The organism is Jatrophihabitans fulvus (genome assembly GCF_054781375.1).
This window is the reverse complement of record NZ_BAAGUN010000005.1, coordinates 81688-135450: the sequence shown is the minus strand read 5'-3', so window position 1 is coordinate 135450 and position 53763 is coordinate 81688. Positions and strand designations below refer to the sequence as shown.

At 72.2% G+C, this 53763-nt stretch carries 64 protein-coding genes and 4 tRNA genes (2 of these 68 cut by a window edge); 44 read left to right on the top strand and 24 right to left on the bottom strand.

All coding sequences use genetic code 11. The features are described 5' to 3' along the window. Positions 1-195: the 3' portion of a phosphoribosylformylglycinamidine cyclo-ligase gene (gene purM, locus ACYVP9_RS16845; RefSeq protein ID WP_460606077.1), read on the top strand. 912 nt of this gene lie to the left of the window's left edge; only the last 195 of its 1107 coding nucleotides appear in the window; the start codon falls outside the window, past its left edge; it ends in the stop codon at positions 193-195. Positions 196-327: 132 nt separating this feature from the next. On the opposite strand, the gene ACYVP9_RS16840 is transcribed toward purM, so the two are convergent. After that, positions 328-516, bottom strand: a complete 189-nt coding sequence (locus ACYVP9_RS16840) for a DUF3073 domain-containing protein (RefSeq protein ID WP_460606076.1) — start codon at positions 514-516, stop codon at positions 328-330. 328 nt (positions 517-844) lie between these two features. Between ACYVP9_RS16840 and ACYVP9_RS16835 the strand changes: the two genes are divergently transcribed. From ACYVP9_RS16835 to ACYVP9_RS16810, 6 genes are all read left to right on the top strand, one after another. Further along, on the top strand, positions 845-1054 hold the full coding sequence (locus tag ACYVP9_RS16835) for a BldC family transcriptional regulator (RefSeq protein ID WP_460606075.1): 210 nt from the start codon (positions 845-847) through the stop codon (positions 1052-1054). A gap of 142 nt (positions 1055-1196) precedes the next feature. Then, positions 1197-2834 (top strand): AMP-binding protein, encoded by a 1638-nt coding sequence (locus ACYVP9_RS16830; protein ID WP_460606074.1) that lies wholly within the window; start codon positions 1197-1199, stop codon positions 2832-2834. A gap of 97 nt (positions 2835-2931) precedes the next feature. Continuing rightward, positions 2932-3456, top strand: a complete 525-nt coding sequence (locus tag ACYVP9_RS16825; protein WP_460606073.1) for a MarR family winged helix-turn-helix transcriptional regulator — start codon at positions 2932-2934, stop codon at positions 3454-3456. Further along, positions 3456-5267 carry an MDR family MFS transporter gene (locus ACYVP9_RS16820; RefSeq protein WP_460606072.1) on the top strand — a complete coding sequence of 604 codons (1812 nt, stop codon included), beginning with the start codon at positions 3456-3458 and terminating at the stop codon, positions 5265-5267. The genes ACYVP9_RS16825 and ACYVP9_RS16820 overlap by 1 nt, the downstream gene beginning before the upstream one ends. 87 nt (positions 5268-5354) lie before the next feature. Further along, complete coding sequence (locus ACYVP9_RS16815; protein ID WP_460606071.1) at positions 5355-5759, top strand: cyclic nucleotide-binding domain-containing protein; 405 nt, start codon at positions 5355-5357, stop codon at positions 5757-5759. A 205-nt stretch (positions 5760-5964) separates the two neighbouring features. Next, the gene (locus ACYVP9_RS16810; RefSeq protein WP_460606070.1) at positions 5965-7059 is read left to right on the top strand and encodes an ABC transporter ATP-binding protein; all 1095 of its coding nucleotides are present in this window, start codon (positions 5965-5967) and stop codon (positions 7057-7059) included. Positions 7060-7086: 27 nt separating this feature from the next. On the opposite strand, the gene ACYVP9_RS16805 is transcribed toward ACYVP9_RS16810, so the two are convergent. From ACYVP9_RS16805 to ACYVP9_RS16795, 3 genes are read right to left on the bottom strand one after another with little or no spacing between them, the layout of a single operon-like run. Then, positions 7087-7965 carry a carbohydrate ABC transporter permease gene (locus ACYVP9_RS16805; RefSeq protein ID WP_460606069.1) on the bottom strand — a complete coding sequence of 293 codons (879 nt, stop codon included), beginning with the start codon at positions 7963-7965 and terminating at the stop codon, positions 7087-7089. Then, positions 7962-8948, bottom strand: coding sequence for a carbohydrate ABC transporter permease (locus ACYVP9_RS16800; RefSeq protein WP_460606068.1), 987 nt, complete (start codon positions 8946-8948; stop codon positions 7962-7964). Before ACYVP9_RS16800 ends, ACYVP9_RS16805 begins: the two co-directional genes overlap by 4 nt. Before the next feature lie 10 nt (positions 8949-8958). Beyond that, a complete protein-coding gene (locus ACYVP9_RS16795) occupies positions 8959-10236 on the bottom strand; it encodes a type 2 periplasmic-binding domain-containing protein (protein WP_460606067.1) in 1278 nt (425 codons plus the stop codon). Positions 10237-10407: 171 nt separating this feature from the next. On the opposite strand from ACYVP9_RS16795, the gene ACYVP9_RS16790 reads away from it, so the two are divergent. Genes ACYVP9_RS16790 through ACYVP9_RS16770 form a run of 5 tightly spaced genes read left to right on the top strand, consistent with a single transcriptional unit; the run spans position 10408 to position 15136 of the window. After that, on the top strand, positions 10408-11316 hold the full coding sequence (locus tag ACYVP9_RS16790; RefSeq protein WP_460606066.1) for an SIS domain-containing protein: 909 nt from the start codon (positions 10408-10410) through the stop codon (positions 11314-11316). A gap of 16 nt (positions 11317-11332) precedes the next feature. Further along, positions 11333-12274 (top strand): ROK family protein, encoded by a 942-nt coding sequence (locus ACYVP9_RS16785; protein WP_460606065.1) that lies wholly within the window; start codon positions 11333-11335, stop codon positions 12272-12274. Further along, a complete protein-coding gene (gene nagA / locus ACYVP9_RS16780; RefSeq protein WP_460606064.1) occupies positions 12271-13395 on the top strand; it encodes an N-acetylglucosamine-6-phosphate deacetylase in 1125 nt (374 codons plus the stop codon). Before ACYVP9_RS16785 ends, nagA begins: the two co-directional genes overlap by 4 nt. Next, positions 13392-14324, top strand: a complete 933-nt coding sequence (locus ACYVP9_RS16775) for a 1-phosphofructokinase family hexose kinase (RefSeq protein WP_460606063.1) — start codon at positions 13392-13394, stop codon at positions 14322-14324. Before nagA ends, ACYVP9_RS16775 begins: the two co-directional genes overlap by 4 nt. Further along, a complete protein-coding gene (locus tag ACYVP9_RS16770; protein ID WP_460606062.1) occupies positions 14312-15136 on the top strand; it encodes a class II fructose-bisphosphate aldolase in 825 nt (274 codons plus the stop codon). The genes ACYVP9_RS16775 and ACYVP9_RS16770 overlap by 13 nt, the downstream gene beginning before the upstream one ends. On the opposite strand, the gene ACYVP9_RS16765 is transcribed toward ACYVP9_RS16770, so the two are convergent. Continuing rightward, on the bottom strand, positions 15133-15927 hold the full coding sequence (locus tag ACYVP9_RS16765) for a DeoR/GlpR family DNA-binding transcription regulator (protein ID WP_460606061.1): 795 nt from the start codon (positions 15925-15927) through the stop codon (positions 15133-15135). The genes ACYVP9_RS16770 and ACYVP9_RS16765 overlap by 4 nt on opposite strands. A gap of 128 nt (positions 15928-16055) precedes the next feature. On the opposite strand from ACYVP9_RS16765, the gene ACYVP9_RS16760 reads away from it, so the two are divergent. Next, on the top strand, positions 16056-17144 hold the full coding sequence (locus ACYVP9_RS16760; protein ID WP_460606060.1) for a DNA glycosylase AlkZ-like family protein: 1089 nt from the start codon (positions 16056-16058) through the stop codon (positions 17142-17144). Positions 17145-17151: 7 nt separating this feature from the next. Here the strand turns inward: ACYVP9_RS16760 and ACYVP9_RS16755 are convergent. The 7 genes from ACYVP9_RS16755 to ACYVP9_RS16725 all read right to left on the bottom strand — a co-directional run bounded on the left by ACYVP9_RS16755 (position 17152) and on the right by ACYVP9_RS16725 (position 20171). Continuing rightward, positions 17152-17225 (bottom strand) — tRNA-Phe (locus tag ACYVP9_RS16755). 16 nt (positions 17226-17241) lie between these two features. After that, a complete protein-coding gene (locus tag ACYVP9_RS16750) occupies positions 17242-17913 on the bottom strand; it encodes a sirohydrochlorin chelatase (protein WP_460606059.1) in 672 nt (223 codons plus the stop codon). Next, a tRNA-Asp gene (locus tag ACYVP9_RS16745) sits at positions 17913-17989 on the bottom strand. Before ACYVP9_RS16745 ends, ACYVP9_RS16750 begins: the two co-directional genes overlap by 1 nt. Before the next feature lie 25 nt (positions 17990-18014). After that, positions 18015-18087, bottom strand: a tRNA-Glu gene (locus ACYVP9_RS16740). 77 nt (positions 18088-18164) lie between these two features. Further along, complete coding sequence (locus ACYVP9_RS16735) at positions 18165-18446, bottom strand: GlsB/YeaQ/YmgE family stress response membrane protein (RefSeq protein WP_460606058.1); 282 nt, start codon at positions 18444-18446, stop codon at positions 18165-18167. A 16-nt stretch (positions 18447-18462) separates the two neighbouring features. Further along, complete coding sequence (locus tag ACYVP9_RS16730) at positions 18463-19149, bottom strand: class I SAM-dependent methyltransferase (RefSeq protein ID WP_460606057.1); 687 nt, start codon at positions 19147-19149, stop codon at positions 18463-18465. Positions 19150-19172: 23 nt separating this feature from the next. Next, on the bottom strand, positions 19173-20171 hold the full coding sequence (locus tag ACYVP9_RS16725) for a prephenate dehydrogenase (RefSeq protein WP_460606056.1): 999 nt from the start codon (positions 20169-20171) through the stop codon (positions 19173-19175). A 103-nt stretch (positions 20172-20274) separates the two neighbouring features. Between ACYVP9_RS16725 and ACYVP9_RS16720 the strand changes: the two genes are divergently transcribed. The 3 genes from ACYVP9_RS16720 to tadA are packed head-to-tail and all read left to right on the top strand — an operon-like array spanning position 20275 to position 21705. Further along, positions 20275-20754: a tRNA adenosine deaminase-associated protein gene (locus ACYVP9_RS16720; protein ID WP_460606055.1), complete on the top strand. Its 480-nt coding sequence runs from the start codon at positions 20275-20277 to the stop codon at positions 20752-20754. Between the two features lie 10 nt (positions 20755-20764). Continuing rightward, complete coding sequence (locus ACYVP9_RS16715; RefSeq protein ID WP_460606054.1) at positions 20765-21250, top strand: tRNA adenosine deaminase-associated protein; 486 nt, start codon at positions 20765-20767, stop codon at positions 21248-21250. After that, a complete protein-coding gene (tadA, locus tag ACYVP9_RS16710) occupies positions 21247-21705 on the top strand; it encodes a nucleoside deaminase (protein ID WP_460606053.1) in 459 nt (152 codons plus the stop codon). The genes ACYVP9_RS16715 and tadA overlap by 4 nt, the downstream gene beginning before the upstream one ends. 2 nt (positions 21706-21707) lie before the next feature. On the opposite strand, the gene ACYVP9_RS16705 is transcribed toward tadA, so the two are convergent. Together ACYVP9_RS16705 and ACYVP9_RS16700 are read right to left on the bottom strand one after the other, a co-directional pair. Next, complete coding sequence (locus ACYVP9_RS16705) at positions 21708-22349, bottom strand: dihydrofolate reductase family protein (protein WP_460606052.1); 642 nt, start codon at positions 22347-22349, stop codon at positions 21708-21710. A 20-nt stretch (positions 22350-22369) separates the two neighbouring features. Next, positions 22370-22702 (bottom strand): VOC family protein, encoded by a 333-nt coding sequence (locus ACYVP9_RS16700; protein WP_460606051.1) that lies wholly within the window; start codon positions 22700-22702, stop codon positions 22370-22372. A gap of 92 nt (positions 22703-22794) precedes the next feature. Between ACYVP9_RS16700 and ACYVP9_RS16695 the strand changes: the two genes are divergently transcribed. Then, positions 22795-23295 carry a winged helix-turn-helix transcriptional regulator gene (locus ACYVP9_RS16695; RefSeq protein WP_460606050.1) on the top strand — a complete coding sequence of 167 codons (501 nt, stop codon included), beginning with the start codon at positions 22795-22797 and terminating at the stop codon, positions 23293-23295. Here ACYVP9_RS16695 and ACYVP9_RS16690 read toward each other — a convergent pair. After that, a complete protein-coding gene (locus ACYVP9_RS16690; protein WP_460606049.1) occupies positions 23286-23813 on the bottom strand; it encodes a hypothetical protein in 528 nt (175 codons plus the stop codon). The genes ACYVP9_RS16695 and ACYVP9_RS16690 overlap by 10 nt on opposite strands. Positions 23814-23971: 158 nt before the next feature. On the opposite strand from ACYVP9_RS16690, the gene ACYVP9_RS16685 reads away from it, so the two are divergent. Next, positions 23972-24059: transfer RNA gene (locus ACYVP9_RS16685), tRNA-Ser, on the top strand. Positions 24060-24160: 101 nt separating this feature from the next. Here the strand turns inward: ACYVP9_RS16685 and ACYVP9_RS16680 are convergent. Continuing rightward, positions 24161-24430, bottom strand: a complete 270-nt coding sequence (locus ACYVP9_RS16680; RefSeq protein ID WP_460606048.1) for a DUF1905 domain-containing protein — start codon at positions 24428-24430, stop codon at positions 24161-24163. Next, positions 24427-25629, bottom strand: coding sequence for a Rossmann-fold NAD(P)-binding domain-containing protein (locus ACYVP9_RS16675; RefSeq protein ID WP_460606047.1), 1203 nt, complete (start codon positions 25627-25629; stop codon positions 24427-24429). The genes ACYVP9_RS16680 and ACYVP9_RS16675 overlap by 4 nt, the downstream gene beginning before the upstream one ends. A gap of 68 nt (positions 25630-25697) precedes the next feature. Between ACYVP9_RS16675 and ACYVP9_RS16670 the strand changes: the two genes are divergently transcribed. The 5 genes from ACYVP9_RS16670 (at position 25698) to ACYVP9_RS16650 (ending at position 29360) form a co-directional block, all read left to right on the top strand. Next, a complete protein-coding gene (locus ACYVP9_RS16670; RefSeq protein ID WP_460606046.1) occupies positions 25698-26180 on the top strand; it encodes a MarR family winged helix-turn-helix transcriptional regulator in 483 nt (160 codons plus the stop codon). Further along, positions 26177-26869, top strand: a complete 693-nt coding sequence (locus ACYVP9_RS16665) for a helix-turn-helix domain-containing protein (RefSeq protein WP_460606045.1) — start codon at positions 26177-26179, stop codon at positions 26867-26869. The genes ACYVP9_RS16670 and ACYVP9_RS16665 overlap by 4 nt, the downstream gene beginning before the upstream one ends. Before the next feature lie 10 nt (positions 26870-26879). Then, entirely contained in the window at positions 26880-27722 is an 843-nt protein-coding gene (locus ACYVP9_RS16660; RefSeq protein WP_460606044.1) for a prenyltransferase/squalene oxidase repeat-containing protein, read from the top strand. A 114-nt stretch (positions 27723-27836) separates the two neighbouring features. Next, positions 27837-28547, top strand: a complete 711-nt coding sequence (locus tag ACYVP9_RS16655; protein ID WP_460606043.1) for a GAF and ANTAR domain-containing protein — start codon at positions 27837-27839, stop codon at positions 28545-28547. A 48-nt stretch (positions 28548-28595) separates the two neighbouring features. Further along, positions 28596-29360, top strand: a complete 765-nt coding sequence (locus ACYVP9_RS16650; protein ID WP_460606042.1) for a GAF and ANTAR domain-containing protein — start codon at positions 28596-28598, stop codon at positions 29358-29360. A gap of 38 nt (positions 29361-29398) precedes the next feature. On the opposite strand, the gene ACYVP9_RS16645 is transcribed toward ACYVP9_RS16650, so the two are convergent. Next, positions 29399-30211, bottom strand: coding sequence for a GAF and ANTAR domain-containing protein (locus tag ACYVP9_RS16645; RefSeq protein ID WP_460606041.1), 813 nt, complete (start codon positions 30209-30211; stop codon positions 29399-29401). A 188-nt stretch (positions 30212-30399) separates the two neighbouring features. Between ACYVP9_RS16645 and ACYVP9_RS16640 the strand changes: the two genes are divergently transcribed. The 3 genes from ACYVP9_RS16640 (at position 30400) to tal (ending at position 32545) form a co-directional block, all read left to right on the top strand. Beyond that, complete coding sequence (locus ACYVP9_RS16640; RefSeq protein WP_460606040.1) at positions 30400-31158, top strand: ANTAR domain-containing protein; 759 nt, start codon at positions 30400-30402, stop codon at positions 31156-31158. Then, positions 31155-31355, top strand: a complete 201-nt coding sequence (locus tag ACYVP9_RS16635) for a hypothetical protein (protein WP_460606039.1) — start codon at positions 31155-31157, stop codon at positions 31353-31355. Before ACYVP9_RS16640 ends, ACYVP9_RS16635 begins: the two co-directional genes overlap by 4 nt. A 68-nt stretch (positions 31356-31423) precedes the next feature. Further along, positions 31424-32545 carry a transaldolase gene (tal, locus tag ACYVP9_RS16630; protein WP_460606038.1) on the top strand — a complete coding sequence of 374 codons (1122 nt, stop codon included), beginning with the start codon at positions 31424-31426 and terminating at the stop codon, positions 32543-32545. 3 nt (positions 32546-32548) lie between these two features. On the opposite strand, the gene ACYVP9_RS16625 is transcribed toward tal, so the two are convergent. Both ACYVP9_RS16625 and ACYVP9_RS16620 read right to left on the bottom strand, forming a co-directional pair. Continuing rightward, positions 32549-33301 (bottom strand): LLM class flavin-dependent oxidoreductase, encoded by a 753-nt coding sequence (locus ACYVP9_RS16625; RefSeq protein WP_460606037.1) that lies wholly within the window; start codon positions 33299-33301, stop codon positions 32549-32551. A 1-nt stretch (position 33302) separates the two neighbouring features. Continuing rightward, positions 33303-35285, bottom strand: a complete 1983-nt coding sequence (locus ACYVP9_RS16620) for an acetoacetate--CoA ligase (protein ID WP_460606036.1) — start codon at positions 35283-35285, stop codon at positions 33303-33305. A gap of 146 nt (positions 35286-35431) precedes the next feature. Between ACYVP9_RS16620 and ACYVP9_RS16615 the strand changes: the two genes are divergently transcribed. From ACYVP9_RS16615 to ACYVP9_RS16605, 3 genes are all read left to right on the top strand, one after another. Next, positions 35432-36427: an LLM class flavin-dependent oxidoreductase gene (locus ACYVP9_RS16615; protein ID WP_460606035.1), complete on the top strand. Its 996-nt coding sequence runs from the start codon at positions 35432-35434 to the stop codon at positions 36425-36427. 92 nt (positions 36428-36519) lie between these two features. Further along, a complete protein-coding gene (locus ACYVP9_RS16610; protein ID WP_460606034.1) occupies positions 36520-36948 on the top strand; it encodes a PNPOx family protein in 429 nt (142 codons plus the stop codon). A 39-nt stretch (positions 36949-36987) separates the two neighbouring features. Further along, complete coding sequence (locus ACYVP9_RS16605; protein WP_460606033.1) at positions 36988-37872, top strand: carboxymuconolactone decarboxylase family protein; 885 nt, start codon at positions 36988-36990, stop codon at positions 37870-37872. Here ACYVP9_RS16605 and ACYVP9_RS16600 read toward each other — a convergent pair. Further along, complete coding sequence (locus tag ACYVP9_RS16600) at positions 37859-38296, bottom strand: Rrf2 family transcriptional regulator (RefSeq protein WP_460606032.1); 438 nt, start codon at positions 38294-38296, stop codon at positions 37859-37861. The two genes, ACYVP9_RS16605 and ACYVP9_RS16600, sit on opposite strands and share 14 nt — an antisense overlap. 92 nt (positions 38297-38388) lie before the next feature. Between ACYVP9_RS16600 and ACYVP9_RS16595 the strand changes: the two genes are divergently transcribed. Beyond that, positions 38389-39243 carry a Rossmann-fold NAD(P)-binding domain-containing protein gene (locus ACYVP9_RS16595; RefSeq protein ID WP_460606031.1) on the top strand — a complete coding sequence of 285 codons (855 nt, stop codon included), beginning with the start codon at positions 38389-38391 and terminating at the stop codon, positions 39241-39243. A 47-nt stretch (positions 39244-39290) separates the two neighbouring features. Continuing rightward, a complete protein-coding gene (locus tag ACYVP9_RS16590) occupies positions 39291-39767 on the top strand; it encodes a MaoC family dehydratase (protein WP_460606030.1) in 477 nt (158 codons plus the stop codon). Here the strand turns inward: ACYVP9_RS16590 and ACYVP9_RS16585 are convergent. Next, entirely contained in the window at positions 39743-40723 is a 981-nt protein-coding gene (locus ACYVP9_RS16585; protein ID WP_460606029.1) for an NAD(P)/FAD-dependent oxidoreductase, read from the bottom strand. The two genes, ACYVP9_RS16590 and ACYVP9_RS16585, sit on opposite strands and share 25 nt — an antisense overlap. Before the next feature lie 65 nt (positions 40724-40788). Here ACYVP9_RS16585 and ACYVP9_RS16580 point away from each other — a divergent pair, with 65 nt between their 5' ends. From ACYVP9_RS16580 to ACYVP9_RS16570, 3 genes are all read left to right on the top strand, one after another. After that, on the top strand, positions 40789-41361 hold the full coding sequence (locus ACYVP9_RS16580) for a helix-turn-helix domain-containing protein (protein ID WP_460606028.1): 573 nt from the start codon (positions 40789-40791) through the stop codon (positions 41359-41361). 93 nt (positions 41362-41454) lie between these two features. Then, entirely contained in the window at positions 41455-42177 is a 723-nt protein-coding gene (locus tag ACYVP9_RS16575) for a DUF4232 domain-containing protein (protein WP_460606027.1), read from the top strand. Between the two features lie 16 nt (positions 42178-42193). Further along, positions 42194-43249, top strand: coding sequence for a winged helix DNA-binding domain-containing protein (locus ACYVP9_RS16570; RefSeq protein ID WP_460606026.1), 1056 nt, complete (start codon positions 42194-42196; stop codon positions 43247-43249). Positions 43250-43378: 129 nt separating this feature from the next. Here ACYVP9_RS16570 and ACYVP9_RS16565 read toward each other — a convergent pair whose 3' ends face one another. Beyond that, entirely contained in the window at positions 43379-44065 is a 687-nt protein-coding gene (locus ACYVP9_RS16565; RefSeq protein ID WP_460606025.1) for a TetR/AcrR family transcriptional regulator, read from the bottom strand. A gap of 80 nt (positions 44066-44145) precedes the next feature. Between ACYVP9_RS16565 and ACYVP9_RS16560 the strand changes: the two genes are divergently transcribed. Both ACYVP9_RS16560 and ACYVP9_RS16555 read left to right on the top strand, forming a co-directional pair. Next, on the top strand, positions 44146-45771 hold the full coding sequence (locus tag ACYVP9_RS16560) for a succinate-semialdehyde dehydrogenase (NADP(+)) (protein WP_460606024.1): 1626 nt from the start codon (positions 44146-44148) through the stop codon (positions 45769-45771). An 11-nt stretch (positions 45772-45782) separates the two neighbouring features. Further along, a complete protein-coding gene (locus tag ACYVP9_RS16555) occupies positions 45783-46607 on the top strand; it encodes an SDR family oxidoreductase (RefSeq protein WP_460606023.1) in 825 nt (274 codons plus the stop codon). Between the two features lie 19 nt (positions 46608-46626). On the opposite strand, the gene ACYVP9_RS16550 is transcribed toward ACYVP9_RS16555, so the two are convergent. Continuing rightward, positions 46627-47187, bottom strand: a complete 561-nt coding sequence (locus ACYVP9_RS16550) for a YceI family protein (RefSeq protein WP_460606022.1) — start codon at positions 47185-47187, stop codon at positions 46627-46629. Between the two features lie 90 nt (positions 47188-47277). On the opposite strand from ACYVP9_RS16550, the gene ACYVP9_RS16545 reads away from it, so the two are divergent. The 8 genes from ACYVP9_RS16545 to ACYVP9_RS16510 all read left to right on the top strand — a co-directional run. Further along, complete coding sequence (locus ACYVP9_RS16545; RefSeq protein ID WP_460606021.1) at positions 47278-47808, top strand: MarR family winged helix-turn-helix transcriptional regulator; 531 nt, start codon at positions 47278-47280, stop codon at positions 47806-47808. A gap of 87 nt (positions 47809-47895) precedes the next feature. After that, positions 47896-49071, top strand: coding sequence for a PP2C family protein-serine/threonine phosphatase (locus tag ACYVP9_RS16540; protein ID WP_460606020.1), 1176 nt, complete (start codon positions 47896-47898; stop codon positions 49069-49071). A gap of 13 nt (positions 49072-49084) precedes the next feature. Further along, positions 49085-50779 (top strand): sensor histidine kinase, encoded by a 1695-nt coding sequence (locus ACYVP9_RS16535; RefSeq protein WP_460606019.1) that lies wholly within the window; start codon positions 49085-49087, stop codon positions 50777-50779. Continuing rightward, entirely contained in the window at positions 50748-51209 is a 462-nt protein-coding gene (locus tag ACYVP9_RS16530; RefSeq protein WP_460606018.1) for a response regulator, read from the top strand. Before ACYVP9_RS16535 ends, ACYVP9_RS16530 begins: the two co-directional genes overlap by 32 nt. Before the next feature lie 76 nt (positions 51210-51285). Then, positions 51286-51558 carry a hypothetical protein gene (locus ACYVP9_RS16525; RefSeq protein ID WP_460606017.1) on the top strand — a complete coding sequence of 91 codons (273 nt, stop codon included), beginning with the start codon at positions 51286-51288 and terminating at the stop codon, positions 51556-51558. 41 nt (positions 51559-51599) lie between these two features. Further along, positions 51600-52490, top strand: coding sequence for an alpha/beta fold hydrolase (locus ACYVP9_RS16520; RefSeq protein ID WP_460606016.1), 891 nt, complete (start codon positions 51600-51602; stop codon positions 52488-52490). Positions 52491-52517: 27 nt separating this feature from the next. Further along, positions 52518-53723, top strand: coding sequence for an MFS transporter (locus ACYVP9_RS16515; protein WP_460606015.1), 1206 nt, complete (start codon positions 52518-52520; stop codon positions 53721-53723). A 31-nt stretch (positions 53724-53754) separates the two neighbouring features. After that, on the top strand, positions 53755-53763 hold the beginning of the coding sequence (locus ACYVP9_RS16510) for a 2'-deoxycytidine 5'-triphosphate deaminase (RefSeq protein ID WP_460606014.1). It continues 1140 nt past the right edge of the window; 9 of the gene's 1149 nt are visible here — the first part of the coding sequence; the start codon lies at positions 53755-53757; the stop codon falls past the right edge of the window.

The window sequence follows — 53763 nt, the reverse complement described above, 5'->3', positions numbered from 1 at the left end:
GAACTGACGTTCAACCTCGGCGTCGGCATGGTGGCGGTGGTGCCGGCCGACCGAGCCGACGACGCGCTGCAGCTTCTGGACGCCCGCGGCGTGACGGCATGGCGACTCGGACAGGTACGGAAGTCCCAAAATCCGGGGGATTCGTCCGTCTCGTTGACCGGCGACTACGCGGGCCCGGCGGCCGATTGGCGCTGATCCGTACATCGCGCGCCAGCGCCACCTGAAGATCGGATGGCACGCGATGACCGGATAGAGCCGGCCGCTCGAGGTGGGTGGTGGTCCGGACCTGTCGTCACTGGCAGCGACGACGAGGGCGCGAACCGTCACTCAACGCTCGGTGCCGGTCCATTCGTCGTACTCGTCCTCGTCCTCGGCGTCGGGCCGCGAGGTTCGCGCGTCGCCAGAGGAGGAAGTCCCGAGCTCGCGCTGAAGGGCATCGAGATCGGTGAAATGAGTGTTGTACTTCAGTTCTCGGGCCACTTTTTGCTGCTTGGCCTTCGCACGGCCGCGCCCCATGGCTCGACCCCCTCGCTCGCGCGCTCATCCGGGAAGCGGCCCTCGCACCAGCGGCAGGCGGCGTCACCGGGGTATCTGTCATGTCGTGGTGTCAGCGTACCTCGCGCAGAAGTGGCCTCGCACGTAGGCGTGGCCCTCGGGTGCGGTGTCCGGAAGTGACCATGTTCGTCCCTTTTGGCCCCCGGAGAATTCGGACAGGCAGTTGCTGCATGGCACAGAGTGGACAGTTGCGCGCGCAGCTATGGCGGCCAGCTTCACACTCGGCATACTTGGCAGGACGCATGAGGAACAGGACTCCTCGTGACGAACTCCCTGAAGGGCGGCAACCATGACGACGATCCGCGTTCGTCCCGAGACCGAAGCTCTGCTCACCCCCTCCGAGGTCGCGACGCTGTTCCGCGTCGACCCGAAGACCGTGACGCGCTGGGCCAAGGCCGGCAAGCTCACCTCGATCCGCACGCTCGGCGGCCACCGCCGCTACCGCGAGTCCGAGGTCCGCTCGCTGCTGGACGGCAACACCGCGGGCGCCGAGGGCTGACAGCCCTCTCCCGCAGCACCGACCACGACCACCGCACCCGAGCCGGGTGCGGTGTCGTCGTTTAAGCCGGCGCCCCCGGTCTCGGTGTCGCTGCCCGGTCGGACGGTTCCGCCTGTGACCGCCGACACCTAGCCTCGGACGCATGACCTCGTACGCCAGCGGAACCTCCGAGCGGCCGCTGCTCGGCCAGACGATCGACGCGAACCTGCGCGCCACGGTGACCGCCCACGGCGACCGCGAGGCAGTGGTCGATGTCGCGAGCGGACGCCGGCTGACCTACGGCGAGCTGCACGAGGCCGTCGACGACGTCGCCCGCGGCCTGGCCGGCCTGGGTGTCGAGCGCGGCGACCGCGTCGGCATCTGGGCGCCGAACTGCCTCGAGTGGTTCCTGGTCCAGTTCGCCACCGCCCGCATCGGGGCGATCCTCGTCAACATCAACCCGGCGTACCGCACGCACGAGCTCGAGTACGTGCTGCGGCAGTCCGGCGTCCGCACGCTCGTCTCGGCGACGTCGTTCAAGAGCAGCGACTACCGCGCGATGGTCGAGCAGGTGCGTCCGCAGCTCGACGGGCTGCGCGACGTCGTCTTCATCGGTGACCCGGGCTGGGACGAGCTGCTCGCGGCCGGCGCGGGCGTGTCGTCCGACTCGATCGCCGAGCGGTCCGCGGCGCTGTCGTTCGACGATCCCATCAACATCCAGTACACGTCCGGCACGACCGGCTTCCCCAAGGGCGCGACCCTCAGCCACCACAACATCCTCAACAACGGCTACTTCGTCGGCGAGGGCATGAGCTACACGCACGAGGACCGCATCTGCGTGCCGGTGCCCTTCTACCACTGCTTCGGCATGACGATGGGCAATCTGGCCTCGACCTCGCACGGCGCCTGCATCGTCATCCCCGCGCCCGGCTTCGACCCTGCGGCCACCCTGCAGGCGGTGCAGGACGAACGCTGCACCTCGCTCTACGGCGTCCCGACGATGTTCATCGCCGAGCTGGCCCTGCCCGACTTCGCGGCGTACGACCTGTCGAGCCTGCGGACGGGCTGCATGGCCGGGTCGCCCTGCCCGGTCGAGGTCATGAAGCGGGTCATCGCCGAGATGCACATGGAGGAGGTGACGATCGCCTACGGGATGACCGAGACGTCCCCCGTCTCGACGCAGACCCGCAAGGACGACTCCCTCGACCGGCGGACCGCGACCGTCGGCCGCGTGCACCCGCACGTCGAGGTGATGGTCGTCGATCCCGAGACCGACCTGCCCGTCCCCTACGGCACGCCCGGTGAGCTGTGCACCCGCGCCTACTCGGTGATGATCGGCTACTGGGACGAGCCGGAGAAGACGGCCGAGGTGCTGCGCCACGGCTGGATGCACACCGGCGACCTGGCGACGATGGACGAGGAGGGCTACGTCCAGATCGTCGGCCGCATCAAGGACATGGTCATCCGCGGGGGCGAGAACGTGTACCCCCGCGAGATCGAGGAGTTCCTCTACACGCACCCGGACGTCGTCGACGCACAGGTCATCGGGGTGCCCGACCCGAAGTACGGCGAGGAGCTGATGGCGTGGGTGCGACTGCGCGAGGGTTCCGACGGCCTGACCGCCGAGACGCTGCGCGAGTTCTGTGCCGGGAAGCTCGCCCACTACAAGATCCCGCGGTACGTGCACGTGGTCGACGAGTTCCCCATGACCGTGACCGGCAAGGTCCGTAAGGTCGAGATGCGCGACGCCGCCCTGAGCATCCTGGGAATCGACCAGGAAGGCGCTCGGCGCTCACCCTGAGAAAAGCCGACCGTTCGGTTGCGTATCGCCACGATCCGGGTAGATGCTTGACGCATACAAGTAGTTGTATGAGTCACGCAATCGCGGGGGTTCTCGAATGACCGACCTTGCGACCAAGCCGGACGGGCGGGTGCACGGCCTCGACCGTGCCGACGTCGCGGCGCTGGCCGACAGTTTCGGCGACATCGTGCGCACCTTCACCCGGCTCCGTACCCGGTGGCTGGCCGCCGCCGAGCACGATGTCGAGTGGAGCGGTCACGTCGTGCTGAAGCTGGTGCACACCGAGGGCCCGCTGCGGGCCGGGGCCATCGCCGAGGCGCTGCAGTCCGACCCGTCCACCGTCAGCCGGCAGGTCGCCGGACTGGTGCGCGACGGCCTGCTCGAGCGTCGTTCCGATCCCGACGACGGGCGTGCGAGCCTGCTCGTCCTCACCGACCGGGCCCGCAGCGTGATCGCCGATCACGACGAGATGCGCCTCATGCACTTCGCCGAGATGCTCTCGGGCTGGACCGATGACGACGTCACGCAGCTGGCGACCCTGATGGGCCGCTTCGCACGCGCCTACGACGCCGTCGCCCCCGAGCAACTCGACGCCAGGATCCGTGCAAGGAGAAACGACTGATGGCAAGCACGACCACGTCGGCGGGCGCGACCTCGCTCGAGAAGGACGCCGACACCTCCGGCGGTCTGACCCACAAGCAGATCATGAGCATCCTGTCCGGGCTCATGATCGGCATGTTCCTCGCCGCCCTCGACCAGACGATCGTCGCCACGGCGATCCGCACGATCGGCGACGACCTGCAGGGCCTGTCGGTGCAGGCGTGGGTCACGACCGCCTTCCTCATCGCGTCGACGATCTCGACGCCGCTGTTCGGCAAGCTGTCGGACATCTACGGCCGCAAGCCGCTGTTCATGCTCGCGATCACGATCTTCGTGCTCGGGTCCGCGCTGTGCGGGCTGGCGCAGTCGATGTACATGCTCGCCGGTTTCCGCGCGCTGCAGGGCATCGGCGCCGGCGGCATCATGCCGCTCGCGCTCGCGATCATCGGCGACATCATCCCGCCGCGGGAGCGCGCGAAGTACCAGGGCTACTTCATGGCCGTCTTCGCGACCTCGTCGGTGCTCGGGCCGGTCATCGGTGGCTTCTTCGCCGGCCAGGCCAGCATCTTCGGCTTCTCCGGCTGGCGCTGGATCTTCTACATCAACGTCCCGCTGGGCGCGCTGGCGCTCGTCGTCGTCACCCGCGTCCTGAAGCTCGACCACACCCGGCGCGAGCACCGCATCGACTGGGCCGGTGCCGCCGCGCTCGCGGCGGGCCTCATCCCGCTGCTGATCATCGCCGAGCAGGGCCGCACCTGGGGTTTCCTGTCCGCGGGCGCCTTCGTCTGCTACGTGATCGGCGTGCTCGGCCTGATCGCGTTCATCCGCATCGAGGCCGCCGCCGGCGACGAGGCGCTGCTGCCCCTGCGGCTGTTCCGCGGCCGCAACTTCGCGGTCGGCTCGGCGCAGTCGCTGATCATCGGCCTCGGCATGTTCGGCGGTATCGCGGCCATCCCGCTCTACCTGCAGATCGTCAAGGGCGCCTCGCCGACCAAGTCCGGCCTGCTGATCCTCCCGCTGGTGGCGGGCATCATGACGGCGTCGCTGATCGCCGGCCAGATCACGTCCCGCACGGGCAAGTACAAGATCTTCCCGATCGTGGGGTCGGTCTTCATGGTCGGCGGACTGCTGCTGCTGACCCGCACCGGTGCCGACACCCCGCTGTGGCAGACCGACATCTTCATGGCCGTCTTCGGCCTGGGTCTGGGCATGAACATGCAGAGTGTCGTGCTGGCGATGCAGAACGCCGTCGAACCCCGCGACATGGGCGTCGCCACCTCGAGCGTGACGTTCTTCCGGCAGGTGGGCGGCTCGCTCGGCACCGCGATCTTCCTGTCGATCCTGTTCTCGCAGGCTGCGCAGAACATCCCGCGCGAGCTGGCGGGCAGCGGCACGCAGCTGCCGGCGGGCGCGAAGTTCGACCTCAACGACACCAGTGGGCTGTCGAAGCTCTCGCCGGAGCAGGCACACCCGATCCTCGTCGGCTTCTCCGACGCGATGGACACCGTCTTCCTGGTCGGCGCGCTCACGCTGATCCTGGCGTTCGTGCTGTCGCTGCTGCTCAAGGAGATCCCGCTGCGCACCGTCTCCGGCCAGCAGGCCATGCGGGCCGCGGCGCAGAACGCGGGTTCGGGCCCGGGCGCGGCCCCCGCCATGGACCCCGGCGCGGCCGCCGCGGTGCCGGCGCACATGGAGGCGCACGAGGCGCACGAGGCGCAGGAGGCGCAGGAGACGCCGTCCGGGGGTGGTCGTCACGAGTCCGGCGGCGTCGCCGAGGCCGACGGCCCCGACGCCGGCCGCCACGAGGCGAAGGTCGGGCGCCACGAGGCCTGAGCCCGTCCGTCCGCATCGCGCACGCAACCACGGCGCCGCCGTCCGCTCGCCGAGCGGACGGCGGCGCTCGCCGCTACTGTCCGGTAGATGGCCAGCGAGAAGCGCGAACTCATCTCGACCCTCGGCTCCTACGACACCTTCGCCGAGTGCAGCAAGGACGACCTCACCGCGCTGGTCGAGGCCGGCGGCCGGTTCACGCTGCCGGCCGGCTGGCCGCTCGTGCAGGAGGGCATCCCGTCCGACGCCTGCTACGTGCTGACCGAGGGCACCGCCCTCGTCTTCCACCAGCGCAACCAGGTCGCCGAGCTGGGTCCCGGCGACCTCGTCGGCGAGATGACGCTGCTCGAGGGAGGGCAGCGGCGCGCCACCGTCACCTCGTCGTCGCGGGTGGTCGGGCTGCGCATCGAGAACGAGCCGCTGCGTGCGGTGCTCGCCGAGCACCCCGCGGTCGAGCAGGCGTTCCGGGCGGTCTACGCCGCCCACAGCTCGTGACGTACGGGTGAACCGTCCGCAAGCGTTTCTTGACGACACGCGGGGCGGCGGGGTGTGATGGCGCTCTCAGGTTGCTATGCCGGACGGATCCGTACCGCCTGACAGGTGGGGCGGACAACTGCGGGCCGTCCGGAAATCCGTGAGGTGACCCCCCTGGTCACCCGTACCCGGCGCAACCGAGCACACCTACGAGGGGAGTGCCGTCATGGCCACCGTCCAGTACGAGCAAGCCACCCGCCTCTACCCGGGCAACCCCGTTCCCGCGGTCAACAAGCTCGATCTCGAGATCGAGGACGGCGAGTTCATGGTCCTGGTCGGACCGTCCGGCTCCGGCAAGTCGACGGCGCTGCGCATGCTCGCGGGGCTCGAGGAGGTCAACTCCGGCGAGATCCGCATCGACGGCAAGGACGTCTCGCAGAAGGCGCCGAAGGACCGCGACATCGCGATGGTGTTCCAGAACTACGCGCTGTACCCGCACATGTCCGTCGGCGAGAACATGGGCTTCGCGCTGAAGATGAAGGGCATGGGCAAGGAGGAGCGCGCCAAGCGCGTGCTCGAGGCGGCCAAGCTGCTCGACCTCGAGCAGTACCTCGACCGCAAGCCCAAGGCCCTGTCCGGTGGCCAGCGCCAGCGCGTCGCGATGGGCCGCGCGATCGTCCGCGAGCCGAGCGTGTTCCTCATGGACGAGCCGCTGTCGAACCTCGACGCCAAGCTGCGCGTCGAGACCCGTGCGAACATCGCCGCGCTGCAGACCCGGCTGAAGACCACGACGGTGTACGTCACCCACGACCAGGTCGAGGCGATGACGATGGGTCACCGCGTCGCGGTGCTCAAGGACGGCATCCTGCAGCAGGTCGACACCCCGCGGAACCTCTACGACACGCCCGCCAACGCCTTCGTCGCCGGCTTCATCGGCTCGCCCGCCATGAACCTGCGCGAGGTCGAGGTCGTCGACGACGGCGTCAAGCTCGGCGACAGCATCATCAAGGTCGACCGCGAGACGCTGGCGCGGGCCAACGGCGAGAGCCGGGTCCGCCTGGGCATCCGTCCGGAGTCCTTCGAGCCGGCCGGAAGCACCTCCAAGGAGGGCGTGACGCTCACCGTCGCGCTCGTCGAGGAACTCGGGTCCGACTCGTTCGTCTACGGCACGCTGCCGGGCGACGACGCGCTGCGCGACAAGCCGATGGTCGTCCGTTTCGAAGGCCGGCGCGGCCCGGCGATCGGCGAGCAGATCCACGTGGTCCCTCGCGTGGGTGAGACGCACCTGTTCCACGTCGAGTCCGGCGACCGCCTCAGCTGAGCCCTCCGGACGAGCCGCGGGGCCGGTCTACTTGACCGACCCCGCGGTGAGTCCGCTGACCAGGTGCTTCTCGATGCACGCGAACAGGATCACGACCGGCACGATCGCGATGATCGACGCCGCGAACAGCAGGTTCCAGTTCTGCTGGTAACCCGTCACGTACGAGTTGATACCGACGGTCAGCGGCTTGCGGTCGTCGTCCTGCATGAGCGTCAGCGCGACCACGTACTCGTTCCAGGCCGCGATGAACGTGAACACGGTGGCGGTCACGAGCCCTGGCTTGGTCAGCGGCAGCATCACCCGCACCAGCGTGCCGAACTTCGAACAGCCGTCCAGCTGGGCCGCCTCCTCGATCTCCTGCGGGATCGAGGAGAAGAAGCCGTGCAGGATCCAGATCGCGAACGCCAGGTTGAAGGCCGAGTTCGTCAGGATGATCGCCTGGTAGGTGTTCACCAGGTTGAGCTCGAAGAACTCGCGGTAGATGCCCACCACCAGCGAGGTCGGCGAGAACATCTGGGTGACGAGCACGAGGAAGAGGAACAGCGTCCGTCCGGGGAAGCGGTAACGGGCGGTGAAGAACGCGGCCGGAACGGCGGCGACGAGCACCACGACGGTCGAGACGGCCGCGACGAGCAGGGACGTCTTCAACCAGTTGCGGAAGCGGTCGTCGCCGAGCACGTCGCCGAAACTCGAGAAGCGCCACTCGCGGGGCAGGTACGTGGCCGGCGAGGCCACGACGTCGTCGCTCGGGCGCAGGGCGTCGACGAGCATGACGAGGTAGGGCGACAGCAACACCAGCGCGAGCACGAGCCCGGCCAGTGGCAGGACCCAGCGCCGGGCGCGCGGCCAGCCGCGCGGGCGGCGGGCGGGTGCCTCGGTCGCCGTCGGACGATCGGTGAGGGTCACTGTCCGGGCTCCTCCTGCCATTTCACGGTGCGCAGGTAGATGACGACCACGACGAGGATCATCAGCACGTTGAAGACGCCGGTCGCCGCCGACATCCCCACGCTCTGCTCGGACGACTTGAACGCGAGCTTGTACATGAAGGTGATCGTCGTGTCGTGATCGAAGCCCGGGTTGCGCTCGTTGAGGGTGTAGAGCACCGGGAACGAGTTGAAGACGTAGATGATGTTGAGGACGGTCGCGACGAGCAGCGCCGGGCGCAGCAGCGGCAGGGTCACCTGCCGATAGGTCTGCCAGGCCGAGGCGCCGTCGATGCGGGCGGCCTCGTAGACGTCGCCGGGGATGCCGTTGAGGCCGGCGATGAAGACGTACGCCGTGAACGGCAACGACACGAACACGCCGACCGCGATCATCGACGGCATCACCCAGGTGTCGTCGCCGAGGAAGTCGATCGGCCGGTCGAGGATGCCGACGTCGATCAGCAACCGGTTGACGATGCCGTGGTTGTAGTCGAGCAGCAGCGTGAACAGTCGCGAGGTGATGACCAGCGACGCCGCCCACGGGACGATGAGGGCCCAGCGGACGAAGCGCCGTCCGAAGAACTCCTTCGACAGGAACTGCGCGAGCGCGAGGCCGAGCACGATGGTGATGGCGACCGTGAAGACGACCCAGACGGCGGTGTTCACCAGCACCGTGCCCAGCGCGGGGTGGTCGAGCACCTTGCGGTAGTTCTCGGTGCCGACACCGCCGCGGTCGATGCCGGTGATGGAGTAGTCGCGGGTCGAGGCCTGGACCATCGCGATCGCGGGGTAGACGACCACGGCCGCGATGAGCACCAGCGCGGGTGACAGCCAGACGAGTGCCTGCCAGACCGGGGCGCTGCCGCGCGGCCTGACCCGGCGGCGGCGTCGCGCCGGACGATCGCCGGAGCCGGCGGTCGTGACCTTCTCGGTCACGACCACCGGCCGGTCGGACGTCTCCGTCATGGGGCGGGTGTCAGCTGTTCTCGGCGGTCTTCTGCAGGTCGTCGAGGACGGACTGCGGGTTGCCGTCCGGATCGACGCCCTTGCCGAGGTTCTGCTGCACGTCGATCAGCACCTTGTCCCACGCGGGGTCGTCGGTGGGGGTGAGCCGGATGTTCGGCAGCGTCTGCAGGTAGACCGACAGCGCGGAGTCCTTCGAGAACACCTTCAGCCCCGACTTCGTCACCGGCAGGAACCCCTCCTGCTTGATGAAGATGTTGACCTGGTCGGGCTGGTAGTACAGCTCGTAGAAGTCCTTGACCGCCTGCTGGTTGCCCGGCTTCTTGAAGGCGTTGAGGTAGTCGGTGACGCCGTAGGTCGAGGGCGCCTGCCCGTCACTGGTCGGCATCGGAGCGACGCCGTAGTCGACCTTCTTGTCCTTGTCGAGCTGGGTCGACAGCGGGCTGAAGCCGACGATCATGCCGGCCTTGCCGGACGTGAACAGCGGGAACGCGCCGTCGGTGCGGTTGGTGCGGCCCGGGTTGTTCTGCGTGACCTTGTCGTCGAGCGCGAGCTTGCGCAGGAACTTCAGCGTGTCGACGTTCTGCTTCGAGTTGATCGTCCACTTGCCGTCGGACTTCCACCCGCCGTTGTTGTTGAAGGTCCAGATCGAGAACTCGGCCTGCGCCTCCTCCTTGCCGAGCGGCATGGCGTAGCCGACGGTGTCGTTGCCCAGCGCCTTGATCTTCTTGGCGTCGGCCTCGAACTCGGCCCAGGTCTTCGGCGGCGTGGTGATGCCGGCCTTCTTGAACAGCGTCTTGTTGTAGAACAGCGCGCGCGCCGAGCTGAGGTCCGGGAAGCCGTAGACCTGACCGTTGTAGGTGCCGCTGGTCTTGAACGCGGGGATGAGGTCGTTCTGCACCGACGACGGCAGCACCTGCTGCGCGTCGTAGAGCAGACCGTCCTTCGCGTACGACGCGTAGTAGTTGATGTTCAGGATGTCGGGGGCGTTGTTGTTCTGGATCATCGTGCGGCTCTGCTGCGCGATGTCGTTCCAGTTGACGACCTGGACCTTCAGCGTGATGCCGTACTTCTTCTTGTACGTCGCGGCGAACTTGGTCCAGAACGCCTGGGTGTCCTTCGAGTACTCGGCCGCGACGAGCTTGATGGACGAGACCTTGCCGCCGGACCCGCCGGAGCCGCTGCCCCCGCCGTCGGCGTTCTTCTCACCGGTGCCGCCACCGCACGCGGTGAGCGTGAGTGCCGCGGCGGCGAGCACGGCCGCGCCCGCTCTGAACCGTGTCGTCTGCATGGGACCTCCTGGGCGAACCGCTCACATGGATGCCGCAGGACGTTAGTACAGTTGCGCGATTCAGGCTAGATTGACGCACAAACGAGCAGTCATCCCGAGCCAATCGGGCTTTCGGGACCCGTTTCGCGCACCGCGCTCGTCCGCGGGATGCGCCCGCGTCGAGGAGTGCGCATGACCGCTGGACCTTCCGCCCCGTCGTTCGTCGTCCAGGAGATCGCCGGGCAGCCGGACGCCTGGCGCCGCGCGGCGGAGCTGGCCGCCGAGCCGTCCGTCGTGCGGGTGCTGCCACGGTCGGGCGAGCGGGTGGCGGTCGTCGGCTGCGGCACCTCGCTCTACATGGCGCAGTGCTTCGCGCGGTTGCGCGAGGACTCCGGGGCGGGTGAGACCGATGCGATCGCGGCGTCGGAGTTCCCGGCGACGCGGCGCTACGACCGTGTCGTCGCGCTCACCCGCTCGGGCACCACCACCGAGGTGCGCCGGGTGCTCACGGCCCTGCGCGGCAGCGTGCCGACGGTCGTCCTCACCGCCGTTCCCGGGGCACCCGTCGTCGACGAGGCGGACGACGCCGTGCTGCTCGACTTCGCCGACGAGCAGTCGGTGGTGCAGACCCGCTTCGCCACCACGGCCCTCGCGCTCTGGCGCGCCTGGCTGGGCGAGGACCTCACGGGCGTGATCGAGCAGGCGTCGAAGGTCGTGGCGGAGGGCCCGCCGTCGGCGACCGTGGCGAGCGAGCAGTTCACCTTCCTCGGCACCGGCTGGTCGGTTGGAATAGCCAACGAAGCGGCGTTGAAGCTGCGGGAGGCCGCGCAGGCGTGGACGGAGGCCTACCCGGCCATGGAGTTCCGGCACGGTCCCATCAGCGTGATCGACGACCGCTCGACGGTCTGGGTCTTCGGGTCCGCGCCCGAGGGGTTGCTGTCCGACCTGGAGGTCACCAGGTGCACGGTCGTGCACGCCGACCTCGACCCGATGGCACACCTCGTCGCGGCGCAGCAGCTGGCCGTCGCCGTCGCCGACCGCCGCGGCCTCGACCCCGACCGGCCACGCAATCTGACCCGCTCGATCGTCCTGCCCGCCTGAGCCGGACACCGGCGGCGTGAACGCGGTCGTCGCCCTCGACGTCGGGGGCACGGGCATGAAGGGCTGGGTGTGCGACGCCGGCGGGCGCGAGCTCGCCCGGCTCGCGCGCCCGACGCCGGCGGCCGAGGGTCCCGGCGCGGTGGTCGCGGCCGTCCGCGCCGCCGTCGTCGACCTCGCCCGGCAGGCGACCGCCGACGCCGTCGGCGTGGCGGCCGTGGGCGTGGTCGTGCCCGGGGTGGTCGACGTCCCGCGGGGGGTCGCGGTCTGGTCGGCGAACCTTGCCTGGCGCGACGTGCCGCTGCGTGAGCTGATCGAGGCGGACACCGGCGTTCCCGTCGCCCTGGACCACGACGTCCGCGCCGGCGGGGCGGCCGAGGCCCGGCTCGGGGCCGGCCGCGGGGTCGCGTCGTCGCTGTTCGTCCCCGTCGGCACCGGCATCGCCGGTGCCCTGGTGCTCGACGGCGCCGCCTGGCCCGGCGCCATCGGCGCGTCGGGCGAGGTCGGACACCTGGTGGTGCACCCGGGTGGCGAACCCTGTGCCTGCGGTCAGCACGGCTGCGTCGAGACCTACGCGTCGGCGGCGGCCATCGCGCGCCGCTACACGCAGCGGACCGGCCGCACGACGACGTCGGCCGAGCTCGTCGGACGGCTGTCCGGGGACCCCGACGCGCGAGCGGTCTGGGACGAGGCCGTCGAGGCGCTCGCTCGCGGGCTCGCCGCCGCCACCACCCTGCTCGACCCGGCTCGCATCGTCGTCGGCGGTGGGCTGGCGTCGGCGGGGGAGGCGCTGCTCGCCCCGCTGCGGGAGCGGCTCGCCGCGCAGCTCGCGTGGCGCGCCGCACCGGATCTCGTCGCGGCCCAGCTCGGCGATGCCGCCGGGCGGCACGGTGCCGCGCTGCTCGCCTGGGCGGCAGCGGGTGTCCCCGACGTGGCCGCGGGTTGGAGGATCGGCGCATGACGCTGCTGACCGATGCCCGCGTGGTCACCCCGTCCGGCGTGCTGGACCCCGGCTGGGTCCAGATCGACGGTCACCGCATCGCCGCCCTCGGCGAGGGTCCACCGCCGGCGGACGTGACGATCGTGCCGATCGACGGCGCCTGGGTGCTGCCCGGTTTCGTCGACCTGCACGTGCACGGCGGCGGCGGACACGACGTCGCGAGCTCACCGGACGACCTCGCCGCGGCGGTCGCGTTCCACCGTGCCCACGGCACCACCCGCACGCTGATCTCGCTGATGACGACGCCGCTGGCCGACCTGCGCGAGCGACTCGGTTGGATCTCCGAACTCACCGAGCGTGGCCCGTCGGTCGGCGGCCACGTCGTGGGTGCGCACCTCGAGGGCCCGTTCCTCGCGTCGTCGCACTGCGGCGCGCAGAACCCCGCGCACCTTCGGGCTCCCGACCGGGGCGAGCTCGCGAGCCTGTTCGCGGCCGGGCCCGTCCGCAGCATCACGCTCGCGCCGGAACTTCCGGGCGGTCTCGACCTGGTGCGCGACACCGTCGCGGCGGGCGTCGTCGCGTCGGTCGGCCACACCGGTACCGGCTTCGAGGACGCTGCTGCCGCGTACGACGCCGGGGCCCGCCTGACGACGCACCTGGGCAACGGGATGCCGCCGCTGCGCCAGCGCGAACCCGGCCCCATCGGGGCCGCGCTCGACCGCGGGGCGTTCTGCGAGGTCATCGCCGACGGCCATCACCTGCATCCCGGCTTCGTGCGGCTCGTGCCGCACGACCGGCTCGTCCTGATCACGGACGCGATGGCCGCGACCGGGGCGGGGGACGGCGACCACGACTTCGCCGGTCAGCGGGTCGAGGTGCGCGACGGAGTGGCCCGGCTGGCCAGCACCGGGTCGCTGGCCGGCAGCACGCTCACGATGGACGCCGCCGTGCGGTGGACGGTGCAGCGGGCCGGGCTGCCGATCACCGTCGCGGCCGCCGCGGCGGCGACCAACCCGGCCGCCGTGCTCGGCGTGCGCGACGCCTGCGGGGCGCTCGAGGTCGGCCTCGACGCCGACCTGGTCGTGCTCGACGCCGACCTGCAGCTGCGGCGCGTGATGGCCCGGGGCGAGTGGTGCGGGTGATCGTCGCCGTCTGCCTGAACCCCGCGATCGACGTCACCTACGAGGTCGCGCACTTCACGCCGGGGCGGTCGCACCGGGCGACGTCGGTGCACGAGCGCGCCGGCGGCAAGGGCGTGAACGTGGCGCGGGTGCTCGCGCGGCTCGGCGCCGCCGTCCGCCTCGTCGGTTTCGCCGGCGGCACGGCGGGCGAGCTGCTACGCCACGACCTCGCCGCCGCCGGTGTCGCGACGGATCTCGTGGCCGTCGACGGGGCGACGCGGCGTTGCGTGACCGTCGTCGACGGCTCGGCGGCGACCGTCGTCAACGAACCCGGACCGGACCTCGTGGCGGCGGACTGGCAGGCGTTGCTGGCGTCGACCGCCGACTGGCACGACGCGCGCGTGGTGGTGCTCTCGGGCAGCGTGCCGCCGGGCGCTCCCGTCGACGCCTACGCGCAGCTGATCGCGGCCGCCCACCACCACGGTGCCCGCACCGTGCTCGACGCCGACGGCGAGTGGCTGCGCGCGGGAGTCGCGGCCGGTCCCGACGTGGTCAAGCCGAACGCGGTCGAGGCCGCCGCGCTGCTCGGGCGCGACGTCGCGTCCACGACGGCGGCCGTCGAGGCCGCCCACGCGCTCGTGGCTGCCGGCGCCGGTGCCGCGCTCGTGTCCCGGGGTGCGGACGGGCTGGTGTGGGCGGACGGCGCCCGCGCGCTCGAGGTCACGACACCGCCCGTGACGGGCAACCCGACGGGGGCCGGTGACGCCCTCGCTGCGGCCCTGGCGCTGGGCCTCGCGACCGGCGCCGACCTGCACACCATGCTCCACGAGGCCGCCGCCACCGCGGCCGCGGCGGTCGCCCACCCGGTGGCGGGCGATTTCGACGCCGACGTCCGACGCGCGGTGGCCGCGGCCGTGACGGTGAACGAGGTGACGGCGTGCCGCTCGTGACCACCGCGTCGCTGGTGCGTCCCGGCACCGCCGTCGGCGCCTTCAACGTCGTGACCCTCGAGCACGCCGAGGCCATCGTGGCCGGGGCGGAGGCCGCGGGCCGTCCGGCCATCCTGCAGGTGAGCCACAACGCGGTGCGCTTCCACGGCGGACGGGTGCTCCCGGTGGCCGCCGCCTGCCGCGCGGTGGCCGAGGCGGCGCGGGTCGACGTCGCGCTGCACCTCGACCACGTCGAGGACACCGCGTTGCTGCACCGAGCCGCCGACGCCGGGTTCTCGTCCGCCATGTTCGACGCGGGCCGGTTGCCCTACGCCGACAACGTCCGCGCGACGGCCGCCGCGACGACCTGGGCGCACGGCCACGGCCTCTGGCTCGAGGCCGAGCTGGGGCACGTAGGCGGCAAGGAACCGCGCTCGGCGCACGAGCCCGGGGTGCGCACCGACCCCGGCGAGGCGGCGCGCTTCGTCGCCGACACCGGGGTCGACGCGCTCGCGGTGGCGGTGGGCAGCAGCCACGCGATGACCAGCCGCACCGCGTCGCTCGACCACGACCTCGTCGCGGCCCTGCGGCGGGCGGTGCCGGTGCCGCTCGTGCTGCACGGGTCGTCCGGTGTGCCCGACGACGAGCTGCGCCGTGCGGTGGCGGCCGGCATCGTGAAGGTCAACGTCGGCACCGCGCTGAACGTCGCGTGGACCGCGGCGGTGCGCGACCATCTCACCGGCGGCGTGACCGATCCCCGCACCTACGTGGCGCCCGCCCGTGACGCGGCCGCGGGCGTCGTGCAGACGCTGCTGGGCGTGCTGGCGTCCTAGACGACCCGCACCTCGACGCCGGCGGCACGCAGTGCGTCCAGCTCCTCCGGGGGAGCGGTGGCGTCGGTGACCAGGCACGTGACCCGGTTGATATCGCAGATCCGCGCAAATGCGCGTTGGCCGATCTTCGAGCCGTCCGCCACGACGACGACGCGCTGGGCGCGCTCGACCATCAACCGGTTGATCTCGGCCTCGCCCTCGTTGTGCGCCGCGGCGCCGCCGGCGGCCGACAGCGCGTTCACGCCCAGCAGCAGCACCTCGACCGCGATGTCCTCGAGCAGGCGCCCGGCGAGCGGGCCGATGAGCTCGTACGACTGCGGACGGGCGACGCCGCCGATCACCACGACCTTGACGTGCGGACGGACGACGAGCTCGCTGGCGATGTTGAGGGCGTTGGTGACCACGGTCAGCTCGACCGGGCGGCTGCCGTTCGCGGTCGCCGTCGGGTCGACCCGCATGGCCAGCGCCCGGGCGACGCCCGAGGTCGTGGTACCGCCGTTGATGCCGACCACGCTGCCCGGTGGGACGAGCGCGGCCGCCGCCTCGGCGATGCGCTGCTTCTCGTCCGACTGGCGGACGGACTTGTAGCGCAACGGCAGGTCGTAGCTCACAGACTGCACCACGGCACCGCCCCGGGTGCGGGTGATCAGCTGCTGCGCGGCGAGGTCGTCGAGGTCGCGCCGCACGGTCGCGGCCGAGACGTCGAAACGCGCGGCGATGTCGTCGACCGAGAGCTTCCCGCTCTCGGCCAGCGCCTCGAGAACGGCGTTGAGGCGTTCGTAGCGTTGCACCTCGACTCACTTCCCGGGCTCGGTTGCACGTAGTTGATCGAAGTTCGAGGCTATTAGTCAAGATTGTGCGCACGCTGATCGCACGGTCCAGCGCATCGGTGACGGTGGCCGGCGCTAGCGTCCGTGCCGTGCACGAGCTCTCCCGACAGCAGGCGCGGCAGGTGGCCGTGCGGGCGCAACTGCTGGACGCGCAGCGTCCGTCCGACGTCATGCAGGTGGCGCGCCGGCTCACCCTGCTGCAGGACGACATCACCGCGGCGGTCGCGCCGTCGGCGGAGATCGTGGTGTGGAGCCGGCTCGGCGACACCGCCGGCGCCGACACGATCGACGCCGCCGTCGACGCGCAGCAGCTGGTCGACCTGCACGGCCTGCTCCGTCCGGCCGAGGATCTCGCCGTGTACCGCGCCGCCATGGCCGCGTGGCCGGGCGACGCGGCGTGGCGGCAGAAGCAGGCCGAGTGGGTCGACGCGAACGACGACTTCCGCCGCGACGTGCTCGACGAGCTGCGGCGCGACGGGCCGTTGACCCGCGCCGAGCTGCCCGACACCTGCGTGGTGCCGTGGCAATCGTCCGGCTGGAACGACAACCGCAACCTCGTGATGCTGCTCGAGATGCTGGTGCACCGTGGTGAGGTCGCGGTCGTCGGACGCCGCGGCCGCGAGCCGCGCTGGGACCTCGCCGAGCGGGTCTACCCCGACACCGAGGTCGTCCCCGAGCCGGAGGCGACGCGCATCCGGGCCGAGCGCCGGCTGGCCGCCCTCGGCATCGCGCGGGTCAAGGCGACGAAGACGCCACTCGAACCCGACGACGTCGGTGACGCCGGCGAGGCCGCGACCGTCGAGGGTGTGAAGGGACGCTGGCGCGTCGACCCGGCGTACCTCGACGACGCGTTCGAGGGCCGCACGGCGATCCTGTCGCCGCTGGACCGGCTCGTGTTCGACCGCAGGCGGATGGTCGACCTGTTCGGCTTCGACTACCAGCTCGAGATGTACAAGCCGGCCGCGAAGCGGCGCTGGGGCTACTGGGCGATGCCGGTGCTGCACGGCGACGAGCTCGTCGGCAAGGTCGACGCCCGCACCGACCGGGAGGCCAGGGTGCTGCGGGTGCACGCCGTGCACCGGGACGTGCCGTTCACGTCCGCGATGGACGATGCGCTCGAGGCCGAGCTGGACGGGCTCGCGGCCCGGCTGGGCGTCGCGGTGCTCCGCGACGGGTGACGACGGGTGGCCAGGGGCGGGGTCGAACCGCCGACCTACCGCTTTTCAGGCGGTCGCTCGTACCAACTGAGCTACCTGGCCGGGTGACGTGCGTCCGTCAGACTACCGGACCGTCCGCGGTGGCTTCGTCGTACCGTCGCCACACCAGCTCGACGACGGCGGGATGGTCGCCGAGCGGGGCGGCGACGGTGGTGCGGGCGTCCGCGAGCGATGCGACGCGCTCGGTGAAGCTGCCCTCGGCGAGCAGGTAGGTCGCGACGTGCAGCGGACGGGAGAGCAGCGCGAACGCGGCCGCCAGGTCGTCCGCCATCGTCAGCACGGGGACGGGACGGTCGAGCCGGTGGCCGAGCCGCCCGGCCGTCTCGTCGAGTTCGACCCGGGCCCCGCTGCGCGACGACCCGGCGCCGACCAGCACCACCTCGCCGGTGATAGCACCGGCGTCGCCGAGCCGGGCGAGCAGGGCGTCGACGAGCAGGTCGTCCGGGCCGAGGTGGCGGGCGACGCGGGTGGCGGGGAACGGCGCGACGGCCTCGGGGATGTCGCTCTGCACGTGGAAGCCGGTCGACAGCAGCAGCGGGACGGCGACGGTGGGACGCTCGTCGAGCGAGTCGGCCAGCGTCGGTCCGATGACGTCGAGGAAGCAGAGGTCGACGGGGACGTGAGGGCGCCGCGCACGCAGCGCCGCGACGAGGGTCTCGATCGTCGACCGGCCCGCCGGTGAGGCGGTGCCGTGCGCCACCGCCAACAGACGGGGCGACCGGTCATCCATGGCGACCCTGACGGGACTTGAACCCGCGACCTCCGCCGTGACAGGGCGGCACGCTAACCAACTGCGCTACAGGGCCTTGCTGGTACTGCTGTGGAACTGCGTGCCCCCAACGGGATTCGAACCCGTGCTACCGCCTTGAAAGGGCGGCGTCCTGGGCCTCTAGACGATGAGGGCGAACGCGACATCATGCTAGCCCCGCTGGTGGACCTCATAAGCATAGGGGACGGGTCGAGCGCTCACAGCCGGTGGGGTCACCACCGATCGGGCGTGCGGCGCCGCGGCCGGTACAGCAGCCGGAACACGATGAGCACCAGGATGCTGCCGATCACGGCGCCGATGAACGTCTCGGCCTTGCGCAGGTCGAACTTGTCGAGGAACAGCACCGCGTACAGGCTGCCGCCGGCGTACGAGCCGACGATGCCGAGCAGCGCGGTGCCGATGCAGCCCAGCCGGGTCGGGCTGCTCACGAACAATCGCGCGATGCCGCCCGCGAGCAGGCCGATGACGAAGAGGCCGACGATCGTCCAGAACATGGCCCCCAGTGTCCGCTCAGACCCTGCGCCCGACCAGGACCCGGTACCAGACCGGGTTGCCGTCCGTCAGCTGCCGGTGCAGGAAGCGTTCGTCCGTCTCGAAGGCGACGGTGTCGCCGAAGCCGTCGCGGGCACCGTCCGCGTGCTGTTCGGCGCAGGTGAACGCGAGCCAGTCGCCCGGGGCGAAGGCGTCCCAGGTCGCGGCGAGCGTCGCCGGTTCGATGTGGCCACCGGTCAGCGCACCCGCACTCGTGAGGGCCGTGAGCCGGTGCCCGGCGACGAGGGCGGACGGGTCGACGGTGTCGAGGCCGCCGACGACGAACTGCTCGTACGTGCCGGGACGGTCGCGCTCGACGGCGTCGCGCGCCACCGGGCTGATGTCGAGCCCGACGACGGCGGTCATGCCGGCGGCGCGCAGGGCCGCGCCCGACACCCCGTTGCCCGCGCCGACGTCCAGGCAGCGGACGTCCGCCGGCGTCGCGCCGGCGGCGAGCACCCGGGCGGCGAGCGCCGCCGCGAGCGTCTGGGGCGAGGTGCAGCCGAGCCGCTCGTGCACCACGTGCTCGTACAGGCCGGGCACGGCGTACACGTCGTCGTAGTCGTGGATGCGCAGCGTCCGCCGGTCGTCGCCACGGACCAGCACGAACGTCTCGTCCCCCTGGGTCGCGGGGGCGGACGGGTCGATCTCGACGGTGAAGTCCATGCCGACGATCCTGCCGTGCGGCCTCAGGCGGGTCGCATCCCCAGCAGCCGCACGCCGTCCTCGTCGCGCAGCACCGCGGTGACCCACCCGCCGACACGGCCGTGGCCGAGCAGCGCCGTCCGGTCCGCGCCGAGCTCGACGGGCTCGAAGCGGCGGCCCTCCCAGTTCATCCGGGCCGCGTGGCCGGCGCCGGCGAGCGGGGTCACCGACCGTCCGGACGCGAGCGCGTCACGGGCCGACGTGAGGTGGTAGATCGCGTCGTCCAGCGCCGCGACGAGGGCGGGGTTGCCGTCGCACCACGACGCGACGAGCGCCGGACGGGTGCGCGCCACCCGCGATCCGGACTTGTACGACCCCGCCGCGAGGGACAGCCCGAGCGGGCCGCCGGCGAGCCCGGTGAGCGCGAGTGCCTCGGCGAGCACGTGCGGCAGCCCGATGACACGGGCGACGGCGGCGTCCTGGTCGGCCGACGTCGTCGGCACCGGACGGGCGCCGAGGTCGCAGACGAGCGCGGCCACCCGCAGCCAGGCGGTGAGCTCGGTGTCGGGCTCGAGGGTGAGCGCCCACGGGCAGTCGCGGAACAGTGCCGGGTCGGACGCGGGCCAGCCGGTCTCCTCGACACCGGCCAACGGGTGTCCGCCGACGAAACGCGCCTGCGGCGCATGGTCGCGGACGGCCGCCAGCACCGGCTGCTTGAGGGTGCCGACGTCGGTGAGCACGGTGCCGTCGCCCAGCGACGGTCCGATCGCGCGGACGGCCGCCTCGACGCTCGGCAACGGCATCGCGAGCACGACGAGGTCGGCGCCGTGCACCGCCGCTTCGGCCGTCGGGGCGACCGGGAAGCCGGCCGTGCTGGCGGACGCGGCGGCGGTGGTGTCGACGTCGAAGCCGATCACCTCGAGCCCGGCCCGGCGCAGGGCCTGCAGCAGCGACCCGCCGATGAGCCCGAGCCCCAGCACGGCCACGCGGCGGAACGGCGGCACGTCGGACGGGCCCGGGGCGTGCGCGTCGCTGTCGGTCACCGCGCGACGGTATCGCTTGCGCGGGCTGGCTTCCGCGTGCGAGCTGTGACGCGTTCGGGGTCGCGACTTTCGCCGTGCCTGCCGGACGTGCCACTCTTTGTCCGTGGCACAGGGGTTCGGGTTCGCGGCCGTCCGTGAGGACGCCGGATGGCGTATCGATCCGTTGCCCCCGGCGGTGCTCGAGGACCTGGGCGTGCTGCTGTCGGCGTTGCGATCGCAGCCCCCCGAGGGTGGGCCGTTCGTCGCCGCCTGCGTCGAGGACGAGTTCTTCGTCATCGCGCGCCAGAACGGTGCGCGGATCTCGTTGCTGCTGTCCGACCTCACCGCCGCCGTCGAGTTCCCGCTCGCCGAGCAGGCGATGACGCGGCTGGGCGAGGACCCGCCCGCGGACGACGAGCTGGACGAGGTCTGGCCCGTCGGCGACCTCGACATCTTCGACGACCTCGACCTGTCCGAGGACGACGTCGAGGACATCCTCGACGACCTCGACCTGCTGCCCGAGGAGATGCTCGAGACGATCATGGACCGGCTCGAGATCGGTGACGCGTTCGTCGCGGCGACCGAGAACGCCTGGGTCCGCTGAGGTAGGCGGCGTGTCCATCTTCGCCGCGCTGGCCGTCCGCACCGACGACGACTGGTCGCTGACCGAAGCCGACCTCGACGGCTGCGAGTCGCTCGACGACCTCGCCGACGTGCTGCGCGACCTGCAGGGAGACGTGCGGCTGCTGCTGATCGAGCAGGACGACGAGTACGCAGCGATCGTCCGCCTCGACGAGGGTGAGGACGAGGCGCGCGCGTTCCTGTCCGACGGGCACGCCGCCGACAACTACCCGATGGCCGCGGTCGTCGCCGAGGAGCTCGCCGAGGTGGGCGGCGACGAGCTCGACGGCGACGACGACGCACCACCGGCCCACGACAGCGCCCCGTTCGGCGAGCCGGCGATCGTCGCCGACCTCGGAACGCCGGCGGACGACCTCGTGGAACTCGCCGAGCACGAGGGGACGCTGCCGGTCGACCTGCTCGTCGCCGTGTGCGGCAAGGCCGGTTTCGGCGAGGCGTTCGAGGAGCTGCGCGGGTGATCCCGTCCGCGGCCGATCGCGCCGCGGTGGGGCACGCGCTCGACGCCGCCCGCGGCGCCCTTGCGCGCGAGGTGCCCATCGGGGCGGTGGTCCTGTCGCCGTCCGGCACGGTGGTGGCGGTCGCCGCGAACGAGCGCGAGACGGCGTCCGACCCGACCGCCCACGCCGAGGTGCTGGCCCTGCGCCGCGCGGGCGCGGCACTCGGGTCCTGGCAGCTCACGGGCTGCACGCTCGCCGTCACGCTCGAGCCCTGCACGATGTGCGCCGGCGCCCTCGTGCTGGCGCGGGTGGCGCGCGTCGTGTTCGGCGCCTGGGACCCGAAGGCCGGCGCGGCCGGGTCGTTGCGGGACGTGCTGCGCGACGCGCGGCTCAACCACCGTCCGGAGGTCGTCGGGGGAGTGCGCGCGGAGGAGTGCGCCGCGTTGCTGGACGCCTTCTTCGCCGCGCGACGCTGACCTCACTCGGCCCGGCGGTTCCAGAGCTGGTGCACCTGGCCGGCGTCGTCCGTCACGAACGAGATGTCGAAGCGGCGGTGGATGCCGTCGAGCCCCTCGAACAGCGGGACGCCGCGGCCGAGCACGATCGGCTGCGTCACGAGGTGCAGGACGTCGACCAGGTCGGCGCGCAGGAAGTCGCGGATGCTGCTGGGCCCGCCGCCGAGCCGCACGTCCAGCCCGCCCGCCGCCTCGATGGCCAGCGCGAGCGCGTCCTGCGGGGAAGCGTCGACGAAGTGGAACGTCGTGCCGTTGGCGAACTCGATCGGCGCGCGCGGGTGATGGGTGAGGACGAAGACCGGGGTGCGGAACGGCGGCTCGTCGCCCCACCAGCCGACCCAACCGTCGTCCGGCCACGGACCGGTCTGCGGGCCGAACTTGCGGCGTCCCATGATCTCGGCCCCGACACCTTGACCCCAGGTGGACGTCAGCGCCCGGCCGACGGTGAACGGGGCGTCGGCATGGTGGACGCCGTGGATCACCCGTCCGTCGAAACGGGCGAACAGTTCCTCGGCGCCGCCGATGGGCGCGTCGTGCGTGACGTGCTCGCCGGCGGCGAACCCGTCCAGCGAGATGTTCAGGTTGTGCACGCGGGTGAGGGGCATCGGGGTCCCGCTTCCCCGGCTCAGGATCCGGTGACGACGACACGGTTGCCGTCCGGGTCGGACAGCTGCAGCAGTCGCGCCCCGCCGCCGGGTTGCGGGCCGTCGTGCGCCACGCCGGCCTCCGTCATCCGGGTGGCGAAGGCGTCGAGGTCGGTGTCCTCGAACACGACGCACGACCGTCCCGCCCGGTCGGGCTCCGACCAGACCTGGAGGCCGAACGAGTCGCCCAGGTGCCATTCGAGCAGGCCGGGCATCGGGCGGGCGTCGGGCGCGGCGCCGAGGACGCCGGAGTACCAGCTCTCTGCGCGGTCGAGATCGGTGACGGTGCACTGGGCGAGGACGCGGCGGATCACGAGGTGCTCCTTCGGGTCGAGTGCTTGCAGATGACAACCGGTACTCGACCACAGGGTGGTAGTAGATTGCAAGCAGTTCGAGACGAGGTGGGATGACCGATTCGCCGCGGTCGGGGTGCCCGATCAACGCCGCCGTCGAGGTGCTCGGCGACCGGTGGAGCCTGATCGTGCTGCGCGACATCATGTTCGGCGACCGCCGGCACTTCCGGACGCTGCAGCGCGAGTCCGAGGAAGGCATCGCCTCGAACATCCTGGCCGCGCGGTTGCGCGACCTCGTCGAGGGCGGCCTGCTCACGCGGGAGGACCCCGGCCCCGGGCGCCGGGCCGCCTACAGCCTCACCGAGCCCGCCATCGAGTTGGTGCCGGTGCTCGCCGAGCTGGGGTGGTGGGGCCTGCGGAACCTGCCGACGACGCAACCGCTGCGCGTCCGTGCGCAGCTGCTGTACGAGGGCGGGCGCGAGCTCTGGGACGACTTCATGGCCGAGCTGCGGGTCTCACACCTCGGTGCTGCGCCGACCCGCACGGGAAGGCCCTCGGTGCAGGCGCGACTGGACGCCGCCTTCGCCGCGGCGTGCCAGGACGCTCAGGCCTGACCGCCGACGGCCTGCAGGTGGCGGGTCGCACGTTTCGCGACCGAGGCCCGGGTGTCGTGCGAGAAGCGTTCGAGCTGCGGGCGGAGCCAGGCGCGCAACCCGGCGTCGTCGGCGGACCAGCGCGCGAGGACGTCCATGGTGACGTTGCGGACGATCCAGTCGGGCGAGGTCGCGAGGTTGTGCTGCAGCAAGGCGGTCGCCCGTTCTCGCTCGTGATCGGTGAGATCGTTGCGCAGGTGGTCGAGCAGTTGCGCCACGTGCCATTGCACCGACGGCTGCTCGATCGGGCCGAGCTCGTCGAGGATGCGCGTCACGCGCGGCACGAACCAGTCGGGACGCTCGCGACAGATCTTCTCGAGCGCGTCCCCGACCCGCATGCGGACGACGGCGTCGTCGCTGGAGATCGTCGCGAACAGCTCGTCGAGCAGCGTGCCGTCGGCGAGGACGCGGTCGACGACCTCACCGGTACGGCCGAGCGAGTTGGGGTGACCGCCGGCGAGGTCGTGATCGAAACCCATCGAGGTATTAGAACACATAACCTCCGACGGTGTGATGCGCGGACGTCGTCCCGACCGGTCACCGCTACGACCGTCCGCCGGATGCCCGTCGTCCACCACGACGTCGGCCGCCACCGGGCCGCCCGAACGCGCGGACGGCCGCTGGTAACGTTCTCGCCGGTGGCGTGTCCGAGCGGCCAAAGGAGCACGCCTCGAAAGCGTGTGTGGGTAACACCACCGTGGGTTCGAATCCCACCGCCACCGCCAGCAGGAGCCGAGAGGTGAGGAAGCCCGCTTCCTCACCCGAGGACTTCCTCACCCGAGGTCTTCCTCACCGAGGCGACGCTCCACGGCCCGCCGCCGAGTGGTCAGTCGCGCAGCTCGAGCCGCACCTCGACCTCGTCGCCGGCACCCCGGCCGGTGGCCTTGCGCGTGGCGGCGTTGAACGAGACCAGCGACCGTCCGCCCATCGAGCCGATGGTGGTGTCGTACGCGTAGCCGCCGTCGACCGTGACCCGCACGGGGACGCGCTTGCCGCGCTCGAACGCGGCCACGATCTCGTCGGGGACGACGATGCCGACGTTGTTGCCCCCGGTCGCCTCGAGCGTGGTGCGGAAGGTCTGCACGGTCTCGCTCATCGGTCTCCCTCGCGCACGGTGTCGGCGGCCGCCACACGGTATCCACCCATCCAGGCCGTCCGCTTCTCGGTGAGCACGTGGCGGAACGCGAAACGCATGCCCGCCTCCATGATCCGCCGCCCGACCGGGCCGGGGACCTTGGCGCTGCTGGTCCGTGCGCCGGCCTTGACCACGCGCTCGACGCGGTCACGGCGGGCGGCCTCGTACGCGGTCAGTGCGGCGCCGGTCTCGGCGGCCTCGCGCAGGCAGCGCGCGAGCACCACGGCGTCCTCCAGTGCGAGCGACGCACCCTGGCCGGAACTCGGGGCCGGGGCGTGTGCCGCGTCGCCGACGAGCACGGTGCGGTCGTCGTGCCAGACCGGCACGTGGGCGAGGTCGTAGGTGTTGTCGCCCGCGAGTTCGAGGCGCCCGGCGCCCACGAGCGCGGCCGCAGGTCCGGCGTCGTCCGCCACGAGCTCCCCGAGCCGGGACAGCCACGCCTGCGACGAGGTGCGCTCCCGGACGTCGGACGGGATCTCGGGTTCCGGAACGTTGACGAACCACACGACGTCGCCCGCCGGCGTGGGGTGCGCGCCGAAGAAGCACCTCCGTCCGAAGACGAAGTGCCACCGCTCCGCCTGCAGGTCGACGGTGACGTCGGCGGCGTCGGTGACGCCGCCGAAGTTGGTCAGCCCCACGTAGCGGGCCGTCGGCGCGGACGGGTCGAGGCCGCGGCGCGTGCGCGAGTGCACGCCGTCTGCGGCCACTGCGACGTCGGCGGTGATCCGTTCACCGATCGCAAGCTCGGCGACCACGCCGTTCGACGTGGTCACGACACGGCGGACGCGCACGCCCCACCGGACGTCCGCCCCGCCGTGCTGCGCCTGCTCGGTCAGCACGGCGGCGAGGTGGGCGCGCTTGAGCGTCAGCCCGACGGCGCCGTCGTCGAGTGCCGGCCCGAGGCCGAGCGTGCCCAGGTGGCGTCCCGTGGCACCGAACATCGCGTTGGCCCGCGTGGGGAAGCCGGCGTCGGCGACCATGCCGCGCACGCCCAGCGCGTCGAGCGCGGCGAGCCCGTTCGGGGCCAACGTCAGGTACGAACCCGCCTGCGCGTCCGGGCCGGCCCGGCGTTCGAGCACCGTGACCTCGATCCCGGCGTCCAGCAGTCCCAGCGCGGCGGCGGGACCGGCCACGCCGCCCCCGATGACGACAGCTCTCACGCGATACCCTCGTTTCGACGACCGTATGATTCGTTTATCGAAAGATTCGATTGTCGAAAGGTAGGCTGATGCCGTCCGACCGTCAAGCGCTCGTCGCCGACGTCGGCATGGCGATGCAGCGCTACCAGCGCAGCGTGCAGGCGTTCGACGACGCCGTCGGACGCGCGCTGGGGCTGAACCCGTCGGACGTCCGCTGCCTCGACTGGCTGGTCGACGGGCCGAGGACGATGTCGCAGCTCGCCGCCGGCATCGGGCTGCGGCCGGCGGCGACGTCCGCGCTGGTCGACCGGCTCGAGGCCCGCGGGTTGGTCGCGCGCACCCGTCCCGAGGGCAACCGGCGGCAGGTCGTCGTCGAGATGACCGAGCGGGGGCAGGACCTCACCGGCCGCCACTACGGACCGCTGGTGGTCGAGGGCCAGACGATCATGGACCGCCTCAGCCGGGACGAGCTGCAGTTCCTGCTCCGCCTGCTCGGCGACATCACCGACCTCACCGACCGGCACCGGGCACGTGCCGAGGGCAGCGAGGGAAGCGAGGGAAGCGAGGCGTGACCTACCGCGAACACCGTGCGCCGCGGACGGCGGCCGCGACCGTCGCCTGCCTCTGGACGCAGACGACGACGAGCGCCGAGCAGAGCCTCGTGCCCGACGCCGCCGTCGACGTGCTCTGGTTCGACGACGGCCGCCTCGTGGTCGCGGGCGCCGACACCGGACCGGTCGTCGACGCCGTGCCCGTGGGCGCACGCGTCGTCGGAGTGCGGCTGCGGCCGGAGGCAGCCGGCGCCGTGCTGGGGCTCGACGCGAGCGAGTTGACCGACCGGCGCGTCGACGGCGCGGACCTCGACCTCCCCGGCCTCGCGCGGCTCGCCGCGACGCCGCCGTCGCACGCCGCGCTGCTCGACGCCCTCGCTGCGGCCACCACCGCGCCGGACCGGCTGGTCGCCGGGGCCGCCGCGCTGCTCGCCCGCCCCGGCGCGCGGGTCGCCGCGGTCGCCGACACGCTCGGGGTCAGCAGCCGCCATCTGCAGCGACGGGTGTGCGCCGCCGTCGGCTACGGGCCGAAGACGCTCGCGCGGGTGCTGCGCCTGAACGCCCTGCGCACCCTGCCCGCCGGCGACCTCGCCGCGCTCGCGCTGCGGGCCGGCTACGCCGGGCAGGCCCACATGAACGACGAGGTGCGGCGGTTGACGGGCGTGACGCCCGTCCGATTCCTGGAAGACCGAGGCAGCGCCGCGCCCTAACGTCGGGTCCATGCCTGCGGACCTCGCTGCTGCGACCACCTTCGTCCACGCCAATGCCCGGTTGCTCGACCGGCACCGTCTCGCCGGCGACCGGACCGCGGTCCTCGCGGCGTTGCGCGCGTACGGCACGCCCGACGGCGGGTTCGGCCACGCCCTCGAACCCGACGTGCGCGACCCCGCCGCGCAGCCTGCCGCCGTGCTGCACGCGCTCGAGATCCTCGACGAGATCGACGCCCTCGACGGCGACCTGGCCGACGGCGCTCTCGCCTGGCTGGCACGGGTCGCCCACGACGACGGGTCGATCCCCTTCGTGCTGCCGACGTCCGCCGACCACCCGCACGCGCCGTGGATGGCGCCGAACGACGAGCCGTCGTTCCTCACCCTCGCGATCGTGGGACTGCTCGACGGGCGGACGTCCCGCTGGCTCGACCGGGCCCGGGAGTGGTGCTGGGCACGGGTCGAGGACCCGGCACGCCTCGAGCACTACTGGGTGAAGTTCGGGCTCGTCTTCCTCGATCACGTCGCGGACGCCGACCGCGCCCGGGCCGCGATCGACGGCCTGCGTGGGATCGTCGGCGCCGACGGGACCATTCCCGTCGCAGGAGGGACGGAGGGCGAACACCTGTCCGTTCTCGACTTCTCGCCGACACCGGGTCTGCGAAGTCGCGCGCTCTTCACCGACGAGCAGGCCCGCGCCGCACTGGACGACCTGGAGGCCGGGCAGTACGAGGACGGCGGCTGGGACGTGGACTACCTCAAGTGGTCTCCGGGGCAGGCGCTTGAGTGGCGAGGGCGCAAGACCGTCGAGACGGTGGCGCTCCTGCGCGCCCACAGCAGACTCCGCCCGGCCTAGGATGATCGTGGCCCGACGCCCGCGGCCCGCTCCTATCGACAGGACAGCCTTGGTCGCGACAACCACCTCTCCGCTGGGCGAATCCGGCGACCGCTCCGGTCGCCGGCGTTCCTGATGGCGTTCCAGGACGATGTGATGGCCGCGATCAAGGACCACGTGGGGGTGGCCGCCGCGGACCGGCTGTGCGGCGCGTGCACGTCGCTGCTCTCCGTCGACGGCGCTGCCATCTCGCTCGTGCTCGACGGTGAGAACACCGGGACCCTGGGCGCCAGTGATGCGCAGGCGCGCACGTACGACGAGCTGCAGTTCACCCTCGGGGAAGGGCCATGCCTCGACTCGGTCGCGACGCGCACCGTCGTGCTGGTTGCCGACGTGGCCCGCCTGGCGGAGCGCGAGCCCGACCGCTGGCCGATCTACGGTCCTGCTCTGCTGGAGCTCGGGGTGCGAAGCGTGTTCGCACTGCCCATCCTCATCGCCGGTGAGTACGTGGGCGCGCTCGACCTGTTCCGTCGCCGGCCCGGACCGCTCGCTGCCGAGCACCTGGCCGGGGCGCAGGTGGCGGCCGATCTGGCCGAGATGCCGCTGCTCGACCTGCTGTCGGAGTCCGCCCGTGCCGAGTCCACCGGTGACGTGCCGTCCGAGGATCTGTTCGCGGCCACGCGGGCCGAGGTCAACCAGGCGACCGGCATGCTGGTGGCGCAGCTCGGTGTCGATCCGGCCGAGGCCCTGCTCCGGTTGCGCGCGCACGCGTTCGCGACCGGGCGTTCTGCCACGGACGTCGCTCGGGACATCCTCGAGCGCCGGTTGCGGTTGGAGCCGGAGTGAGGCCGTCCCGCGCCCACCCCGACCGGACCATCACGACGGGAGCGTTCTGTGACCGACGATGAGCGCGAGGCGCACGTGCTCGATGCAGTGGTGACGCTCGTCGACAGCCTGCTCCAGGACTTCGACCTGGTCGAGCTGCTCACAGACCTGACCGAGCGCTGCGTCGGGCTGCTCGACGTCGCCTCCGCCGGTCTGCTGCTCGCCGACCCGCGTCGGCGGTTGCGGCTCATGGCGTCGACGTCCGACACCAACGAGGGCGTCGAGCTCTTCCAGCTGCAGGCGGACGAGGGGCCGTGCCTCGACTGCTTCGCAGCCGGGCAGCCGGTGTCGGTCGCCGACCTGGCGGACACCGCCGGGCGCTGGCCCCGCTTCACTCCCGTGGCGCGGGCGGCCGGGTACGCGTCGGTGCACGCGGTGCCGATGCGTGCCGCCGGCGGCGCCCTCGGAGCGCTCGGTCTGTTCGGTACCCGACCCGGTGTCCTCAACGAGGCCGATCTGCTCGTCGGGCGCAGCCTCGCCCACGTGGCGAGTGTCGCGATCGTCCAGGAACACCCGCCGACGAGCGACCTTCTCCTGCCGCGGCTGCGCGGCGCGCTCGCCCGCCGCACCGTCGTCGAGCAGGCACAGGGCTACGTCCGCGAGACGCTCGACGTCGGTGTCGCGGAGGCGTTGTCACTGCTGCGCCGCTACGCGAGAACGTCCGGCATCCATCTCTCGGACGTGGCCAGGCTGCTGGTGTCCGAGCGGGACGCACGTCCCGCGATCCTCACGGGACTGCGTGAACTGGTCGCGACGACCGACCGGGACGGGTAGCCGCCGTCTGCCGGGTCGGGTGCCCGCGTCGTTCGGCTCTACACGTCGCCGGCGGTGCCGCGCGCCCGGGCGCGGCGGACGGCCTCGTCGACGAGGCGCTGCGCGACCGTGCTCAGCTTGACGTCCTCGGACTGGCTGCTGCGCCGCAGCCGGTCGAACGCCGCCTCGGCGCTGCACCCGGACCGGCTGCGCAGGATGCCGATGGCCTGGTCGACCACGGCGCGCGACGTGAGCGCCGCCTGCAGGTGGTCCGCCCTGTGGCGTGCCTCGTGCAGGCGGCGGACGTTCTCGACGGACACGGCGGCGGGGACGGCGAACCGCTCCGCGAGCCGCACCGCGTGCTCGCTGAACGCGTCCCGCTCCCGGGCGTAGATGTTCAACGAGCCCACGACGTCGTCCCGGACCACCAGCGGGACCGCCAGGGCGGAGTGCACGGCCAGGCGCGCGACACGTCCGCCGAAGCGCGGCCAGCGATCGTCGCTGCCGAGCGAGCCGCTCACCAGGCTGCGCCGCGTCGCCATCGCGGTGAGGCACGGTCCCTCCACGCAGACGTCGTACTGCAGCCGGTCGATCTCGCGCACGAACGGGGCCGTCGCCGCCCAGGCCAGCACCTGACCGGCGGTCGCCGGACCTGTGATGGTCACCCCCGCGCCGTCGGCGTTCGGTGTCGCGTCCCAGGCGAACTCGGCGATGTGCTGCAGCACGGCGTCGAGGTCGTCGGCCCCGGCGACCAACCCCGCCAGGCCGTCGAGTGCGCCCGCGACGTCGCGTTCGTCGGCGCGACGTTGCTCGCCCGACAGGGCGCCGTCACTCGGCACGGCACGCCCGGTCTGCGGGTCGAAGTCGGTCATCGCGCCAGTGTCCCTGTCCGAGAGCGGACCGACCATCTCGACGAACCTTCCCCGAGCGATCGATCGTGTGTCAGCATGGACGTGCTGGACCCCAGCCACCTGAACCGTGGTTCCCGCCGCGCGCGAACCACGAGGGCCGTTCCGCCCGCAGCCAGGACGTCCGGTGACCTCGCTGATCGCAGGTGGCCGTGTTCCCCGAACCCCTTCCCGGCCCGTCCCCCTCCGTCGAAGACGTCGGCCTCGCGTCCGAAGGCCTCGCGCCCGCCGCGCCCGGCCTCGCGCCGGCGGTCCGGCTCGTCGCCTCGCCCGAACCGACCGTCGTGTTCGCCGGCCTGGCTGCGCGCTGCGCACCTGCGCTGTGCGACGACTGCACGGTCGAACTCGAGATCGGCGCCCACGGGGAGGCGGCCGCGCTGCGCATCGTCGAACCGCGGCCCGGACGGTCCGGCGGTGGGCTGGTTCGGCTCGCCGACGCGGCCGCGGTCGATGCCGGTCACACCGTTCGCGTCCCCTTCGCCGGCGCCCCCGCCCTCACCCCTGCGCCCGACGACACGACGTCGGCGAACTCCCCGCACCCCGCGTTCGTCGGCGTCGCCACCTTCGTCTGGCACCGCCGCGAGGTGACCGACACCGACCGGATGCTGGTCGAGACGCTCGTCGACCTCGCCGTCCGGACGGTGATGTGGCAGCGCAGCGAGGTCGCCACCGCGGCGGCCGCGACCCGTTCCGATCACCTCATGGTCGCGCTCGAGAACAGCCGCCGCATCGGCGCCGCGATGGGCATCCTCATGAGCAACCACAAGATCGCCGAGCAACAGGCTTTCGACCTGCTGCGCGTCGCCAGTCAGCGCGGCAACCGCAAGCTGCGCGACGTCGCCGACGGCGTCATCGAGACCGGCTGGCTCGACCCGGCGATGCTGCGCGGTTCGAGGCAGGGCGGGCGATGACTGTGTCACGACCCGGGACCCGCCGGACCGTCCTCGATTTCACGACCGCGCTGTTCGGCCTCGCCCGCCCGTCCGCGCGGTGCCCGAGCGAGCACTACGCGGACTTCCTGCGCCGGACCGTGCGCTGCCGGCTCGACACCGATCACGTCGGCGACCACCGGTACACCGTGTTCGACGAGACGGTGCGCTGGTCCTGAGTAGCGGGCCGACCGACCCGGTCGGTCGGTCCACTCGAACCGTCGACACCACGAAGAACGGCGCACGCATGAACGATCCACTGGCCCGCCTGTCTGACGCAGGGGTCTCGGTATGGCTCGACGACCTGTCCCGCGAGCTGCTCGCGGGCGGAGAACTGATGCGCCTGATCGACGAGCGCCACGTCGTCGGCATCACGACGAATCCCACGATCTTCGCCTCGGCGTTGTCGAAGGGCGAACGCTATGCCGACCAGCTGCGCTCGCTCGCCGGCGAGCACGCCACCGTCGACGACGCGATCTTCCGGATCACGACCGACGACGTCCGCACTGCCTGCGACACCCTGCTGCCGCTGTTCGAGGCCACCGACGGGCAGGACGGCCGGGTGTCAATCGAGGTCGACCCCCGCCTGTCACGGGACACCGCCGCGACGATCGCGGCCGCGCGGGCGCTGGCCGACACCGTCGACCGCCGCAACGTGCTCGTCAAGATCCCGGCCACCCGGGAGGGCCTGCCCGCGATCACCGCGACGCTGGCGGCAGGCATCAGCGTCAACGTGACGCTGATCTTCGCCCTCGACCGCTACGACGCCGTCATCGACGCCTACCTCGAGGGTCTGGAGCAGGCCCTGGCGGCGGGCGTGTCGCTGTCGGGCCTGCGCTCGGTCGCATCGTTCTTCGTCTCCCGGGTCGACACCGCCGTCGACGCGCTCCTCGAGGAACTCGACACCGACGCCGCACGCGGTCTGAAGGGCCTGGCCGCCCTGGCCAACGCCCGCCTTGCGCACCAGCTGTTCGAGACGCGGTTCACCGGTGAGCGGTGGCAGCGCCTCGTCGATGCCGGCGCGCACCCGCAGCGTCCGCTGTGGGCATCGACGGGCGTGAAGGTGACGGAGTACCCGGACACGCTGTACGTGGCAGGTCTCGTCGTCGAGGGCACCGTCAACACGATGCCCCGTTCGACGCTCGACGCGTTCGCCGACCACGGCGAGGTCGCCGGTGACACCGTGCGCGGCACCTACCGGCAGGCCGAGGAGCACTTCGCCGCGCTGGCCGATCTCGGCATCGACTACGCCGAGGTCGTCACCCTGCTGGAGGACGAGGGCCTGCAGAAGTTCGAGGCAAGCTGGCACGAACTCGGCGCGACCGTCCGTCGCGAGCTCGACGACGCGGCGCCGTCCCCCGTCGGCTGAGCGTCACCAGGGTCCGCCGAGCGCCGGACGGACCTCCTCCGGCTCCGGACCGTCCGGCGCGAAGAGCACGACCGCGTCGTCGAACCCGGCGTCGGCGTAGCGGCGCAGCGACTCGGCGGCGGAGTCGAGCTGGTCGTGCCGTTCGACGGGCACGGTGCACACCACGGCGCGGCCGCCGCCGGCCGCGCGGAAACGGCCGAGCGCCTCGACGATCTCGTCCGGGGTGCGGCGGTAGCCCGACGCCACCCACCCGTCGAACTCCCGTGCGGCCCGCTCGACGTTCCTGCCCCACGACCCGAGCAGGAAGCGCACGTCCGCTCCGGACCGGGCGAGCACGGCGTCGTCGTCGCGTCCGTCGCGCACGAGCGCTCGCACCCGCGCCACGTCGCGACGGAACGCGGGGAACCGCGTGGCATAGTCGCGATCGAGGGTCGCGTAGTCGACCTCCGTCGAGCCCGGGCTCGCCCCGAACGTCAACCGGTCGCCGCACACGGCGTGCAGCGACAACATGCGGTGCGCGAGTTCCGCCGGATGGTGCAGCGGCACCTGGACGGTCGCCGTGCCCAGCTCGACGCCCTCGGTCGCGCCGGCCGCGGCCGCCAACGTCACGAACGGGTCGGGGACCAGCGCGCCCCGTCCGACGAGTTCGGGGGTCCAGAGGCTCTCGAAGCCGGCCTCGACGAGCCGGCGCGCCCACGGGACGACGTCGAACGGCGGGGCGTCGGCCAGGTGGGCGAGGGTGGCGCCGATTCGCACGTCAGCGTCCCGCCCGCCGGTCGGCAGCGAATTGCGCGTACCAGCGCAAAGCCTCGGGGTCGTCGACGGACGCCACGTTCGCGGCCTTGTCGAGGGGAGTGCCGCGCAACAGCTTCTTGATCGGCACCTCGACCCGCTTGCCGCTGAGGGTGTGCGGCACGGCCGGGGCGGCCACGATCTCGTCGGGCACGTGGCGCGGCGTGAGACGGGTGCGCAGCGTCTGCGTGATGAGGTCACGCAGCCCGTCGTCGAGCTCGTGCCCGGCGGCGGGCACGACGAACAGGCCCAGCCAGTAGCCGTCGTCGTCCTGCTCGACACCGACGACGAGGGCCTCGGCGATCTCGGGCATCGACTCGAGCACGTCGTAGAAGTCACCGCTGCCCAGCCGGACGCCGTGGCGGTTCAGTGTCGAGTCGGACCGGCCGTGAACGGTCAGGCTGCCGTCGGAGTGCAGCGTCACCCAGTCGCCGTGGCGCCAGACGCCGGGCCACGTGTCGAAGTACGAGTCGCGGTAGCGGACGCCGTCGCGGTCGTTCCAGAGGTGGACCGGCATCGACGGCATCGGTTGCGTGACCACCAGGTCGCCGACCTCGTCGACGGCCGGTCGTCCGTCCTCGTCCCACGCCGCGCAGTCGACGCCGGCAAGCCGTCCGCCGATGCGGCCGATGCGCACCGGCGAATAGGCGTTCGCGCCGACGAAGGATCCGGAGATGTCGGTGCCGCCGCTCGTCGAGTCGATGCGGACGTCCGGGCCGACGTGGTCCGCCACCCAGCGGTACCCGTCGGACGGGAGTGCCGAGCCACTCACCATCAGGTGCCTCAGCCGGGAGAGGCCGTACGCCTCGCGCGGCGAGACGCCGGTGCCGGCCGACGCGGTCACGACGGCAGCGCCCATGAGCATCAGATCGGCGCCGGTGCGCGCGGCGACCTCCCACACGGCGCCCGCCGGGTGTCCCGGACTGCCTTCGTAGAGCACGATGCTCGCGCCCTGGGACAACGCGCCGAGCTGCATGTTCCACAGCGCCCAGCCCGTCGACGTGAACGTGAACATCCGCTCGCCCGGCCGCAGACCGCAGTAGAGCCCGGACCACTTCAGGGCCTCGAGGGTGATGCCGCCCTGGCTGTGCACGAGACCCTTCGGCAGCCCGGTCGTTCCCGACGTGAACAGCACCCACAGCGGGTGGGAGAACTCGACCGACTCGAACTCGAGTGGGCGCTCGCCGGAGACGACGCTGTTCCAAGGCGTGGCGTCGTCGGGCGACGGTCGGTCGAACGCGTACGGGACGTGCACGAACTCCTGCAGGGTCGGGAGATTTGCGCGCAGCTGCGCAATGACGTCGGATCGGTCGACGGTCCTGCCGTTCCAGTGGTACCCGTCGGCGGCGATCAGCACCGTGGGTTCGAGCTGGGCCAGCCGGCCGAGCGTGCCCTCGGTGCCGAAGTCGGGCGAGCAGCACGACCACACCGCACCGACGGCGGCCGCGGCGAGGCAGCCGACGACCGCGTGCTCGGTGTTGGGCAGGTAGGCGACGACGCGGTCGCCCGGGCGCACCCCGCGACCGCGCAGCCACCCCGCCGCGGCGGCGACGGCTGCGCGCAGTTCGCGCCACGTGATTTCGCGGGCGGGTGCGCCGCCCTCCTGCACGCACACCAGCGCGGCGTTGTCGTCCGCGCCACGGCGCAGCATGTGGTGCGCCCAGTTGAGCCGGGCGCCCGGGAACCAGCGCACGTGCGGCATCGGGTCGTCGGTGCGCACCCGGTCGGACGTCGCGTCGAAGTCGACCTCGTAGTGGTCGACCACTGCCCGCCAGAAGCGGTCCAGGTCGTCGACCGACCACTGCCAGAAGGTGTCGTGGTCGGGGAAGGCGCGGCCCTCGCGCGTCTCGAGCCGATCGAGGAAGGCGCGCAGCGTCGAGCGTCCGATGCGCTCGGGGTCGGGCGTCCACAACGTCTCCGGGTCGGAGGACGCGGGTCGGTCGGCCATGCACCCGACCGTAGGCGGACCCCGGCCGGGTGGGCAGGCGTCGGAGGTGACGGTTGAGCGAGCGTTGATGTTCGCCTGACCTGCCGTTGAGAGGACGGGCGGAGGCTGGCCGACACATGTTCTCGGACGACAGGAGACCGGCACCGATGAAGCTCGCCCTCTACCTCCCGAACTTCCGCGACGAGGTCAGCGTCCAGGAGTTGGAGAACCTCACCCGGCTCGCCGAGGACCTCGACTTCGACTCGGTCTGGACCCTCGATCGCATCGTGGTGCCCGAGTCGTCCGACCGCGCCGAGATGCAGTTCCCGTTCGGCATGATGACCGACTTCCCGCCCGGCATGCCGGTCGTCTCCCGCGGCAAGTGGTTCCAGGGCATGACCCTCATCCCGTGGCTCGCCGCCAAGACCGAGAAGGTCCGCATCGGCATGAGCATCATCGACACGCCCTACCGCTCGCCGGGCGTGCTCGCCGCCGAACTGGCCACCCAGGACCACCTCTCGAACGGGCGCCTCAACGTCGGCGTCGGCTCGGGCTGGATGCCGGAGGAGTTCGCGGCCTCGAGCGTGCCGCACCTGTTCAAGCGCCGCCACGCCCACGTGCGCGAGACCATCGAGATCATGCAGGGCATCTGGGACGCGAAGAACGAGGTGTTCGAGTACCACGGCGAGTTCGCGGACTTCGAGCCCTGCGGGTTCGGGCACAAGCCGTTGCAGCAGCCCGGCCCGCCCATCTACTTCTCCGGCCTCAAGGACCCGGCCCGCTCGGCGAAGCGCATCGCGAAGTACGGCCTGCAGGGCTGGATCGGCATCCAGGACTCGCCCGAGGACATCGCCCGCTGGAAGCAGGCGATGGAGCAGGAGCTCAACGAGCTCGGCCGCGGGTTCCCGGACGGTTTCGACATGTGCTCGATGATCTGGTTCGTCATCACCGACGAGCCGATGGACCAGACGAACAACGGCAAGGCGTCGAACCTGCTCGCCGGCACCGCACAGCAGATCGAGGACATGCTCAAGCGGTACCGCGACGCCGGCATGACGATGCCGCTGCTGTGGCCGCCGTTCCGTGACGTGCCGACGGTCAAGACGTTGGACGACCTCAAGCGCCTGACCGAGGAGATCATGCCGAAGGTCGCCGCCGGCTGACCCCGCCCGGCGATCTCCTGTCGACCGGTCGCCCGACCTGACCGCCCCTCGTGGACAGGTCGGGCGATCGCCCGTCCCGAAAGGCAACGGCCGTGAAGCTGGACGTCGACGAGGCCCGCACCCGGTTGGCCGACCACCACCACGGCGTGCTGTGCACGCTGCACGTCAAGCGCGGGCCGGATCCGCAGCCGGTCGTGTACGCCGTCACCGCCGACGGCGCGCACGTGGGTGTCCCCATCGACAAGGTGAAGCCGAAGTCGTCCACCCGTTTGCGTCGCGAGGACAACCTCGAGGCGGACCCCCGCGCCGCGCTGTTGATCGAGCACTGGGAGACCGAGGACTGGTCGCGGCTGTGGTGGGTGCGCGCCGAGCTGCAGCACGTCGCCGACCCGTCCGCCGGTGTCGTCGACGAGCTGGCCGACCTGCTGGCCGCGAGCGTGCCGCAGTACGCCGGCAAGCCGTTCCACCGGGTGCTCGTGTGCCGCATCGAGAACGTCACCGGGTGGTCTGCAGCCGGCTGACCCCTTGCCCGTCCGCCCCCTCGGTCGTAACTTGAGCCGGTGAACAGTAAGTACGAGCTGCCCGGAGCGCTGTGGGCGCACGACCCCGACTCGGCCGCCGCGCTGACCGCGGTGAACGCGCGGGTCTGGCGGACGTTCGACCCGGCGTTGCTGGCTCTCGTGCACGACGGCGTCGCGCGCATCGTCGCGGGCGGCCGGGAGTCCGCCGTACCGGACGACGCCGTCCAGGGCAGGGTTCTCGAACTCGCCGAGCAGCTGGCGCTGGACGTCGGCGGGCTGACGCCGGCGCAGCTCGCGGAACTGGCGGACGACTTCGCCGGTGACCGGCTCGCGGACCTCGTCCGGGCGCTGTTCGCCGTCGAGTTCACGCTGCGGCTGCGGACGGTCGCGGGCGCGCTGCTCGAGCCCGTCGTCGCCGCTCCGACACCGGCCGCGGACCCCGGCGGCACCCTGAAGGACCTGCTGGGCGCCTTCCAGAACGCCGTCGTGCGCGGCGACGTGCTCGATCCGGTGACCACGGAGCTCGTCCGGTTGCGGTGTGCCCGCACCCACGGCTGCCGCATCTGCCAGACCCTGCGGCTCGAGAGCGCGCGCGAGGCCGGCGCCGACGACGCCATGACCGCGAAGATCGACCGCTACGAGAGCAGTGACCTGCCCGAGCGGGCGAAGACCGCGCTGCGGATCACCGACGCATTCATCACCGGCACCGGGGCTCCGCCTGCGGCCCTCGTCGGGCAGGCCCGGCGGACGTTCTCGCAGCGCGAGCTGGCCGCGCTGTGCTTCGACATCCCGAAGTGGAGCACGCAGAAGATCCACGTGGCGCTCGGCACCGACGGCGCCGAGCGCCTCCCGGTCGGCCCGAACGGGGTGGCGCTGTTCGGCTTCGACGCCGACGGACGGCCCGCGGGATTCAGCCCGGCCTGACCTCGGCGCCGCTCACGGCCTGCTCCACCACGTCGGCCACGGTGCGCCCGGCCAGCGTCGCGCGGATGCCGGCCAGCACCTCGGCGTCGAGGTCGGTGAGCACCTGCTGGATGCCGGCGCCCACCGGGCAGGCCGGGTTGGCGTCGTGCACGCCCAGGACGGCGGCGTCGCCGTGCAGCACGTCCCAGACGGCGTCGAGGCCGATCGTGCCGGCGGCGCGCCCCAGCTCCCACCCGCCACCGCTGCCCGGACGGGCGTGCACGATGCCGGCCTCGCGCAGCGGGCCGAGGACGCGGCGCACGTACACCGGCGCGGTGTTGGTGCTCGCGGCGAGTTCGTCCGAGCTGACCGCCCGTCCGGGCATCGCCGACAGGTAGGTCAGCACGTGCACGGCGACCGCGAACTGGGTGTTGGTCGAGGCCACGGGCACACCGCCTTGAGATTCCGTAATCGGACTGGTTACAGTTTGATCCGTAACCACGACGATTACAGTACTGCGCACACGAAAGGACCGTCATGACGTTCGCCATCACCGGCGCCTCGGGCAATCTGGGCCGCCTCGCCGCCGAGAAGCTGCTCGAGCGCGTCCCCGCCGACCAGGTCGTGCTCATCAGCCGCACCAGCGACAAGCTCGCCGACCTCGCCGCGCGCGGCGCCGAGACGCGCGAGGGCGACTTCACCCGCCCCGAGACGCTGCCGGCCGCCTTCGCCGGCGTCGACCGGCTCCTGATCATCTCCACGGACGCCGTCGGCTCCCGGCTCGAGCCGCAGATCGCCGCCGTGAAGGCCGCCGCCGCGGCCGGCGTGCAGCACATCCTCTACACCTCGATCGTCCGGCCGGAGGCGGACAACCCGGCCGCGGTCGTGCCGGACCACGTCGGTACCGAGCAGGCGCTGCGCGACAGCGGCGTGAGCTGGACGATGCTGCGCAACAACATCTACTCCGACTACCAGCTCGGCACGCTGCAGCAGGCCGCCGAGAGCGGGCAGCTCGTCACCAACGCCGGCGAGGGCCGGGTCGGCTACGTCACCCGCGACGACTGCGCGGCCGTCGCCGCCGCCGTGCTCGCGGGCGACAGCACGGAGAACGAGGTCCTCGACGTGACCGGCCCGGACGCCGTGTCGTCCGCCGACCTCGCTGCGCTGGCCGGGCGGCTCGGCGACCGCGAGGTGACCGTCCTGCCCGTCGACGACGCCGCCTACGCGCAGGGCCTCGTCGAGCACGCCGGCCTGCCCGAGCCCGTCGCGCAGCTGCTGACCAGCTTCGGGACGTCCGCCCGGCTCGGTTACGGCGACGTCGTGACCGATGTGGTCGAGCGGTTCACCGGCCGTCCGGCGACGACGCTCGCGCAGCTCGCGGGCGTCCGCTGAGGGGACGGTACGTTCAGGGCAACGGTGGCGTGAGAGAGGTTGGCCTGATGGCGGACAAGATGGTGATGGGCTCGATCGAGGACATCGAGTCGCAGCTCGGCGTCGAGGTCGGTCCCACCGACTGGATCACGATCGAGCAGGACCGCATCGACCGCTTCGCCGAGGCCACCGGCGACCACCAGTGGATCCACGTCGACGCCGAACGGGCCAAGGACGGCCCGTTCGGCAGGACGATCGCGCACGGCTTCCTCACGCTGTCGCTGCTGCCGTTCTTCCTCGCGCAACTGCGCGAGACGGCCAACCTGCGCATGGGCGTGAACTACGGCCTGAACAAGGTGCGCTTCCCGGCTCCGGTGCCCGTCGGCAGCCGGCTGCGTGGACGCTCGACCATCACCGAGGTCAACCGCCTCGGTGACGACGCCGTGCAGTTCACGACCACGGCCGTCCTCGACATCGAGGGCAGCGAGAAGCCGGCGGTCGTCGCCGAGTTCGTGGTGCGCTACTTCTTCGAGCCCACGAGCTGACGCGCGGCGCGCAGCCGCGCGACCGCGGCGCGCGCGTCCTCGGCGACGAGATCGCCGTTGACCGCAGCCCCCGCCATCACGCCCTGCGCGGTGGCGGCCGGCACGGTCGCCATCGGCTCGCGCACGTTGCCCGCGACCCAGACCCCGGGTACCGCGGTGGCGCCCGTCGGGTCGCACGCGTACGCGGGCGGCACAGGACTGCCGGGTTCGGGCTCGGTGAGGACGAGTCCCAGGTCGTCGAGCACCGCGCTGTGAGCCCTCGCCGCCGGCGCGACCACCAATGCCTGCCGCGTCACCCGGCGCCCGTCGGCCAGCCGGACGGCACTCAGTGCGTCACCGTCGGTCTCGATCGCCGCCACGACACCGGGTTCGACCCGCACCCCGAGCGCCTCCAACTGCTCGGCGTCCTCCGGCGCGATCGCGCGACCGTGCGCGAAGACGACGACGTCGTCGCTGAGCTGGCGGAACAGCAGGGTCTGGTGCATCGTGGCCGCGCTCGTCGCCAGCACGCCGATCGCCTGGTCGCGCACCTCCCAGCCGTGGCAGTAGGGGCAGTGCAGGACGTCGCGTCCCCATCGCTCGCGCAGCCCGGGGACGTCCGGAAGCCCGTCGACCACTCCGGACGCCACCACGAGCCGTCTCGCGCTCGCCGTGCCGCCGTCGGCCAGGCGCACCTCGAAGCCGTACGCCACCCGCCGGGCGCCGACGGCCTCGCCGGCGCGCACCGTGCCGCCGTAGCGGCGCACCTCGTCGTGCGCCGTCGCGACTAGCTCGCCCGGCGCGATGCCGTCGCGTCCCAGCAGGTTGTGCACCCCAGGGGACGACGCGTTGCGCGGCCGTCCGCCGTCGATCACGACCACCGACCGGCGCGACCTCGCCAGCGCTGTCGCCGCCGCACTGCCGGCGGCCCCGCCGCCGACCACCACCACGTCCACGTCCACATCTGTCGTCGTCATGGGACGACCATGCGACACCGGCATGCATACTTGCACGTGTTCTTGCAGATCTGCACGATGGGTCCATGACGAGATCGACCGAGGACGTGCTGGCCGGGGTAGGCGACCGGCTGCGCACCCTGCGCCGCGACCGCCAGGTCACGCTCGCCGCGCTCGCCGAGGCCACCGGCATCACCGCCAGCACGCTGTCGCGACTCGAGACCGGACGGCTGCGCCCCACCCTCGAACAGCTGCTCCCCCTCGCCCGCGCCCACGGCGTGGCGCTCGACGAACTCGTCGACGCGCCGCCGACCGGTGACCCGCGCGTCGTGCTCAAGCCGCTGCGGCGGCACGGCCGGGTGTACATCCCGCTGACACGGCGGGCGGGAGGCATCCAGGCCTACAAGGTGATCATGCCGCCCACGCCGCCGTCGTCCCGGCGGCCCCGATTGCAGACGCACGACGGATACGAGTGGCTCTACGTCATGGACGGGCGGGTCCGGCTGCTGCTCGGCGAGCGCGACCTCGAGATGGGTCCGGGTGAGGCGGCCGAGTTCGACACCCGCACCCCGCACTGGATCGGTGCGGTGGGTGATCGTCCGGCCGAGACACTGAGCCTCTTCGGCGTCGAGGGACAGCGGGCGCACGTCACCACCTGAGACGGCGGGAAGGGTCACCGCCGCCGCTGCAACGCGACGGCGGCCCGCGCTGTCCTCCTCCCGAGGAAGATCCACTCGAGGAGGCACCGAACCATGACACGCATTCGCTCCGCTGCCGTCACGCTCTCCGGACTCGCGCTCGTGACCGTCCTGGCCGCGGGGTGTTCGAGCTCGGGGTCGGGCTCGCCCGCTGCGTCACCGGCGACGGGCGCCGGGTCCGCGACGGGCGCCGGGTCCACGGCGGGCGCCGGGTCCGCCACGGGCAGCCCGATCCGGGCGTCGAGCACGTCCGCGCAACCGACCACGACCGTCACGCGGAGCGTCGGCACCAGCCGTCCCGCCTCGCTCGTCGGGCCGTGCCTCGAGTCGCAGCTGCGGGCGAGCATCGACCCCCGACACATCCCCGGCAACGGCACCGCCGGTCCGGATGGCCGCGCCCGTCACGCCGTGCTCGTCGACTTCCGCAACATCTCCTCGCGCACCTGCACGCTCTACGGCTACCCGGGCGCCGCGATCGAGACCGCCGCGAACCAGCAGGTGCAGCAGGCGACCCGCACACCCAGCGGCTCGCTCGGCGGCACCGGACGGCTGCAGACCGTGTCGCTGCGCCCGGGCGCCTACGCCGCCGCTTTCCTCGAGGGCCACGACACCCGCGAACGCGGCGCCGCGCAGGCCGGCTGCGACGCGCCCGAGTACCCGCGCATCCTGGTCACGCCGCCGAACACGGACACGCCGGTGCCGTTCTCGACGGGCTGGCCGGTCTGCTACTCGTTCGAGGTGCACCCGGTGCGGGCGCTCACGACCCCGCCGCAGTAGGCCCTACGGTCGGGACGTGCGGCTGACGACGAGGACGCTCAACCGGACGCTGTGGGTGCGGCAGCGGCTCGTCGCCGGGTCACGTCCCGAGCCGGGCGACGCGATCGAGACGGTCCACCACCTGATCGGGCTGCAGGCGCAGGAGTCGCTCGCGCCCTACCTCGCCCTCGCCGCCCGCCTACCCGGTTTCGACCCCGCGGTGTTCTCGCAGGCACTCGGCGCACGCGAGGTCGTGCGCGTCCTCTCGATGCGCGGCACCGTCCACGCGCTGACGCCCGAGGACGCGCTGGCGCTGCGACCGTGGACGCAGCCGATGCTCGACCGGGTGTCGGCGGGCAACCAGCTCAGCCGCCCGGCGCGGGACGTGCCGTCGGACGCCCTGGTCGCGGCCGCGTCGGTGGCCCTGGCGGACGGCCCGTTGCCCGTCGCCGAAATGGGCGCCCGGCTGGCATCGCGCTGGCCGGACGTTCCCGAGGCGGCGCTGCGCAATGCCGCGCGCGAGCGCGTGCCCATGGTGCAGGTGCCGCCGCGTGGGCAGTGGCGCCGCAGCGGTGGCGTGGTCTACGAGCTGCTCACCACGTGGCTCGGCGAACCGTTGCGCGAGGCCGACGTGTACGAGCTCGTCAGGCGGTATCTGCGCGCCTACGGCCCGGCGACGGCGGCCGACATGACCGCGTGGTCGGGGGTCACCCGGCTCGGCCCGGTGTTCGCCGCGCTGCGCGGCGACCTCGTCATCCACGAGGACGAGAAGGGCCGCACGCTGTTCGACGTCGCGGACGGTGTGATCGCCGACCCGGACCTCGACCTGCCACCCCTGCTGCTCGGCAACTACGACAACCTCTGGCTCTCGCACGCCGACCGCTCGCGGATCGCGACCGACGAGAACCGCCGCGCCTGGATGGGCCCGAACGGCGGCGTCGGCGCCGGGGTGTTCGTCGACGGAATGCTCGAGGGCTGGTGGAACGGCGACGCCGACGGCATCACCGTCCGGCCGTGCCGCGAGTTCACCCGCCGCGAGCGCAGCGCCCTCGACGACGAGATTGCGCGCGTCCGCGCATTTCTCGCCTCCTGACCTGTCTTCCCCTCCCGTCGCCGTCCCCCAGGGTGCGTCTTCTACGGCGATTTGGTTGATCAACAGACCTCTTGATCAACCAAATCGCCGTAGAAGACGGTTCCGGGGAGGGGGTCGGACGAGAGGGTGTCAGAAGCCGAGGAGCTCGGGTTCGGCGAGTGCGAGCGCGAGGTCGTCGGACGTGCCGAGCAGGGCGACGGCGACGCGGGCCATCGTCCGCCGTGCCCACGCGACGGTCGTCGGATCGCCCGGGGCGGCCATCGCCACCCGGAACCCGACGTACTCGAACGTGTTGAGCAGCACGTCCATGTCCTCGTCGGCGGGCGCCGGACGCCCGAGCGACTCGAAGCGGACGGCCAACCGGGAACGCAGCATGTCGAGCGTGCGTTCGCGGTGGGCCGACACCGGCGAGGTCGGGTCGTGCAGTTCGGCGAACAGCGGACGCAACGCCGGGCCGTGGTTCTGCGCCCAGGCGAGGTAGGCGTCGATGCCGGCGACGACCATCTGCACCTCGTCGGCCGCCGCGTCGAGGGCGGCCTGCAGCCCGTCGACCAGCGCGACGTCGGACGCGTCGAGGATCGTCTGCAGCACCTCTTCGGCGTTGCCGAAGTAGCGGTAGAACGTCGGACGGGCGATGCCGGCGCGCTCGATGATCAGCGCGACGCTGAGCCCGTGCGAGCCGTGGTCGGCGAACACGGCGGTGGTCGCCTCGACGATGCGTGCCCGGGCGGCCTCGGCGTCGGCCGCCGACTGCGGCGGCCGGCCCCGGCGGCGCACACCGGACGTGACCTCCGGCGCCTTGACTTCCTGTGACACGGGTTTAGGCTAACAGCACTGTTCAGTGAACAACAGCGTTCATCGAAATGACGCGCCGCCGTCGAGGGAGGACCCTCACCATGTCCGTCAGTGCCGCCGCCCCCGGAGCCCCGTCCGCCGCTCCGCAGCCGCGCCCGAGCCGTGGCGGGACACCGCGCATCGGGGCCGCACTCGACCCCGCCCGTGTCGCGCTGCTCGTCTCGCGGGCGACCGCGGGCGGCGCCGATCCGGTCCTCACGCGGGCACCGGCCACGGGCGCCGTCGTGGCCGAACTGCCGCAGTCCGACGTCGGCGACGTCGAGACGGCCTTCGCCCGGGCGCGTGCCGCGCAGCGCGAGTGGGCGGCCCGTCCGGTCGCCCAGCGCGCGAGGATCGTGGGCCGGCTGCACGACCTCGTGCTCGCCCGGCAGGCGGAGATCCTCGACATCCTGCAGACCGAGACGGGCAAGGCGCGCTCGCACGCGTTCGAAGAGGTCGCGGACGTCGCGATCAACGCCCGGTACTACGCGCGCACCGCCGCCGGGCACCTGGCGTCCCACCGCCGCGGCGGCGTGCTGCCGGTGCTCACCACCGCCCGCGAGATCCGCCGACCCAAGGGCGTCGTCGTCGTCATCTCGCCGTGGAACTACCCGCTCGCATTGTCGGTCAGCGACGCGTTGCCCGCGTTCCTCGCCGGCAACGCCGTCGTGGCGCGCCCCGACAACCAGACGGCGCTCACCACCCTGTGGGCGCACGAGCTGGCCGAGGAGGCGGGCCTGCCGCGCGATCTGTGGCAGGTCGTGCTCGGTCGCGGCCGCGACCTCGGCGCACCGCTGATCGAGCGGGCCGACTTCGTCGACTACACCGGCTCCACCGCGACCGGCCGGGACATCGCCGCGCAGAGCGCCGCCCGCCTCATCGGCTGCTCGCTCGAACTCGGCGGCAAGAACCCGATGCTCGTGCTCGCCGACGCCGACGTGGCCAAGGCCGCCGACGGCGCCGTCCGCGCGTGCTTCTCGTCCGCCGGTCAGTTGTGCGAGTCGATGGAGCGCATCTACGTGCACGCCGACGTGCACGACCGCTTCGTCGAGGAGTTCGTCGCCCGGGTCGAGCGCATGCGCCTCGGGGCCGACCTCGCGTACGACTCCGACATGGGCTCGCTCACGTTCGAGCGGCAGCTCGCGACCGTGACCGAGCACATCGCCGACGCCGTCGCGAAGGGTGCGACCGTGCTGACCGGTGGGCACCACCGCCCCGACCTGGGCCCGCTGTTCTTCGAACCCACCGTGCTCACCGGCGTCACGCCGGAGATGACGGTGCACTCGGAGGAGACGTTCGGCCCGGTCGTCTCGATCTACCGCGTGGCCGACGACGACGAGGCGGTCGCGCGGGCGAACGACACCCGCTACGGCTTGAACGCCAGCATCTGGTCGCGCAACGCGCGCCGGGCGGCGGCGCTCGCCGAGCGCGTGAACGCCGGTGCGGTGAACGTCAACGAGGGCTACGCCGCGGCGTGGGCGAGCGTGCAGGCGCCGTCCGGGGGCCTGGGGGACTCTGGACTCGGGCGCCGCCACGGCGCCGAGGGAATCCTGAAGTACACCGACACGCAGACCGTCGCGGTGCAGCGCGTGCTTCCGATCGCACCCCTGCCGGGTATGTCGGACGCCGTGTGGGCGAAGACCATGACCGGCGCGCTGTGGGCGTTCCGCCGGCTCCACATCAAGTAGAGGGGTTCCCGATGAAGTCAGTGGCAGGCACGACCGTTCTCATCACCGGTGCCGCGCAGGGTCTCGGCAAGCTGTTCGCGCAGCGCGCCGTCGCCGAACGAGCCGCGCACGTCGTGCTGTGGGACGTCAACGAGAGCACGCTCAAGCAGACGGTCGCCGAGCTCGAGGCCGAGGGCGGCACGGTGCACAGCCACGTCGTCGACGTCAGCGACCCGGCCCGCATCCAGGACGCCGCCCGCGCCGTGCGCGACGAGGTCGGCGATGTGCACGTCCTCGTCAACAACGCGGGCATCGTCCGCGGCAACGGTTACTTCTGGGAGAACGACGTCCGCGACGTCGAAGCGACCATGAAGATCAACTCGCTGGCGCCGATGTACATCGCGCGCGAGTTCCTGCCCGGCATGATCGCGTCGGGGCGGGAGTGCCGCGTAGTCAACATCGCCTCGTCCGCCGGCCTGACCGCCGTGCCGCGCCTCGCGGTCTACTGCGGTTCCAAGTGGGCGGCCACCGGGTGGTCCGACTCGGTGCGCCTCGAACTGGAGAAGGCCGGGCACAAGCACGTCCGCGTGACGACCGTGTGCCCGACCTACATCAACACCGGCATGTTCGACGGCGCCAAGGGAATCCTCTTCACCCCGATGCTCGAGGCCGAGGACGTCGTGGCCGACACGTGGAAGGAGATGCTGCGGGGCGGCCCGCAGCTGATCCTGCCCTGGACCTCGCGCCTGTCGAAGGCCGTCACCGGGGTGCTGCCCGTGTGGGCCCGCGACCAGTGGCTCTCGCGCACCGGCGTCTACGACTCCATGGCCAAGTTCACCGGGCACGGGACGAAGTAGACGCCGCTGCGCAGCGCCGTCAGGCCGTCTTGATGGCCGAGACCTCGAGCTCCAGGGTGATCTTGTCGCTGACCAGCACGCCGCCGGTCTCGAGCGCGGCGTTGAAGCTCACGCCGTAGTCGCTGCGGACGATCTCGGTCGCACCCTCGAAACCGATGCGCTGGTTGCCGAACGGGTCGGTGGCCGAGCCGGTGAACTCGAGCGGGAAGGTGACCGACTTCGTCGTGCCCTTGATCGTCAGGTCGCCGGTGACGCGGAAGTCGGCACCGCCGACGTGCTCGATGCCGGTCGAGACGAACGTGAGCGTCGGGAAGTTCTCGGCGTCCAGGAAGTCGTTGGTGCGCAGGTGGCCGTCGCGCTGCTCGTTGCGGGTGTCGATGCTCGCGACCCGGGCGGTGATCGACACGGACGAGGCCGTCGGGTTCTCGCCGTCGATGACGGCGGTGCCCTCGAAGTCGTTGAACGAACCGCGGACCTTGGTGACCATCGCGTGGCGCGCGACGAAGCCGAGGCGGCTGTGCTGGGCGTCGACGGCGTAGGTGCCGGTCAGAGTGCGGAAGTCGGTGGCGGTGGCGGTCATGGTGTCTCCTCGAACGCGTTGGTTGATCCGTCAACCAGACGGTAGGCCGAGAAAGTTGATGTGTCAACAACGTGCCGTAGGATGGTGTCCGTGACCACGCCCGCCGACTCCCCGGGGACCGATGCCGATGCCGGCGTCCGGTGGCTCGACGCGCGTCAGCAGCACGCGTGGCGGGCGTTCATCGGCATGCAGACCCGGCTGACCGCACACCTGGCCCGTGACCTGGTCGAGCGCGCCGGCATGTCGAACGCCGACTTCCTCGTGCTCGTCCGGCTCAGTGAGCACCCGGACGGGCGGATGCGCGCCGTCGAACTGGCGCGCGAGCTCGAATGGGAGAAGAGCCGGCTGTCGCACCAGCTCACCCGCATGCAGCAGCGCGGCCTCGTCGAGCGCCGTTCGTGCGACGAGGACCGCCGCGGGGCGTGGATCGCGATCACCGCCGCCGGGCGATCCGCCATCGAGGCGGCCGCTCCGAAGCACGTCGAGACCGTCCGCCGCGTCGTGATCGACGCGCTCAGCGAGCAGCAGCTCGAGCAGCTCGGCGAGATCTCGGCCGCGATCCTCGACCGGCTCGACACGGAGTGTGCCGGTATGGGCGACTGCTGCGACGAATCGCCCTGATCCCCGGCAGGGCAGGGGCGCGATTCCGCGCTACGGTCCAGGTGGCCCGACACCGGACCGGGGGGACCGATCCGAGGAAGCAGCCACGTGTCCATCGATGTGACCAGCGAGCGACCGGGGACTCCCGCGATCCTGCTCGTCGAGGACGACCACGGTGACGCCGTGCTCGTCCAGGCCGCGCTGTCCGAAGGCGGTTTCCCCGACGACGCGGTGACCTGGCGGCGGACGTTCGCCGACGCCCTCGACGTGATCGAGACGGCGCGCCCCGACTGCGTGCTGCTCGACCTCGGCCTGCCGGACGCCGACGGCTTCGCCGCCGTCCGCAAGATGGTCGAGGCCGCGCCGCAGGTGGCGGTGGTCGTGCTCACCGGCCGGGACGAGCAGTACGGCGTCGAGGCACTGGCGGCGGGCGCGCAGGACTACCTGAACAAGGACACCCTCCTGGGCGGGGAACTGCTGCGGCGCTCGGTGCGCTACGCGGTCGAACGCAAGCGCGCGCAGCTCGCGCAGCAGCAACTGCGCGACCTGCAGCTCGGCGCCGAGGAACGTGCCCGCCTCGAACGCGGCCTGCTGCCCTCGCCGCGCCTGCACACCGGCGCGGTCGAGTGCGCCACGTACTACCGGCCCGGCAACGACGACGCGGTGCTCGGCGGCGACTTCTTCGACGTCGTCGAGGTGCGGCCCGGCGTGGTGCGCGCGGTCATCGGCGACGTCATGGGCCACGGCGCGGACGAGGCCGCGCTCGGTGTGAACCTGCGCGTCGCGTGGCGATCGCTCGTGCTCGCCGGCATCTCGGACACCGACGTGCTGCCACTGATGGCGGCGCTGCTGGGCACCGAGGACGGGTGGTACGCGCGGTTCGCCACCGTCTGCGACATCACCCTCGACGGCGAGACCATGACCATGCGCGTCGCCGGCCATCCGCCGCCCATCCTCGTCGGGCCGACGGGCGCGTCCTATCTCGACGTCGTCCCCGGGGTGCCGCTCGGCGTGACCGCGGCCAACTTCGTGCCGAGCTGGCCCGAGACCTCCGCGGTGGTGCCCGCCGGGTCGTCGATCGTGCTCTACACCGACGGCCTGCTCGACGCGTTCACCGGCGACGTCCGCGGGGGCAGTATCGGCGTCGACGAGCTCATCCACGCGGTGCGCACCGGCGCCGCCGGCCCGGCCCGTCCGCACAACGACTGGATCTCCGCGCTCGTGCACGGCGCGCTGCGCGCTCCGGTCGACGACACCGCCGCCGTCGTGCTGCGGCGCGGATGAGCGGACGCCGACCGTGACCACCGCCCCGCCCCGCACCCCGGTCACCGGCCGCGCCGCCGCACCCGCGGTGACTGCCACCCCGGCAGGACCTGACGACGCCGGATCCGCACCGTCCGCGCCGGCGGCCTCTCCTGCGCCGGCGACCATGACGTTGCGCCGCCGGATGAGCCGCGGCTCGATCGTGCTGGCGGTCGTCGTCGCGCTCCTGCTCGGCACCGTGGGCGTGGTCGGCGGCATCTTCGCCGCCGCGGGCAACAAGGTCGCCTACCAGTGGCAGCCCGCGCTGTCGTGGGCCCGGCGCGTGCTCAGCGACGTGCAGGACCAGGAGACCGGCCTGCGGGGGTACGCGCTCACGTCCAACCCGCGCTACCTGCGCCCGTACACCGACGGGGTTGCGGCCGAGAAGTCCGACGGCGAAACGCTGCGACAGCGTCTCGGCGACGACCCCACCACCGAGCGCATGTACGAGCGCATGATCGAGGCGGCCGACGACTGGCGCTCGCAGATCGCGGAACCGGCCATCGCGCTCATCCGTCGCGGCGATCCGGCCGGTGCGCAGCTCGTCGCCAGCAATCAGGCACTCGACGAGTTCGACGTCATCCGCACCCGCTTCGGCACCCTGAGCGCCGAACTGATCGAGCGCGTGCAGGACGTGCGCGCGCAGCGTGCCGTCTACGGCGTCGTCTTCGCGATCACCGGCGGCCTGCTGGTGATCGTGCTCGCCGGCAGCGGCGCGCTGATCTGGCGCGGCCTGCGCCGTTCGGTGCTCGAACCCGTCGAGGCGCTGTCGGCGCAGACCCGGGCCGTCGCCGAGGGTGACGTGCACCGCGGCATCACCGCGGTCGGACCGGGAGAGATCTCCGCGTTGTCCGAGGACGTCGAGAGCATGCGGCGCCGCATCGCGACCGAACTCGCGCGGGCCGAGTCCATTTCGGCGGAGCTGCGCGAAAGGGGCGAGGAGCTGGCCCGCAGCAACGAGGACCTGCAGCAGTTCGCCTACGTCGCCTCGCACGACCTGTCCGAACCGCTGCGCAAGGTCGCCAACTTCTGTCAGCTGCTCGAGCGCCAGTACTCCGAGCAGCTCGACGATCGCGCCCGCCAGTACATCTTCTTCGCCGTCGACGGCGCGAAGCGCATGCAGGCGCTCATCACCGACCTGCTCGCGCTATCGCGCGTCGGCCGCACGACCGAACCGTTCGAGCGCCTCGACCTCGACGCCAAGCTCGACGTCGCGCTGGGCAACCTGGGCGACCGGCTCGAGGCCGCCGGCGCCACGGTCGAGCGCGAGACCCCGCTGCCGTCGCTGTGGGGCGACCGGGCGCTCATCGTCTCGCTGTTCGAGAACCTGATCGGCAACGCGGTGAAGTACCGGCGCGACGACGTCGCGCCCGTCGTCCGCGTCCGCGCCGACCACGATGCCGCGGCCCGGTCGTGGACCTTCACCGTGAGCGACAACGGCATCGGCATCGACCCGCAGTACGCCGAGCGGATCTTCGTCGTCTTCCAGCGCCTGCACCTGCGCGACCAGTACGGCGGCACCGGCATCGGCCTGTCGTTGTGCCGCCGCATCGTCGAGTTCCACGGCGGTGCGATCTGGCTCGACAGCGGCGACGGTGCCGTACAGTCCGAGACCACCGGCGCGACGTTCCGGTTCACCCTCCCGGAAGGTGGCGGCGATGCCGAACCACGTGACCGACCCACCCCGTAGGTCCCTCGGCGTCCTGCTCGTCGAGGACGACCCGGGTGACGTCATGATCGCGCAGGAGGCCCTCAAGGCCAGCCGCGTGACCTCGCGGTTGACGGTCGTGTCCGACGGCGTCGAGGCGCTGCAGTACCTGCGCCGCGAGAACGGGTACGCGCAGGCCGAGCGTCCGGACCTGATCCTGCTCGACCTGAACCTGCCGCGGAAGAGCGGCCACGAGGTGCTGGCCGAGGTCAAGCAGGACCCGTCACTGCGACAGATCCCGATCGTCGTCCTCACGACGTCCGGGGCGACCGAGGACGTCGAGCGCAGCTACGACCAGCACGCCAACGTGTTCGTCACCAAGCCGGTCGACTTCGACCACTTCAGCGAGGTCGTCAAGCAGATCGACGACTTCTTCCTGACCGTCGCGCAGCTGCCGCCCGCGCACGACTGATCCCCGCTTCCTGGGCCCGTCGCAAGAGATCGTCGCGGCGGGTTAGAAGCGCGGATGGCGGGGGAAGGGTGCTGCCATGACCGCGCGCATCGGAACCATGTCCGTCGACGGAACCCCTATCTCGCAGGCCGACATGGCCCGCATCGAGGCCGAAGAGGCGCTGCACGCCCAGCAGCGTCGTGCGGCCGTGAAGGTGATCGCGGCGTCGGCGACCGACGCCGACGACTGCCGCATGCTCCTGTCCATCCTCGGTCTCGACGACGCGACCGCCCGCGCGGCCCGCGCCGAGATGGCCCCCGCTCCGGCCACGCCGACGCCCAAGCGCACGCGCAAGACCCGCGCCGCCTAGGACCCGTCCGGAGCGTCCCGCTCCCTCGGTAGATTCTCGGCGTGTCCGGCGCCGACGTCTCCGTGTCCGTGCCCGTCCGCCTGGTGCGCGCAGGTCACCACCGCATCGCCTTCACCGACCACGGGCCCCGCAACGGGCCCGTGGTCGTTCTGTTGCACGGGCTCGCCTCCGACCGCGGCACCTGGGACCGGGCCACCGGTCCGCTCGCCGCGCGCGGGCTGCGGGTGCTGGCCGTCGACCTGATCGGCCACGGCGACTCGGACAAGCCGCGGTTGCGCTACCTGCTCGACGACTTCGCCGACTCGCTGCGCGACTTCCTCGACGCGGTGGACGTCGAGCAGGCCGTCCTCGTCGGCCACTCCCTCGGCGGGGCCATCTCCGTCCACTTCGCCGCCCGGTACCCGGGCCGGGTGTCCCGGCTCGTGCTCGTGTCCGCCGGAGGCCTCGGCCGCGAGGTGCACCCGGTGCTGCGCGCGTGCGCGCTGCCCATCGCGCCGGCCGTCCTCTGGTTGATCACACGGCGCCCGCTGCGGCGGGTCTATCGCCACCCGCGGGTGCACCGCTGGCTGCGACTGGCGCCCGAGCGGGTCGAGAACCTGCGCCGGTTCGGACGGGCGCTGGGCACCGCGGCCGGGCAGGCCGCCTTCTTCGCCTCGCTGCGCGGCGTCATCGAGCCCGGCGGGCAACGCGGCAACTTCCTCGAGATGGGCACCCTCGAGCTCGCGCCGGTGCCGACCCTGCTGGTGTGGAACCGGGGCGACCCGATCATCCCGCTCGCCCACGCGCGGGCGGCGCACGAGCACCTGCCCGACAGCGAGCTCGTGGTCTTCCCCCACACCACGCACGACCCCCACCGCGGGTCACCGCAGGAGTTCGCGGACGCCGTCGCCGCCTTCATCGCGCGTCCCACGATGCGGGATCACAATCCCTGATCGTGGGATGCGGCGTAGGGTTCGGCCATGGCCTCCGGACGCCGCTGGGCGATCCTCGCCGCCGGCACCCTCGCGCAGGCGGCCACCTGCTCGTTCGTCTACGGCATGCCGATGCTCGTGCCGGCCCTGCGCGGCAGCGGCATCAGCCTGGTGGGCTCCGGCGTGCTCATCTCGGCGCCCATCGCCGGGCTGCTGCTGACGCTGATCCTCTGGGGCGCCGCGGCCGACCGCTACGGCGAGCGCGTCGTGATCGCGACCGGTGTCGGGGCCTCGGCCGTGCTGCTCGCGCTCGCGTCCGTCGTCGGCGACCGCCTCGGCGCGGTCGGCGGCGGGCTGGTGCTCGCGCTCGCGGGCGCCGCGGGTGCGTCGGTGAACGCCGCCAGCGGACGCATGGTGATGGGCTGGTTCCCGGTGACCGAGCGCGGGCTGGCGATGGGCATCCGGCAGACCGCGCAGCCGCTCGGTGTCGCGCTCGCGGCGCTGACCCTGCCGCCGCTGGCCCAGCAGCACGGGCCGTGGCTCGCCCTGCTGCTGCCGGCGCTCGCGTGCGCTCTCACGGCCACGGCGGTCGTGCTCGTCGTGAGCGACCCGCCGCGTCCCGTCCGGGCCCACGGCGAACCGCCACCGGGGTCGCCGTACCGCGGGGCACCGGACCTCGTCCGGGTGCACGTGTCGAGCGCGCTGCTCGTCGTGCCGCAGTTCGCCGTCGCCGGATTCACGCTCGTCTACCTCGTGGGCGAGCGCGGCTGGGACCCGTCCGCCGCCGGCCGGCTGGTCTTCCTGTTCCAGGTCGCCGGGGCGGCGGGACGCATCCTGTCGGGCGTGTGGTCCGACCGGGTGCGCAGCCGGTTGCGCCCGATGCGGCAGCTGGCGGTCACGAGCGCGGCGCTCATGGGGGTGATCGCGCTCGGCGCGGCGACCGGGCAGTGGTTCGTGCTCGCCGGCTTCGGCCTCGGCGCGCTGGTGACGGTTGCGGACAACGGCCTGGCGTACACGTCCGTCGCCGAGCTGGCCGGACACGACTGGGCCGGACGGGCGCTGGGCGTGCAGAACACCGTCCAGAACGTGGCCGCGGTGATCACCCCGCCGGCCCTGGCCGCGGTCATCGGCGACACCCGCTACGCCCTCGGCTTCGCGCTGGTGGCGGCATTCCCGCTGCTGGCGATACCGATGACGCCGGTGCGCGCGGAGCGCCGCCGCGCGGAGCGCGAGCTCGCGCAGGTCGGCCCGTAGACTCCCGCCAGACCGCGATCAGGGGGTAGCCGTGCTCGAT

Bases quoted from the DNA above. Each gene is read 5' to 3' on its own strand.
- ACYVP9_RS16550 (WP_460606022.1), bottom strand. From the start codon at position 47,187: ATGACCGCCACCGCCACCGACTTCCGCACTCTGACCGGCACCTACGCC.
- ACYVP9_RS16575 (WP_460606027.1), top strand. From the start codon at position 41,455: ATGACACGCATTCGCTCCGCTGCCGTCACGCTCTCCGGACTCGCGCTC.
- ACYVP9_RS16800 (WP_460606068.1), bottom strand. From the start codon at position 8,948: ATGACGGAGACGTCCGACCGGCCGGTGGTCGTGACCGAGAAGGTCACG.
- ACYVP9_RS16655 (WP_460606043.1), top strand. From the start codon at position 27,837: ATGGCGTTCCAGGACGATGTGATGGCCGCGATCAAGGACCACGTGGGG.
- ACYVP9_RS16595 (WP_460606031.1), top strand. From the start codon at position 38,389: ATGACGTTCGCCATCACCGGCGCCTCGGGCAATCTGGGCCGCCTCGCC.
- ACYVP9_RS16695 (WP_460606050.1), top strand. From the start codon at position 22,795: ATGACCGATTCGCCGCGGTCGGGGTGCCCGATCAACGCCGCCGTCGAG.
- ACYVP9_RS16620 (WP_460606036.1), bottom strand. From the start codon at position 35,285: ATGGCCGACCGACCCGCGTCCTCCGACCCGGAGACGTTGTGGACGCCC.
- ACYVP9_RS16515 (WP_460606015.1), top strand. From the start codon at position 52,518: ATGGCCTCCGGACGCCGCTGGGCGATCCTCGCCGCCGGCACCCTCGCG.
- ACYVP9_RS16750 (WP_460606059.1), bottom strand. From the start codon at position 17,913: ATGGATGACCGGTCGCCCCGTCTGTTGGCGGTGGCGCACGGCACCGCC.
- ACYVP9_RS16690 (WP_460606049.1), bottom strand. From the start codon at position 23,813: ATGGGTTTCGATCACGACCTCGCCGGCGGTCACCCCAACTCGCTCGGC.
- ACYVP9_RS16735 (WP_460606058.1), bottom strand. From the start codon at position 18,446: ATGTTCTGGACGATCGTCGGCCTCTTCGTCATCGGCCTGCTCGCGGGC.
- tal (WP_460606038.1), top strand. From the start codon at position 31,424: ATGAACGATCCACTGGCCCGCCTGTCTGACGCAGGGGTCTCGGTATGG.
- ACYVP9_RS16645 (WP_460606041.1), bottom strand. From the start codon at position 30,211: ATGACCGACTTCGACCCGCAGACCGGGCGTGCCGTGCCGAGTGACGGC.
- ACYVP9_RS16585 (WP_460606029.1), bottom strand. From the start codon at position 40,723: ATGACGACGACAGATGTGGACGTGGACGTGGTGGTGGTCGGCGGCGGG.
- nagA (WP_460606064.1), top strand. From the start codon at position 12,271: ATGACGCTGCTGACCGATGCCCGCGTGGTCACCCCGTCCGGCGTGCTG.
- ACYVP9_RS16580 (WP_460606028.1), top strand. From the start codon at position 40,789: ATGACGAGATCGACCGAGGACGTGCTGGCCGGGGTAGGCGACCGGCTG.
- ACYVP9_RS16590 (WP_460606030.1), top strand. From the start codon at position 39,291: ATGGCGGACAAGATGGTGATGGGCTCGATCGAGGACATCGAGTCGCAG.
- ACYVP9_RS16530 (WP_460606018.1), top strand. From the start codon at position 50,748: ATGCCGAACCACGTGACCGACCCACCCCGTAGGTCCCTCGGCGTCCTG.
- ACYVP9_RS16795 (WP_460606067.1), bottom strand. From the start codon at position 10,236: ATGCAGACGACACGGTTCAGAGCGGGCGCGGCCGTGCTCGCCGCCGCG.
- ACYVP9_RS16825 (WP_460606073.1), top strand. From the start codon at position 2,932: ATGACCGACCTTGCGACCAAGCCGGACGGGCGGGTGCACGGCCTCGAC.
- ACYVP9_RS16660 (WP_460606044.1), top strand. From the start codon at position 26,880: ATGCCTGCGGACCTCGCTGCTGCGACCACCTTCGTCCACGCCAATGCC.
- ACYVP9_RS16815 (WP_460606071.1), top strand. From the start codon at position 5,355: ATGGCCAGCGAGAAGCGCGAACTCATCTCGACCCTCGGCTCCTACGAC.
- ACYVP9_RS16835 (WP_460606075.1), top strand. From the start codon at position 845: ATGACGACGATCCGCGTTCGTCCCGAGACCGAAGCTCTGCTCACCCCC.
- ACYVP9_RS16560 (WP_460606024.1), top strand. From the start codon at position 44,146: ATGTCCGTCAGTGCCGCCGCCCCCGGAGCCCCGTCCGCCGCTCCGCAG.
- ACYVP9_RS16555 (WP_460606023.1), top strand. From the start codon at position 45,783: ATGAAGTCAGTGGCAGGCACGACCGTTCTCATCACCGGTGCCGCGCAG.
- ACYVP9_RS16790 (WP_460606066.1), top strand. From the start codon at position 10,408: ATGACCGCTGGACCTTCCGCCCCGTCGTTCGTCGTCCAGGAGATCGCC.
- ACYVP9_RS16615 (WP_460606035.1), top strand. From the start codon at position 35,432: ATGAAGCTCGCCCTCTACCTCCCGAACTTCCGCGACGAGGTCAGCGTC.
- ACYVP9_RS16680 (WP_460606048.1), bottom strand. From the start codon at position 24,430: ATGAGCGAGACCGTGCAGACCTTCCGCACCACGCTCGAGGCGACCGGG.
- ACYVP9_RS16820 (WP_460606072.1), top strand. From the start codon at position 3,456: ATGGCAAGCACGACCACGTCGGCGGGCGCGACCTCGCTCGAGAAGGAC.
- ACYVP9_RS16635 (WP_460606039.1), top strand. From the start codon at position 31,155: ATGACTGTGTCACGACCCGGGACCCGCCGGACCGTCCTCGATTTCACG.
- ACYVP9_RS16810 (WP_460606070.1), top strand. From the start codon at position 5,965: ATGGCCACCGTCCAGTACGAGCAAGCCACCCGCCTCTACCCGGGCAAC.
- ACYVP9_RS16730 (WP_460606057.1), bottom strand. From the start codon at position 19,149: ATGGACTTCACCGTCGAGATCGACCCGTCCGCCCCCGCGACCCAGGGG.
- ACYVP9_RS16840 (WP_460606076.1), bottom strand. From the start codon at position 516: ATGGGGCGCGGCCGTGCGAAGGCCAAGCAGCAAAAAGTGGCCCGAGAA.
- ACYVP9_RS16705 (WP_460606052.1), bottom strand. From the start codon at position 22,349: ATGCCCCTCACCCGCGTGCACAACCTGAACATCTCGCTGGACGGGTTC.
- ACYVP9_RS16525 (WP_460606017.1), top strand. From the start codon at position 51,286: ATGACCGCGCGCATCGGAACCATGTCCGTCGACGGAACCCCTATCTCG.
- ACYVP9_RS16670 (WP_460606046.1), top strand. From the start codon at position 25,698: ATGCCGTCCGACCGTCAAGCGCTCGTCGCCGACGTCGGCATGGCGATG.
- ACYVP9_RS16830 (WP_460606074.1), top strand. From the start codon at position 1,197: ATGACCTCGTACGCCAGCGGAACCTCCGAGCGGCCGCTGCTCGGCCAG.